This window comes from Streptomyces sp. NPDC127177 (assembly GCF_042672475.1).
In the GTDB taxonomy this organism is placed as follows: domain Bacteria; phylum Actinomycetota; class Actinomycetes; order Streptomycetales; family Streptomycetaceae; genus Streptomyces.
Map to the genome: position 1 here is coordinate 1 of NZ_JBHXUW010000047.1, position 56,631 is coordinate 56,631.

Consider the following 56,631-nt stretch of genomic DNA (forward strand, 5'->3'; position numbering starts at 1 on the left):
CCGCGCCCCCCCTCGGGGCCGTGCCCGTGCGCCCCCACCGCAGTCGGTCGGGCGTCCGACGCCAACCGGCCCGGCAGCTACCAATCCCCGCGGGTCGATTCGCCGTCCAGGCGGAAGGAGGACGCATGGCAACGCTGGAGATCCGCGGACTGTCCGTGGACTACGGCCCCGTACGCTCGCTGCGCGACGTCTCCCTCGACGTGCCGGCCGGGGCGATCACCGCCGTGCTCGGCGGCAACGGGGCCGGGAAGACCACACTGCTGCGGGCCGTCTCACGGACCCTGGGCTTCCACCGCGGTACGGGCACCGGAACCGTCAGCTTCGACGGACACCGGCTGGACGGGCTGCGCCCCGCTCAGGTGGTGGCCGCGGGAGTGGTCCAGGTGCCCGAGGGGCGACAGGTGTTCGCCCGGATGACGGTGGCCGACAATCTGCGGGCGGGCGCCCTCGGGGCCCGCGGCGGACGCAGGGCGTCGGCCGTGGCCCTGAACCGCGTACACGAACTCTTCCCGGTACTGGGCGGGCGCGCCCACCAGCGCGCCGGGCTGCTGTCCGGCGGCGAGCAGCAGATGCTGGCCATGGGCCGGGCCCTGATGGCCCGGCCCCGGCTGCTGCTGCTCGACGAACCGTCGCTCGGCCTCGCCCCGCTGATGGCGGCACGCATCGCCGAGACAGTGCGGGAGATCAACGCGACGGGCACCTCCGTCCTGCTCGTCGAGCAGAACGCGTCGATCGCCCTGCGGCTCGCGTCCACGGCCTACGTCCTGGAGGTCGGCGAGGTCACCCTGGACGGGCCCGCGGACGAGCTCGCCGCATCGGACGAGGTACGCCGCCGCTACCTGGGCGTCGTCGACGAGACGGCGGCCGAGGACGCGGGGCGGGCGGCAGGTTCCCTGCCCACCCTGAGCAGGTGGTCCGCATGACCACCCGGCAGGAGACCGCTCCGGCGGCGCTCGCGGTCCGCGACATCACCGTCCGCTTCGCCGGGCTCACCGCCCTCGACGCCGTCTCCTTCACCGTGGAGCCGGGCAGTGTGCACGCGGTCATCGGCCCCAACGGGGCTGGCAAGTCCACTTGCTTCAACGTGCTCTCCGGGGTGTACCGGGCCGTGTCGGGCAGCGTCCGTCTAGGGACGAGCGAACTCACCGGACTCGCCCCGCACCGGATCGCCGCGCTCGGTGTCGCACGGACCTTCCAGAACATCGCGCTGCCCCCGCACGCCACCGTCGCCGACAGCCTGCTGCTCGGCCGGCACCGCCTCACCCGCGCCGGGTTCCTCGCCGCCGGACTGCGGCTGCCGTCCGCCGCCCGCGAGGCCGAACGCCATCGCGAGCGGGTTCGCGAGATCGCCGAATTCATCGGACTCGCGACCGAGTTGGAGCGGCCCGCCGGGGCGCTCCCGTACGGGCAGCAGAAGCTCGTCGAGCTCGGCCGCGCCCTGTGCATGGAGCCGCGGATCCTCCTCCTGGACGAACCCGTCGCCGGAATGACCGCCGACGAACGGCGGCGCACGGCGGCGGTCGTGGCCGGGGTGCGCGACAGCCTCGGCATCTCGATCGTGCTCGTCGAACACGACATGGGGGTGGTCATGCGGCTGGCGGACGCCGTGACCGTACTCGACTTCGGACGCAGGATCGCGGGCGGCACCCCCGCCGAGGTCCAGAACGACCCGGCCGTCGTCCAGGCCTACTTGGGGGCACCGGAATGACCACCTTCATCGAACTCCTCCTCGGCGGGCTCTCCATCGGTTCGGTCTACGCCCTGATCGCCCTCGGCTTCGTCGTCATCTTCAAAGCCACCGAGGTCGTCAACTTCGCCCATGCCTCCCTGCTGCTCGCCGGCGGCTACGTCACCGCCGTGCTCCACGACGACATCGGCTTCTGGCCCGCGCTCGCCGTGGGCATCGCGGGCGCGGCCCTGGTCGGCGCGGCCGTCGAATTCCTGGTCATGCGCCGCTACCGGGGCAGCGACCACAGCGTCCTGGCCATCGTCACCATCGGCGTCGACATCCTCCTGACCACCGAACTCACCCGCCGCATGGGCACGGAGGTGCTCTCGCTCGGCGACCCGTGGGGGGACAGGGTCATCACCATCGGCGACGTCACCCTCGCCCAGACCAGGGTCGCGGCGTTCATCGCCGCCGCCCTGCTCATCACCGTGTTCCTGCTCGCCTTCCGGTTCACCTCGTGGGGCGTCTCCATGCGGGCCGCCGCCGAGAACCCGCAGACCGCGGCGCTGATGGGGATCAGGCTGGGGAGGGTCTCGCTCGCCGCCTGGGCGGTGGCCGGAGCACTCGCCGCGGTGGCGGCCCTCTTCCTCACGGTCTTTCCCACCCCCGGTCTGGAACGGGCCACCTCACTGGCCGCACTCAAGGCCTTCCCCGCCGCCATCCTCGGCGGGCTCGACTCGACGACCGGGGCCCTCGCCGGAGGGCTGATCGTCGGCGTCACCGAATCGCTCGCCACCGGCTACCAGAGCGACCTCTCCTTCCTGGGCCGCGGAATCGGCGACCTCGCCCCCTACCTGGTGATGGTGATCGTGCTGCTCCTGCGGCCCGCCGGACTCCTCGGCACGAAGGAGCTCGCCCGTGTCTGAGACCACGACCACCACCGAGGCCGCCACGGGCCGCGCGATCAGCGCGCGGCGAGCCGGTGTCACGGCCGGGCTGCGCCACCCGCGTACGTACCTCTGGGCCGCCGGATCCGTACTCCTGCTCGCGTTTCCGTTCTACCTGGACCGCTTCTGGCTGCAGGCCGGGCTCTTCGCCATGGCCGCCGCGATCGGCGCCATCGGGCTCAACCTGCTGACCGGAGCCACCGGCCAACTCTCCATGGGGCACGCCTCCTTCCTCGCGGTGGGTGCGTACGGCTACTGCGTCCTGGCCGGCGGGAGCAGTGCCGTGGACGGGCACGAACTCACCGGACTCGGACTGCCGAGCTGGCTGTCCGCCGTGCTCGCCGTTCTCCTGGCCGGGGTCGCGGGAGGTCTGTTCAGCCCGATCGCCGGACGGCTGCGCGGCGCGTATCTCGGCATCGCCACCCTGGCGCTGATCTTCATCGGCCAGCACGTGCTGTTCAACGCGGGCTCCCTCACCGGCGGCTTCAACGGCCGTGCCGTACCGCCTCTTTCCCTGTTCGGATTCGACTTCGACGACACCGAGGTCGTGGTGGCGGCCGTGCCCTTCCAGTCCGCCGAGAAGCTCTGGTACGCGGCGCTGCTCGCGCTCCTGCTGAGCGGAGTCTTCGCCCGCGGAGTGCTGCGCGGGCGGCCCGGCAGAGCGCTCAACGCCATCCGGGACCACCGCATCGCGGCAGGCGTGATGGGGGTGCCGGTGGCCCGCTACCGGGCCGGGGTCTTCGTCCTGTCCTCGATGTACGCCGGACTCGCCGGAGTGCTGCTCGCGCTCGTCTTCCAGCGGACCGTGCCGGAGTACTTCGGCATGGTCCAGTCCCTCGAATACCTCGCCATGATCGTCATCGGCGGGCTCGGCACCGTCGCGGGAGCGGTCGTCGGGGCCGCGTTCGTCTCGCTGCTGCCACAACTGCTCACGCGCTACAGCGATTCCCTGCCCCTGGTCTCCGCCCCCGGTACGGGCGGTCCGGCACCTGGCGAGGCCTCGCGCTATCTGTACGGCGCCGCGGTGGTCGCGGCCGTCCTGTTCCTGCCCGGCGGACTGACCCGGCTCCTGCCCGGCGGCCCGGCCCGTTCGAAGAACCCAGGGGAGAAGAAATGAAACTGCGTGTGCTCGGTGCCGTGTGCGCGGCCCTGGCCCTCACCCTCGTGGGGTGCAGCCAGAAGGCGGACACCTCCGACGAGGGAGCCAAGGACAAGAGCGGTGTGAAGACCGGTGAGGGCGTCACCGGATCGGCGATCACCCTCGGCGCGCTCACCGACATGACCGGGGTCTACGCCTCCCTCGGCAGGAGCGTCACCCAGGCCCAGCAGCTCTGGGTCAAGCAGACCAACGCGGCCGGAGGCATCTGCGGGCGCAGGATCGCGCTGACCGTCCGCGACCACGGCTACGATCCGCAGAAGGCCATCGCCGGATACACGGAGCTGGAGCCGAAGGTGCTGGGCTTCGTCCAGTTCATCGGTTCTCCCTTCGTCGCGGCCGTCGAGCAGCGGATCGACGGACAGGACAAGGGACTCGTCCTGCCGCAGGCATGGTCGGCGAATCTCCTCGGCAGCAAGTACGTCCGCGTCATCGGGGCCACGTACGACGTCGAGACGGTCAACGCCATCGACTACCTGCTCGCCGAGAAGCGCATCGCCGAGGGCGACAGGATCGGTCACGTCTACTTCGAGGGCGACTACGGCGAGAACGCCCTGGCGGGCTCGGAGTACGCGGCGAAGGAGGCGGGTCTCACCGTCGTCGAGCAGAAGATCAAGCCCACCGACAACGACATGACGGCCCAGGTCGCCGCGCTCAAGCAGGCGGGCGTCAAGGCCGTCGTCGTCAGTGCGGGCCCGCGGCAGGCGGCCTCGCTGGTCGGGGTCGCGGCGGCCACCGGCTTCAGGGTCCCCGTCATCGGCAACAACTCCGCTTTCGCACCCCAGTTGCTGAAGACCCAGGCGGGCCCGGCCCTGCTCAAGGACTACTACGTCGCAGCGTCCACCCTGCCGATCGGCGACCCGGGCACCGGCCCGGCCAAGCTCTCCAAGGAGTACCGCGCCGAATACCCGAAGGACGGCCTCGACAACGGCGTCATCGCCGGATACACCGCGGCGACACTGTACGGCGAGGCACTCAAGAAGGCGTGCGCGGCGAAGGACCTCACCCGCGCGGGCGTCGACAGGGCGCTGCTGACCGTCACGGACTTCGGGAGCGACTTCGGGATGTCGCACGACTTCTCGGACCCGGCCGCGCCCTCCACCCGGGAGAGCGTGATCATGAAGCCGGACGCCGAGGTCCCCGGCGGCCTGAAGGTGGTCAGGCCCGCGAAGGCGGCAGCGGCGGCCGAGTCCTACCCGCTGAAGTAGCCGAGCGGGCGGGCCGGCCGCCGGACGGGCGCGACGGTCCGCCCGTCCGGCGACCGGCCGTGCGGTGTCAGCCGGTGGTGTACGCCTCCACTTCGGAGAGCTGCGCCGCCGGCCATCCGGTGTTACCCGTGAAGGTCAGCCGCAGATAGCGGGCCGACGTGCCGGGCAGGGTGACGGTCGCCTTGTTTCCGCTGGACGGATCGAAGGTGTAACCCGCCGAGTTCTTGAGCGAGTTGAACGTGCTGTTGTCGGTGCTTCCCGACACGCTCAGGGTCTGCGTACGGGTGGCCCAGGCTGCCGCCGGCGGCAGCTTCAGGACCAGCCGCTTGACTGCCTTGGCCGCGCCGAGGTCCACGGTGATGGACTGCGGGAAGGCGTGGTTGGCGCTCTCCCAGTAGGTGTCCGCGTTCCCGTCCACCGCGTTGGACGCGCCGTACACGTCCGCGTGCCCCGACTCGGTGACCGGGCGGCCCTGGGCGAGGTTGCCCGTGTCGACCGGAGGATCGGTGGGCGGGTCGGTCGGGTCGGTGGGCGGGTCGGTGGGCGGATCCGTCGGACCGTTGCCACCCTCCGGCACACCGCCGTTGGTCCACACCGGGTCCGGCCAGGTGCCGGTGCAGGCCGGCGGGTCCGCGTACCAGCCGGAGTTGCCGGCGCCCCGGGTGATCTGGAAGCCGCTGCCGACGCAGTTGTGGATCGGGTTGGACTGTGCGATGTGCGTCGCCACGACGTTGGTGAAGGTGGCCGTGCCCGGCGACTGGATCTGCAGGGCGTATGTGCCGGCGCCGTCGATCTTGATGTTGTCGAAGTGTAGTCCGTTGGTCGCACCCTCGATGAGGTGGATCGCGGCGTAGGAGCTGTCCAGTATCTCCGTGTCGGAGACGTTGATGGTGGCGTTGATGGGCTCGTTGAGCCCGCTGAACCAGATCGCGCCGACGCCGAACTGCCAGTTGAAGTCGTTGTTCCCGGTCCGGATCAGGGTGTTTCGGGCCGCTGTCGTGGTGCCCGAGACCGCGGTTCCCTGACCGGAGTTGACGCCCGGATAGCGGTTGGCGATGTGCAGACCGCCGCCGTTGGTGATGGTGTCCGACATGACGTTGTCGGAGATGGTGATGTCCTTGCCGCCGTACGTCACGATGTTGTTGGCGAGGATCGGCAGGACCACGGTGTTGAAGGTGAACTTGTTCTTGACGTTCGGGACGTTCTCCGCCCACATCGCCAGTCCGTCGTCACCGGAGTTGCGCACGAAGGTGTTGGTGACGGTGGAGTTGGTGACGCCGTAGTGGAAGTTCACACCGTCCGCGGTCTGGTCCAGGATGCGGCTGTTCTTGATGGTGAGGTTGTCCATCGGACCGTCCATCCAGGCGCCGCACTTGGTGTGCTGCATCCAGATGTTGTCGACGGTGGAGTTCGACAGGGCCCCGCCGATGGCGTTGACCTGGTCGTCGTCCACCCGCTCCTGGATGTCGCCGATGATGGCGAAGTCCTTGAGAGTGACATCGCTGCTCCCACCGTCCGCGGCGTACTTGCCGTACACGCCGACGGCCTTGCTGCGGTTGGAGGGGTCGCGTCCGGTCAGTACGGAGTACCAGGGTCCGGCCCCGCGCAGCGTCACCTTGTCCACGACGATGTGGTCGCGGACCTGGAAGGTGCCCTGCGGGATGTAGACCTCCTTGCCCTGTGCCTTGCCCGAGTCCACGGCCGCCTGGATCTTGGCGGTCGAGTCCGCGGCCCCGGTCGGGTCGGCACCGAAGTCGGAGACGACGTCGAGTGCGCCCGATGGCTTGGCCGTCGGCGCGGCCACCTGCTCGAAGTCGGCCAGGTCGATGGTGAACGACGGTGACGCGGAGGTGGAGGAGACCTGCAGCCGGACCTTGGTGCCGGCTGCGAGGGTGGACCCGAACATGGTCCGGGCCTCGTCGTAGAAGTGGTGCGGGTTGGTGTCGCCGGGGTTGTTGTTGAAGGGGTAACCGCCGTAGTACCAGCCGTACTTGGAGGTGACGGGCACCGCCTTCGGTGCCCCGCCGTTCACCAGCACGTCGATCGAGGCGTCCCGGCCCGATCCGGCGGCGTTGTCCGGCAGCGAGTACCGGAAGGACATCGCGTTCGCGGGTGCGGTGAGCGTGAACTCCACGTACTCGCCGACGGCGTCCAGCGTCACGGCCTGCCGGCCCGAGGCCTCGGAGGGCAGCGTGCCGTACAGCCGGTTCGGGCCGATCAGCGTGCCGTTGGTGGCCGCGTACTCGGCTTCCTGTTCCTTGAACGGAACGGTCGCACCGCGGCCGGGAACCGCGACGGGGGAGGGGGCGGGGATACCCGCCGCCCGGGCGGTCGGAGCGCTGGACAGGACCACGGCGGCGGCGGTGCCGAACGCGGCGAGGGCCAGTGCGAGTGAGGCGGACATGGAGCGTCTGAGCAACGGGCGTCTGGGAGTTGGGGTCACGTGGCAGTCGTCCTTGCGGCTCGTGGGGCACTTCGGACGCCCCACAGGCTAGAAGCAGCGCCGCAAGGAAGTCTATGCCGGTGCGCAAAATTCTGCTTGCGCTACTCAAATTCACGACTCGAGGCTGCGCGGTATGGGTGTCGGGGGCGTGATTGTCGGACTGCCGACCCGACTTCCTGGCCGACGTGACCTGGCGCTGTGTGCAAAACATTGGCATTCATGAGCAAAAAGGGTGGCTCCATGGATTCACCCGCGCCGCACGTGGGACAGCAGTTCCAGCGTCCGGGCCCTCTCGTCCGCGTCCCCCACCCTGCTGACCAGCAGGTCCGTCGCGCCCGCGTCGGCGAAGGCGCGGATGCCCGCCGTCACGGTGTCCTCGTCGCCCGCCAGGACGGTCTCGTGCACGCCGGACATGCCCTGCCGGTCCAGGAGGGCCCGGTAGGCGGGCAGTTGGGAGGTCGGTCCCAGCTGGGCAGCGACGCTTCGGCGCACCCGCTCGGGGTCCGTGGTCACGGCGACGGGGACTCCGGCGACGATGCGTGGTGCGTGGCGGCCCGCTGCCGCCGCGGCCTCCTCGATGCGTGGCCGGACGTGCTCGGAGATCGTCCGCGGGGTCGCCCAGACCGTGATGGTCCCGTCGGCCGCCCCGCCCGCCGCGCGCAGCATCAGCGGCCCCAGCGCGGAGACCAGTACCGGTGGCGGCGTCACGCCCGGCACCGTGATCTCGGCCGTCGCGCGGAGCGTCTCGCCCCGGTGGTCCACCGCCTCACCGCGCAGGAGGGGTGCCAGGACCGACAGGTACTCGCGGATGTGCCGCGCCGGACGGTCGTAGTCCAGTCCGAACCGGCCCTCGATGACGGCGGCGTGGCTCGGCCCGATGCCGAGGGTGAACCGGTTGCCGGTGGCCGCCTGGGCCGTGAGTGCCTGGGTGGCCAGGGTGATCGGGTGCCGGGGGTACGTCTGGACCACCGCCGTGCCCAGTTCGATGCCGGGGGTGAGATGCCCCGCCAGGGCCGCCACCGTAATCGCGTCCCAATGGAAGACCTGGCTGAGGAAAGTGCTGTCCAGTCCCGCTCCCGCCGCGGCGTGCACCTCTCCGAGCGCGTCCGCCACGCTCGGCGTCTGACCGACGTACAGACCGATCCGCATGAACCCTCCAGTAACCTGAATACGTGATTCACCTTCTGGCTCGGGACCCTACCGTAAGGTGAAGGTGGTGTTCATGTTTTCGGGCCGACGGAGGAAATGAGACGTGCGAGCCGACGCACAGCGAAATCGTCAACTGATCGTCGCCGCGGCGCTCGAGGTGTTCACCGAGTGCGGAGCCGAGGCGTCGATGGACCGGATCGCCCGTGCCGCCGGGCTGAGCGTCGGGGCGCTCTACCGTCACTTCCCCGACCGCCAGACGCTGCTGGAACACATCGCGACGGATGCGCTGAGCGATCTGCTCGCCTTCGGCCGCTCCGCCGCGGCCGAACCGGGGCCCACCCGCTGGGAGGTGCTCGTGCGGCTGGTCGGCCACTGCACGGCGCTGCCGCTGGCCATGACCAAGTCGCTCGGGGGCGACACCGGGCGCAACGCCCGGCTGGGCGCGCTGATCGCGGAGTCGGACCAGCTGTTCGAGGATCTCGCACGCGGGGCGCAGGAGGAGGGTGCGATGCGCGCGGACGTACCGCCGCACGCGGTGATCGGTGTGCTGAACGCGGCGGTCTGCCGGCCCGGCGCCCGCGTCGACGATCCCCTGATCACGGTGGTCCTCGACGGGCTGAAGGCCCGGTGACCGAAAACCCCCGGCCGCCGAGATAACCCGAACGGGGGACCTCCATGTTCCCGGGATGTGACTAGCATCTCCAGCAGGACGCCCATGGGCGTGCAGCGGGCGGGGGGAGTCGGTCGGTCATGCATGTGCCGGAGTCGGTGGTGTACGGGCTGGTGCTGGTCCTCGTGGTCCTCTCGCCCCTGATCGGCTTCGGCCGGGCCAAGTGGGGCACCGTTCTGGTCCTGTTGGACATCGGCGAGTACCGGGTGCTCATGGAGAAGGACCCCTTCACGATGGCGGTGGCCGTCACCGCGCTCCTCGGGGCCCTGCTGCTGCTCGCGGAGATGTTCCTTCCGAGCCGGCTGGTGGGCGGGCTCTGGCTGTTCTGCGGGCTGCTGGTGGCGCTGGCCTTCTCCCTGCAGTCGGAGACCGCCTCGCTGATCGTGCACGCGAGGCCCTGGGTGGCGGTCTCGACGGCCGTGGCGGCGGGCGTGCTGGCCGTGCGGGCGCGGCGGGCGCGGCTGATCGCGCACGATCCCTCCGAGGGAATGCGGGGCACATGATGGGAGAGTCCCCCTCCACCGTGCTCCAGGTCGCCCTGGTGGTGCTGTTCGTCCTGCCGGGCGTCACCTACCAGTTCCTGCGCGAGCGCTGGCGCGGCCCCGTGCCCGGCGAACGCGACCTGGGCGAGCGGGTTCTGCGTGCAGTCGCGGCCTCGGTCGTGCTCGACGCGCTGTATCTGGTCGCGGTGGGGCCCCAGTTGGTGCGGTTCGTCCATCGGGCCCGGGCCGGCGGATGGGGAGCGACCGCACAGCAGCCCCGGTCGGCGGGGCTGCTGGGGCTGGTGCTGTTCATCGTGGTGCCCGCCGCGGCGGCCGGCGCCGTCACCTGGTGGCAGCGCCGCCGGCGAGCCGCCCGCTACGGCTCGACGCCCACCGCCTGGGACCATCTGTTCCGCCGTTCCGGCCCCTGCTTCGTACGCATGCGGCTGCGGGACGGCGCCTGGGTGGGCGGCTGGTACGGGCGCCGGTCGTACGCCACCTCGTACCCGCAGGAACCCGAGATCTTCCTGGAGTCGGCGTGGCTGATGAGGGCCGACGGCAGCTTCGTCCGGCCCGTCCGGGACAGCGCGGGCATCCATATCCGCGCGGCCGACACCGATGTGCTGGAGCTCCTCTCACCGCCCGCCGCGGTGGTCACGCCCCCCGACACCACCCCGGCAGCAGTGCCGGCCGCCCGAACCGAAGAGGAGGCGAGATGAGCCCGCCCGGGTCCGATGAGCCGGAACTGACCGAGTTCGAGAAGAAGTTACTCAAGAAGGGCCCTGGTGAGTACCGCGGCTACACACCGGGCGCCGGCCCGCCCGAACCTACCCGGGGACCCGCGGACCCGGCAGCGGTATCGGCCCCGCCGTCGCCGGACGCCGACGCGGCGACACGGCAGCCTGAGCCGTCCGACGCGCCGCCGGACGACCACTGAACCCGTCACACGCCCCGGTCGGCGGGGCCTGGTCCCCAGGGCTGTTCAGCACCCGACGTGCAGATGACTCGCCCAGAACTGCGGCCTGTTGGGACACAGTGCGCGAACCGCCAGGGTGGCGCGGTGCACGGCGGCCGCCGCGTCGATCGGTGCGTCGTGCCGTACCGCTTCGGCCAGCTCCGCGTAGACCCTTTCGGCGAACACGGAGCTGACCTCGTCCTCCACCGGCCACAGCGTCGCGATCACATGGCGGTAGCCCGCCAGTTGGAAGGCCGAGGCCAGATGGATGGCCTCGTCCGCGTGGCGGGGTGCGGTCCGGGCGGTGTCGCAGGAGGACAGATAGGCCAGTTCGGGGCTTCCCAGGTCGAGACCTGACACGTCCTCGACGCTGAGGGGCTGCCGGTGGTGGTCGTGCAGGACCAGCCCGCCGCGTGAGGGGACGTCGGGGTCGGACAGGGTGTGGCAGGCGAAGTGCGCCCAGGCATGGTGCGGCAGGGCGTTCAGGACCCGCTCCCGGGTCGCCTCCGCATCGCTGAGACGGACGGTGCCGGGGAAGAGGTCCCGGACCATCCGGGCCTCCGCCTCCGCGCCGCTGAGCGGCCCCGCGCCGCGCGTGCTGGACATCGTGACCGTGAGGGGCACCCGAGGGCCGGAGGGGACGGCACGGGCGGCCCGGGCGGTGGCCAGGGACCGGACCGTGGGCGTGTAGGAGGAGACCACCCGGTCGAGCAGGGACCGCGTACCGTCGCGGTGTCCCGCGGCGTGCACCGGCAGCAGTGCCAGGGATCCGGTCGGCACCCACCACACCCGCGGCAGGCCGTTACCCTGATGCGCGCCGTGCAGATCCTTCAACGCGTCGAGTACGGGCTCCGCCAGGGCGTCCCACAGCCAGCCCAGCACCTCCTGCACGGCCCCGGCCCGCGCCGGCTCGTCGGCGTTCGCCGGATCGAGGGCGGAGTCCAGTGCGCGCCGGTGGTGCTCGGCCTCGTCAGGGGTGACGCGCAGCGGAACGGAGCGGATCCCGTCGGGGGCGACGACGACGGCGTCGGAGCGGAACCGGCTCACGTTCAGATACACGACGGCTCCCTCGGCCGCCCCGGCGAGCAGCCGCTGCGGGGAGGGCGGCCCGGCGAAGTCGGCGAGCCCGTCGAGCGAGCGGATCTCGCCCAGCAGCACGTCCCAGCGCTCGCCCTCCTCACGGCGCCGGGAGCGGGAGCCAGAGGCGTCGGCTGCGAGCCGTTCGGCGCGACCCTCGGCGAGAGAGGCCCGCAGTTCCTCGAACTCCCGTGCCAGCGAGGGGTTCTGGGCCCTCAGTTCACCGATGTCGGCCCGCAGGTCCAGCTCCCGCGAGAGCAGCACGCCCCGGCCCAGCTCCAGCATCGCCACCGCCCGCTCGGGCGCACCCTCATGGAGGGCGCACGCGGCGGCGTCCGCCGCGATGCCCGTGTACCGGCCGAGCCGGTCCTCCTGGTCAGCCCGGCGCAACTCGCGGCCGGCCAGCCGGGGCAGCAGGGCGATGACCGTCTCGAACGCCGTCATCGCCTCCTGGTACCGGGCGGCCGAGGCGGCGATATCGCTCCAGAGCAGTCCGGCCCGCATGCGCGTCGGCACATCGGCCCTGAGGTGGGTCGCAGCCGCCCGCGCCGCGTCGAGTGCCAGGTCCAGCCGTCCCGCACGGCCCGGACCGGCCCCGCCCGGCGTGCCTGCCGCGTCGTACCGGGCGCGGTCGCGGAGCGCCAGTGCCGCGACGACCTGGTACACCGCCCTGTCGGGAGCGTCGGGCGGAGCCGTGCTCAGAGCACGCCCGCTCAGCCTGACGGCCTCGTCCAGATCGGCTGTGGGCGGCTGCCCGTCCAGGCCGGCCCGCAACCCGTGCCGGGTGCGCAGCGCCAAACCGAGATTGCTCAGACAGGTCGCGAACAGCGCCTCGCCCTGCTCGATCGTCTCCAGAGCCTCCCGCCCCAGCGTCACCGCCCGGTCGACGTCCCAGAGATGCCCGGTCCGCTTCCCCCGCTGTACGAGCAGGTAGCAGAGCGTGGTCCGGTCCGCCGCGCGCCGGTAGCCGCGCCGGTCCGCCCAGGCCACCGCCGCCGACACCTGGGCCACGGCCCGCCCCAGGACGTCCATGTCGTCGGTCCGCAGGAACTCGCTGTGCAGCGCGGCGCCGAACTGGCCGCATGTCCCGGGGAAGTACGCGGAGCGGGTGGGGACGAGCCGGACGGCCTCGCGACCGGCGGCGACGGCCCGCTTCAGATCGTCCGCCGCGCCGAGATGGTCGTAGCGCAGCCGCAGGGCGGTACTGAGGTGGCCGAGCATTCTGCCCCGGTCCCGGTTTCCGCCCCGGGCCCCCTCGGCCCGGGCACCGGCCTCGACCGCCTCGTCGAGGTCCTCGATCCGGCCGAGCCGCTCGTACCGCATCCGTGCCGCCCGGACGAGCCCGGTGACATGGCCCAGGTGGGAGGCGTGGCCCACGGTCTGGCGGGTGGCGGTGCGGAAGTCCTCGACCGCCAGGTCCAGGACCGCCACGTCGTCCGACACCGCGTAGCTCCGCAGCCGTTCCTCGCCGCGGGCAGCGCGCTCGCTCGCCGCCTGCGGGTCGTTCTCCGCGTTGGCGCGCTGCTCGGGGCTGGTCAGCAAGAGACGTGCGAGGCCGACGCTGCCGGCCACCGTCGCCGAGACATAGGTCGAGGGCCCGTACCAGGAGGGGGTGGAGCCCGGAAAGAACCAGACGCCCTTCTCCACCATCTGCGAGACGACGAATCCCAGGACGCCCCAGGACGTCCGGGCGCTCGGTTTTCCGACGAGCCGGTCACTGGCGCAGTGGAAGAAGAGCATGGTGAGCGTGGCGAGCACACCGATCGCCAGTGGCCAGTCCGACATCCCCCGCGCCGCCCCTCCTGCGGGCCCGCCGCGTCCCGACGGTGTTCCCGAGTCGGCACCGTACCGCCGCGCCCGCCCCGGAAGCGGGGCATTTCCCGTACTGGAATGGCGGCAGTCGGCGCAGTGCGGCGCGCGGGGAGTGTGTCCCGCGCACGCAGGGGGTTGTGGAGGGCGCGGGATTCAGGGATTTCAGCCGTGGTGGTGTGCGGTGTCGGAAGCCCCGCTGAAGAGGCGTCCGATCGCCCGGAACGGCAGGCTGACAACAGTGGCGACGGCGCCACCGACCGAACGGAAAACGTCTGCGATTGCCTTGAGCATGTGAGTTTCCTTCCCGCGGTCCCGCGTGAGCTCCGGTCCGCTGAACTCCGGTCCGCCTTGTGCGGTCGGGCGGACCTGTCGAGTACCCCGGGGTTCGACGGAGAAACGTGCACACACTCGGTGCCGCCCTGTTTTCGCGTGGGAACCCTTGAATATCCCGATTACCGGGGCCGGCACAGAGGCGCGCATTCGCGGGCGGTTCTCGAATGGCACGGCATGCACGAGGGCCCGGATGCCGGGGAGCATCCGGGCCCTCGTCGTGCTGGGTGAGGTCGAGCCGTTACGGCAGCTGCGCCGCCCGTGCCTCGCGCCGGTTGTCACGGAAGGTGTTCACCCGGCGGGCGGTCGCGAAGAGCGGGATGACCGCTCCGAGGACCACCTGGAGCGCACAGCCGGTCTGGAGCAGCAGCTGACCGCCCGGGGCGTCGAACGCCCATGCGGCCAGCAGGCCCATCGCGGCCACGATCCAGCCGAGCATCGCCACCGCGAGGACACCTCGCGGCTTGGGGTACTCGACCCGGCTGACCATCAGCCACGCCACTCCGATGATCGCGAGCAGCGTCGGCACGAAGGGCAGCTCCAGGAGCACGATCGAGATGACCGTGAGCGCCCCGAAGGGGCTCGGCATGCCCTGGAACATGCCGTCCTTCAAGGTCACGCAGGAGAATCTCGCAAGCCGGAGCACCACCGCCAGCAGTACGACGATCGCCGCGAGCGCCGAGACCCGCTGGTGTGCGTCGTCCGCGACCATGCCGTACACGAGGACGAAGTACGCCGGGGCGAGCCCGAAGCTGACGAGGTCCGAGAGGTTGTCCAGCTCGGCGCCCATCGGCGAGGAGCGCAGCTTGCGGGCCACGAGTCCGTCGAAGAGGTCGAAGATGGCGGCCATCAGCATGAGGATCACGGCGGTGGCCGCGGAGTGCCGCGCCATGCCGCTCTCGTCGCTGCCCGTGAGGTGCGGGATGAGGATCCCCGTGGTGGTGAAGTACACCGCCATGAAACCGCACGTGGCATTACCGAGAGTAAGGGTGTCCGCTATCGACAGCCGCATCGAGAGCGGCATGTCCTCGGTGTCGTCATCGGACTCGGCCTCGGGCACCCAGCCCGCCTGTGTCTCGGGATCAATCACGGTCAATTCGAGTCACCCCCGCGGTGGTGGTCTGGCCGACCTCGACCGCGACATCGATACCTTCCGGAAGGTAGATGTCGACCCGTGAGCCGAAACGGATCAGGCCGATCCGCTCGCCCTGGTCCACCTTCGTGCCCTGCGGGACGTACGGGACGATGCGACGGGCCACAGCACCCGCGATCTGCACCATCTCGATGTCGCCGAGTTCGGTGTCGAAGTGCCAGACAACGCGCTCGTTGTTCTCGCTCTCCTTGTTGAACGCCGGGACGAAGCCACCGGGGATGTGCTCGACCGATGTCACCGTGCCGGCCAGTGGAGCGCGGTTGACATGGACGTTGAGCGGGCTCATGAAGATCGCGACGCGGGTACGTCCGTCCTTCCACGGCATGATGCTCTGCACCACGCCGTCGGCCGGTGAGATGACGCGGCCCTGGGTGATCTCGCGCTCGGGGTCGCGGAAGAACCACAGCATGCCCGCCGCGAGCGCGGTGGTGGGCACGGCCACCGCCGCCCAGCGCCCGGACCTGCGGGCCCGGGTCAGGCTGAGTGCGGCGGTGGCGACGGTCGGGAGGAGCCACGGCGAAGCTCCGCGGGCAAGGCGGACCCCGCCGCGTGGTGCAGAAGTATGGCTGTCGGGCATGGATGACCTTCGTAGCGGATGATGCCGCGCTGGCAACGGGGGACGGCGGCTTTTCCGGCGATGTTATCGGTTGCGGACCGCAACTGGGCAAGCCAGCAGCCGAGTCGGACGTCTGGAAGGCACCGGATGAGGATGACAGGGTGTGATCTTCTTCGCGGTTAAATCACCACGAACAGGACAATCAACCCTGGAACCGGTACTCCTCGAGGAGTCGGCGCCCGATGATCATTTTCTGGATCTCGGCGGTACCTTCACCGATCAGCAGCATCGGTGCCTCCCGGTAGAGGCGCTCGATCTCGTACTCCTTGGAGAAGCCGTAACCGCCGTGGATCCGGAAGGCGTCCTCGACGACTTCCTTGCAGTACTCGGAGGCGAGGTACTTCGCCATCCCTGCCTCCAGGTCGTTTCGTTCCCCGGAGTCCTTTTTGCGCGCTGCATTTACCATCATCGCATGCGCGGCCTCGACCTTGGTGGCCATTTCGGCCAGCTTGAACTGGATGGCCTGGTGCTGGGCGATCGGCTTGCCGAAGGTGTGGCGCTGCTGTGCGTAGGAAACGCCCAGCTCGAATGCACGCTGTGCGACGCCGCAGCCACGTGCGGCGACATTGACCCGGCCGACCTCCACGCCGTCCATCATTTGGTAAAACCCTCGGCCGGTGGTGCCGCCGAGTACACGATTGGCCGGAATGTGTAGCCCATCCATGATGAGTTCCGTCGTGTCGACGCCCTTGTAACCCATCTTGTCGATCTTCCCGGGGATCGTGAGGCCCGGCCGGACCTCACCGAAGCCGGGCTCCTTCTCCACCAGGAACGTCGTCATCGACTTGTGCGGCGGGGTGCCCTCGGGGTGGCCTTCGTCACTCCGGCACAGAACGGCGACCAGATTGGACGTGCCGCCGTTCGTCAGCCACATCTTCTGGCCGTTCAGCACGTACTCCTCGCCGTCCCTGACGCCCTTCGAGGTGATCGCCGAGACGTCGGAGCCCAGAGCCGGCTCGGACATCGAGAACGCGCCGCGCACCTCGCCCAGCGCCATCCGGGGCAGGAAGGTGTCCTTCTGCTCCTGGGTGCCGTGCTGCTTCAGCATGTACGCCACGATGAAGTGCGTGTTGATGATCCCCGACACGCTCATCCAGCCGCGGGCGATCTCCTCCACGCACAGTGCGTAGGTGAGCAGTGACTCACCCAGCCCGCCGTACTCCTCGGGAATCATCAGCCCGAAAAGGCCGAGTTCCTTGAGTCCCTCGACGATTTCGGTCGGGTACTCGTCGCGGTGCTCCAGCTGGGTCGCGACCGGAATGATCTCCTTGTCGACGAAATCCCGGACCGTGGAGAGGATTTCCTGCTGGACGTCGTTGAGCCCGGCGGTCTGGGCGAGTCGGGTCATGGCTGCTTCTCCACGTTCTTCTGCGAAGGCTGCTTCGGCTCCGGGCGGCCGGGCTGTTCCCCGCCCCGCTCCTTGATGTACGTCTCCGTGGGGACCATCACCTTGCGGCGGAACACACAGATCAGCGTCCCGTCCTGCTTGTATCCCCTGGTCTCCACATAAACGATTCCGCGGTCGCTCTTGGACTTCGACGGGGTCTTGTCCAGAACGGTGGTCTCGCCGTACACGGTGTCGCCGTGGAAGGTCGGCGCGACATGCTTCAGCGATTCGACCTCCAGGTTGGCGATCGCCTTTCCGGAGACATCCGGAACCGACATGCCGAGCAGCAACGAGTAGATGTAGTTGCCGACGACAACGTTCTTGCCGAAATCGGTCGTGCTCTCCGCGTAGTTGCTGTCCATGTGCAACGGGTGATGGTTCATGGTCAACAGACAGAAGAGGTGGTCGTCATATTCGGTGACGGTCTTTCCGGGCCAGTGCTTGTAGACCGCACCGATCTCGAATTCCTCGTATGTGCGTCCGAACTGCATCTCAGGCCTCCGGAGCTTCGAACTTGGAGGTGCGCTCCATGCCGGCCGCCCGCCCCTTGCCCGCGATGACGAGGGCCATCTTGCGGCTGGCCTCGTCGATCATCTCGTCGCCGAGCATCGCCGAGCCCTTCTTGCCGCCCTCCTCGGAGGTGCACCAGTCGTAGGCGTCGAGGATCAGCTCGGCGTGGTCGTAGTCCTCCTGCGAGGGCGAGAAGACCTCGTTGGCCGCGTCGACCTGACCGGGGTGCAGGACCCACTTGCCGTCGAAGCCGAGAGCCGCCGCACGGCCCGCGACCTCGCGGTAGGCGTCCACGTCGCGGATCTGGAGGAACGGTCCGTCGATCGCCTGGAGGTCGTGCGTGCGGGCCGCCATCAGGATGCGCATCAGGATGTAGTGGTAGGCGTCCGCGCCGTACCCGGGCGGCTGCTGTCCCACGACCAGGGTCTTCATGTTGATCGACGCCATGAAGTCGGCGGGACCGAAGATCAGGGTCTCCAGCCGGGGCGAGGCGGCGGCGATGTCGTCGATGTTCACCAGGCCCTTGGCGTTCTCGATCTGCGCCTCGATGCCGATCTTCCCGACCTCGAAGCCCATCGTCTTCTCGATCTGGGTGAGCAGCAGGTCCAGGGCGACGACCTGCTGCGCGTCCTGGACCTTCGGCAGCATGATGCAGTCGAGGTTGGGGCCCGCGCCCTCCACGACCGTGATGACGTCGCGGTACGTCCAGTGGGTCGTCCAGTCGTTGACCCGCACGACCCTGGTCTTGCCCGTCCAGTCGCCGTTGTTCAGCGCGTCGACGATCGTGTGCCGGGCGCCTTCCTTGGCGAGCGGAGCGCAGGCGTCCTCCAGGTCCAGGAAGACCTGGTCGGCCGGGAGGCCCTGGGCCTTCTCCAGGAAGCGCGGGTTCGAGCCCGGCACGGCCAGGCAGGAACGGCGCGGACGCAGGCGGTTCACGGGGGTGGTCATGCGGGGACCTCCAGAGGGTCGAGCTTGTTCGCTTTCCGGATCTCGTCGACGATACGGCCGATGATCTCCGTGATACCGAAGTCCTTCGGTGTGAATACGGCGGCGACACCGGCCCCGATCAGGGCCGCGGCGTCGGCGGGCGGGATGATCCCGCCCGCGATCACCGGGATGTCGCCCGCGCCGGTGCGGCGCAGCCGGGTCAGTACGTCCGGCACCAGCTCGGCGTGCGAGCCGGAGAGGATCGACAGGCCGACGCAGTGCACGTCCTCGGCGACGGCGGCCGAGACGATCTGTTCGGGCGTGAGGCGGATGCCCTGGTAGACGACCTCGAAGCCGGCGTCGCGGGCGCGTACGGCGATCTGCTCGGCGCCGTTGGAGTGCCCGTCCAGGCCGGGCTTGCCGACCAGGAGCCGCAGCCGGCCCACGCCCAGGTCCGCGGCGGTCCGGGACACCTTCTCGCGGACCAGGGCCAGCGGGGTGCCCTCCTCGGCCGTCACCGCGACCGGGGCGGACGACACTCCGGTCGGTGCGCGGAACTCGCCGAACACATCGCGCAGCGCCCAGGACCACTCGCCCGTCGTGACGCCCGCGCGGGCGCACTCGACGGTGGCCTCCATCATGTTCTCGGTGCCCGCGGCGGTCTTCTTCAGTACGGCGAGCGCCTCGGTGGCGCGGGCCTCGTCGCGGTTGTCGCGCCACTCGTGGAGGGCGGCGACGACCTTGGCCTCGTTCTCGGGGTCGACCGTCATGATCGCGGCGTCGAGGTCGGCGGTGAGCGGGTTGGGCTCCGTCGTCTCGTAGATGTTGACGCCGACGATCTTCTCTTCGCCGCCCTCGATCCGGGCCCGCCGTGCGGCGTGCGAGGAGACCAGTTCCGACTTGAGGTAGCCGGACTCGACGGCGGCCATCGCGCCGCCCATCTGCTGGATGCGGTCGATCTCGGCGAGCGAGTCGGTGACCAGCTCGTCCACCTTGGCCTCGATGACATGGGACCCGGCGAAGATGTCCTCGTACTCCAGCAGATCGCTCTCGTGCGCGAGCACCTGCTGGATACGGAGCGACCACTGCTGGTCCCACGGGCGGGGCAGCCCCAGCGCCTCGTTCCAGGCGGGCAGCTGCACCGCGCGGGCGCGGGCGTCCTTGGAGAGGGTGACGGCCAGCATCTCCAGCACGATGCGCTGGACGTTGTTCTCCGGCTGCGCCTCGGTCAGCCCGAGCGAGTTGACCTGTACGCCGTAGCGGAAGCGGCGCTGCTTGGCGTCCGTGATGCCGTAGCGCTCCCGGGTGACCCGGTCCCAGATGCGGCCGAAGGCGCGCATCTTGCACATCTCCTCGATGAAGCGGACCCCCGCGTTCACGAAGAAGGAGATCCGCGCGACGACGTCGCCGAACTTCTCCTCGGGCACCTGCCCGGAGTCGCGCACCGCGTCCAGGACCGAGATGGCCGTCGACATGGCGTACGCGATCTCCTGGACCGGGGTGGCTCCCGCCTCCTGGAGGTGGTAGCTGCAGATGTTGATCGGGTTCCACTTGGGGATGCGGTTGACCGTGTACGTGATCATGTCGGTGGTCAGCCGCAGCGAGGGTCCGGGCGGGAAGACGTGCGTCCCGCGCGACAGGTACTCCTTGACGATGTCGTTCTGCGTGGTGCCCTGCAACTTGCCCGGGTCCGCGCCCTGTTCCTCCGCGACCACCTGGTAGAGCGCCAGCAGCCACATCGCGGTGGCGTTGATCGTCATCGAGGTGTTCATCTGCTCCAGCGGGATGTCCTGGAACAGCCGGCGCATGTCGCCGAGGTGGGAGACGGGCACGCCGACCCGGCCCACCTCACCGCGGGCGAGGATGTGGTCGGGGTCGTACCCCGTCTGGGTCGGCAGGTCGAAGGCGACCGACAGACCCGTCTGGCCCTTGGCGAGGTTGCGCCGGTAGAGCTCGTTGGACGCCTCGGCGGTCGAGTGGCCGGCGTACGTCCGCATGAGCCATGGGCGGTCCTTCTGACGGCCGGTCATGTCAGACGTCCCTGAAGCGGTTGATGGCGTCGATGTGCTGCTCGCGCAGCTCCTTGTCGCGCACGCCCAGGCCCTCGCCCGGTGCCAGCGCCAGGACGCCCACCTTTCCCTGGTGGAGGTTGCGGTGCACGTCGTACGCGGCCTGGCCGGTGTCCTCCAGCGAGTAGACCTTCGACAGTGTCGGGTGGATCTTCCCCTTGGCGACCAGCCGGTTGGCCTCCCACGCCTCGCGGTAGTTGGCGAAGTGCGAGCCGACGATGCTCTTGAGCGACATCCACAGGTAGCGGTTGTCGTACTCATGGGTGTAACCCGAGGTCGAGGCGCAGGTGACGATCGTGCCGCCCTTGCGGGTCACGTACACACTGGCGCCGAATGTCTCACGGCCCGGGTGCTCGAAGACGATGTCGACGTCCTCGCCCCCGGTCAGTTCACGGATGCGCTTGCCGAACCGCTTCCACTCGCGCGGGTCCTGGTTGTGCTCGTCCTTCCAGAACTTGTAGCCCTCGGCGTTGCGGTCGATGATCGCCTCGGCGCCCATCTTCCGGCAGATCTCCGCCTTCTGGTCGCTGGAGACGACGCAGATCGGGTTGGCGCCACCGGCCAGTGCGAACTGCGTGGCGTAGGAACCGAGTCCGCCGCTGGCACCCCAGATGAGCACGTTGTCGCCCTGCTTCATGCCCGCGCCGTTGCGCGAGACGAGCTGACGGTAGGCGGTGGAGTTGACCAGTCCGGGCGCCGCGGCCTCCTCCCAGCTGAGGTGGTCCGGCTTCGGCATCAGCTGGTTGGACTTGACGAGGGCGATCTCGGCGAGCCCGCCGAAGTTGGTCTCGAAGCCCCAGATGCGCTGCTCGGGGTCGAGCATCGTGTCGTTGTGGCCGTCCGAGGACTCCAGTTCGACGGAGAGGCAGTGCGCGACGACCTCGTCGCCGGGCTTCCAGGCGTTCACGCCGGGCCCGGTACGCAGGACGACGCCCGCCAGGTCGGAGCCGATGACGTGGTACGGCAGGTCGTGGCGCTTGGTGAGCTCGCTGAGCCTGCCGTACCGCTCCAGGAAGCCGAACGTCGAGACGGGCTCGAAGATCGACGTCCACACGGAGTTGTAGTTGACCGAGCTGGCCATGACCGCCACCAGGGCCTCGCCCGGACCGAGCTCGGGCACCGGCACGTCCTCGATGTGGAGGGACTTGCGGGGGTCCTTGTCGCGACTGTCGACGCCGGCGAACATGTCGGCCTCGTCCTTGTGCACGGTCACCGCGCGGTAGGACTCGGGGATGGACAGCGCCGCGAAGTCCGCGGCCTTGCTGTCCTGCGATTGGATCGCGTCCAGGATTTCCTTCACGGTGTGCCTCCGGGGGCGCTGCGTTTGAGGGAACGCTTGAGGGTCCTGCGGAGCAGGGGAGCGGTACTGGGTGGAGGTGTGCCGTCGGTTCGGCGGGTGGTGCTCGGCTGTTCGCTCTGTGGAGCAGAAGGGTTTGCCTGTGACGCAGGCGTCCGGGCGCGCAGGCACCTGGCTTGCGGGGACAGCCGGCGTACGTGAGGTCTCAGCACGCCGGCCGCCCGGACGACTTCAACGTATGGCACTCCGTGACAGCTGGCAAGGCACTGGGTGCCAGCAATTTCCCTCAATTGTCATCCGGGTGCCACGCATGAGCAACACGGGGGGCGTTTTGGTGCGTTGTGCCCCGTGGTGGGAGGTCAGGAGGCCGGCCGGTAGACGTACGGCGTCGTGGTGCTCAGGGCCGTGAATCCGAGGCGCTGCAGGATCGGGCGGCTCTGCTCGGTCGCGTCCACCTGGAGGTACCGGAAGCCGCGCTCCGCGGCGATCTGTGCCCGGAAGGCGATCAGTGCCCGGTAGACGCCCCTGCCGCGCCACGCCTCGACCGTGCCGCCGCCCCACAGCCCGGCGAAGCCCGTGCCGGGGTGGAGCTCCATCCTGGCGGAGCTCACCGGCTCGTCGCCCGCCATGGCCAGCACCCCCACGAAATGGTCCGGGTCCTCCTTCAGCCGGGTCAGCACCTGGTGCCGCAGCCGGGTCGAGTCCGAGCCGAAAGCCTGTTCATGGGCCCGGCCCATCAGCTCCACATCGGCCTCGTCACGCACGGTGCGCAGCCGGACGCCGTCGGGGAGCACGACCTGGGTGGGCTGGTCCGCGACCGGCGCGACCAGCAGGGTCTCCGGGTCCTCCGGCTCGAAACCGGCCGCCAGCAGCCGGGCCCCGAGATCGGCCGGGCGGTCGTGCGCGTACAGCTTCCATTCGAACTCGTCGTGACCGAGTTCCGTCCAGTGGGCCACCTGCGCGGCGATCTCCGCGTCCGCCCGCTCCGGGCCCAGATCCGGGGACGACCAGACGACCCCGTTCCAGTCCTGTGCCCCACCGGTCTGCCGTACGACACCGCCGGTGCGCTCGACGCGTACTCCGGGGCCGTCGGGGCGGGCGTGCTCACGCATCTCCCGGTCGAACGTGGCGAGCAGGGAGTCGTGGTCCTGGTTCTTGGTCATCCGCACACCACAGCACCGGTCCGGCCCGCCGGCAACCGCGTTTCCGGGCCGGTGGATCCGCCCGGACGGGGCAGACGGCAGAGATGAATGATCTTGGAAAGCTCATATCGGGACGGGCGGGGCGGCGCAGATGACCGTACCTGCGCGAGAGCCCGGTCCCGAGGGGTCCCCGAAGGCCTTCAGCGTGCGCACGACCGCCTTCGGCTTCGGGGCGGTCGCCCTGCTGATCTGCGGTGGAGGGCTGATGGTGCGTACCGCGTGGGAGGGGGTGTGCAGGCATCCGGCCGCCGTGGTGCCGGTCGCGGCGCTCGGGGCGGCGTGGGTTCTGCTGCTGTACCTGCGCCGGACGCGCCGCCGGAGGGCCCCGGGTCCCGGCCCGCTCTCGGAGGCGGTGCACGAGCTCTTCGACCCTCCTCAGGAGCTCTTCGACCCGCCCCAGGAGCCCTTGGACCCCCTCCAGGAGCCCTTCGGCCCGCCCCCGGAGGCGCTGGAGCCCTCACCCGTGGACGAAGCGGCCCAGGAGCCCGTGGAGGCCCTGGAGGCCCTGGAATCCCCGCTCGCGGAGACCGCTGCCCTGGACGCCGACGGTTTCGAGGACGCGATCGCCGCGCTCTGCGAGCGGGACGGCTGCTTTGACGTGCAGGTCGTGGGGGGACCGGGGGACCTGGGGGCCGATGTGATCGCCACGGCCCCCGACGGACGGCGCCTGGTCGTCCAGTGCAAGTACTACGGCCCCACCAACAAGGCCGGCTCCCAGGACCTCCAGCGGTTCGGCGGTACCTGCTACGCCGTGCACGAGGCGGAGATCGCCGTCTGTGTCACGACCGGCGAATACACCGCTCCGGCTCTCGAGTACGCGGAGCAGTGCGGGATCCTCTGTCTGGACGGCGAGGCGCTCACGGCCTGGAACGAGGGAACCGCACCGCCGCCTTGGCAGATCGACGAGGCGCTCTGAGACACCGCGTGGCCCGGGACGGCACCGGGCGGGGCCCCGCGGCCCCTCAGCGCTCCTTGAGGGCCTGCTGGATCGTGCGCATCACTTCGTCCAGCGGGGCGTCCGTGCGGGCCACGGCGACCAGCACCTCGCCCTCCTTGCTCACCGAGGCGGCCGGCGGCTTCGCCGGTTCGGTCCCGGCGGTCCGGCCCGCGCCTATCCCGGTCCCGAAGGTGTCCCGGACGATGGCGAAGGCCTGGTCCAGCTGGGCCTCCACATCGCCCTGCCCGTCCGCGCGCAGCCAGCGTCGCAGCACGTGGTTGTGCGCGGTGACCACGGCGGACGCCGCTACCTCCGCCAGCAACGGGTCGTCGTTGCCGGGCTGGTGGTCGCGCTCGTCGAAGTGGCCCAGCAGATAGCGGGTGAACAGCCGCTCGTAGCGGGCCACCGAGGCGATCTCCGCCTGCCGCAGGGTGGGCACCTCACGGGTCAGCTTGTAACGGGCCACGGAGACCGCGGGCTTCGCCGCGTACATCCGCATGACTTCCTTGATGCCCTGACAGACCGTGTCGAGCGGATGCTCGTGCGCGGGGGCGGCGTTGAGGACCGCCTCGGCCCGTACGAGCGTGTCGTCGTGGTCGGGGAAGATGGCCTCTTCCTTGGAGCGGAAGTGCCGGAAGAAGGTCCGCCGGGCGACCCCGGCGGCTCCCGCGATCTCGTCGACCGTCGTAGCCTCGTACCCCTTCGTGGCGAAGAGTTCCATCGCCGCGGCGGCCAGCTCGCGGCGCATTTTGAGCCGTTGGGCGGCGGCACGGGTGCCCGCGGCGCTCTCCGGGGCGTCGGGTGCGGCGGAGACACGGGGGGACCTGGCGGGCTGGGACATGGTGTGAACGTACTGCATCGGTGCAGGAGAGCGCTCCTGTGGGGGCGGGCCGCCGGGCGGCCCGAGCAGCCCGCCCCACCCGGCTCCCGGCCCGGAAGACCCGGAGGGCCCGGCCTCAGCGGCGGGCATATTCGCGGAAGCCGCGCCCCGTCTTGCGGCCGAGGCAGCCCGCGGCCACCAGATGTTCCAGCAGCGGCGCCGGTGCCAGGCCCGGGTCGCGGAACTCGCTGTGCAGCACCTTCTCGATGGCGAGCGAGACATCGAGACCGACGACGTCCAGGAGCTCGAAGGGGCCCATCGGATAGCCGCCGCCCAGCTTCATCGCGGCGTCGATGTCGTCCAGGGTCGCGTAGTGCTCCTCGACCATCTTGATCGCGTTGTTGAGGTACGGGAACAGCAGGGCGTTCACGATGAAACCGGCCCGGTCCCCGCAGTCCACCGGGTGCTTGCGCACCTTCACGCAGACCTCGCGGACCGTGGCGTGCACATCGTCCGCGGTGAGCACCGTACGGACCACCTCGACCAGCTTCATCGCAGGCGCCGGGTTGAAGAAGTGCATCCCGATGACGTCCTGGGGCCGCGTGGTGGCCCGGGCGATCGAGACCACCGGCAGCGAGGACGTGGTGGTCGCGAGAACCACGCCCGGCTTGCACACCTTGTCCAGCGTGCCGAACAGCTGCTGCTTGACCAGCAGGTCCTCGGCCACGGCCTCGACGGCGAGGTCGACATCGGCGAAGGAGTCCAGCGACCCCGCGGCGGTGATCCGGGCCAGAGTCTCGTCCCGCGCCCCGGCCGTCAGCCGGCCCTTGGTGACCGAGCGCTCCAGCGACTTGGCGATCCGGCCCCTGGCGGTGTCCGCCTTCTCCTGGCTGCGCGCGGCGAGCACCACGTCGTAACCGGCCTTCGCGAAGACCTCGGCGATGCCCGAAGCCATCGTCCCGGAGCCCGCGACGCCCACCGAACGCACGGTGCGCCCGGCGTCCGCACCGGTGTCCCGCGAGGGAGTCAGCGCGTCCGGCACCACCGTCTGGCTGCCCGGCTCCGCATAGGTGTAGAAGCCGCGGCCCGCCTTGCGGCCGGTCAGCCCGGCCTCGCTGAGCTGGCCGAGGACGGATGCGGGGGCGTGCAGCCGGTCGTGCGAGGCGGAGTACATCGCCTCCAGGACGGTACGGGCGGTGTCGATGCCGATCAGGTCCAGCAGGGCGAGCGGGCCCATCGGCAGCCCGCAGCCCAGCTTCATCGCCGCGTCGATGTCCTCGCGCGAGGCGTAGTTCGCCTCGTACATCGCGGCCGCCTGGTTCAGATAGCCGAACAGCAGCCCGTCGGCCACGAACCCGGGCCGGTCACCGACGGCGACCGGCTCCTTGCCCAGCAGCCGGGCCAGTTCGGTGACCGCGGCGACGGCCGGCGGGGCGGTCAGCACGGAGGAGACCACCTCGACCAGCTTCATCGCGGGCGCCGGGTTGAAGAAGTGCAGGCCGAGCACGCGCTCGGGGTGCTGGGACTCGGCCGCGAGCCGGGTCACCGACAGGGCGTTGGTGCCCGTGGCGAGGATCGCGGTGGGGGAGACGACGGCGTCGAGCTCCCGGAACACCTGCTGCTTGATCTCGTACGTCTCCGGCACGACCTCGATGACCAGCTCCGCCTCGGCGGCGGCCCGGAGGTCGGAGAAGGTGCGGAACCGGGCGAGGATGTCGCCGCGCTCCTCCTCCGTGATCCGCTCGCGCTGCACGGCGCGTGCGGTGGAGGCCTCCAGGGCTGCGACGGCCTGGCGCGCCGCCGCCTCGCTGACGTCGATACCGATGACCTCGCGGCCGGAGCGGGCGAGGACCTCGGCGATGCCGGTGCCCATCGTGCCGAGGCCGACAACGGCGATGGTGCTGAGCGGGGTGTCCATCACGGGACTCCAGGGTGAGTGACGACTGAGGGGACGCACGGCGCGCGCGGCCGGTGAGAGGGGCCGGAGGCCCGGACCGCCGCACGGCGTGCGGGAGTTGCCTGTCGTGGTGCTCGGGTCCGGGCGCGAGGAGCGCGCGGGGACCGGGAAGGGGCGGCGGACTCTGTCCCGGAGTCACGCCTCGCAAAGCTGCCGAACCGACTTGCACTCCGGGTGGCTGCGTCACCAGGCCACCGGAGCCGGCGGGGGGAGTGTCCCGCTCACATGAGGTTAACCGGTGAGTAACGAGCGCGCCAGCCCTGGATCGTTGTGCACCACCTCACATTCGACACTCCGGTCACCACGCTGTGTGCCCGGCTATACGCTGACCGTCATGGATGAGGAGTACCGGTCACTGACGCACCGGCTGGCCGATGAGGCGGGGGAGTCGGCGGCCTACCGCAGACTCCTCGCCACGGATGACGACGAGGAACTCGCACAGGTCCTCGTCGAGCGCGAACGTCCGCTGTGGGCACGCGAGATCGCGGCCTTCCGGCTGGGCTGCGCAGGAGACCGCCGGGCCTTCGAGACGCTGGTGCTGCTGCTCAACCACCGCGACCCGGAGCGCTGCGCCGGAGCCGCCCACGCCCTGGCCCGCCTCGGCGACCCGCGCACTCCGCGCGCCGCCGCCGCGCTCGCCACCAACTCCCTGCGCACGGCGTACGCCCTGTACCCCGTGCGCCTGTTGGGCGAGCTAAGGGCGCCGGAGTCCGTACCGGCTCTGATGAGCACCCTGCGCAGGCTGCTCGGGCCGGACGATCCGCACTGGCGGGTGGCGCTCGCCTGTGTCGAGGGGCTGGGGCGGCTCGGCGACGCGCAGGCCCGCCCGGTGCTGGAGGCCGCCCTGCCGCACCCCCGGCTGGGCGGTGCGGCCGAGGAGGCGCTGAGCAGGCTGCCGGCGATCTGAGAGGCTGCGGCGCACGCGGTGCCGTCGGGTCAGCGCGCCCCGGGCGCGCCGAGAGCACGTACGTAGCGCACCTCGGGCACCGGTACGCCGTCCACTTCGAAGGGTTCCTCCGCGCCGTCCGGGCGGAAGCCCGCGCCGGCGTAGAAGCGGCGGGCCCGCGCGTTCTCCTTGAGCACCCAGAGCGCGAGATCCGGATGCCCCGCCGCGGCGGCGCGCGCCAGCACCTCGGCCATCAGGGCCCGGCCGACCCCTGTCCCGGTCTGCTCCGGCAGGACGTAGATCGCGTAGAGCTCCCCACGCGCGAGCCGCCGGCCGTTCTCGCGGTACGGGCCGTACGCGGCCCAGCCGACGACGCCGCTGCCCGCCCGCTCGGCCACCACGTTGACGACCTCGCCGGACGCGTCGAAGAAGCCGCGACGCCGCTCCGCGTCCTCGGCGATGTCCATCGCGTCCAGATGCGCCTGCGGCATCAACCCGGCGTACGCGCTCTGCCAGCCGCGCACCCGGACCGTCGCGACGGCCTCGCAGTCGTCGATGGTCATGTCCCGGATCAGCGGTTCGGGGGCGTGCGCCGGAGCGGGCCGTGTGGTCACAGGCCCATCCTCGCGCACGCCCCCGAAGGAACGTCAGCCCGGTCCGTCAGCCCCGGAAGCCGAGCATGCCGTGCAGCGCGCTGCCCCGGCCCCCCGCGCTCGCACGGGCGGCCGGCCCGGCGGCCTTGGCGCTCGCGGGCTCCGGGTCCGGCGTCTTCGCGCAGACCGCGTCCACGTCGCCGTTCTTCGCACGCGGCACGGTGCCCTTGGCCAGGTAGTCCGCCAGGTACTTGTCCAGACAGTCGTTGCCGCTCAGTGTGATGCCGTGGTTGCCGCCGCCCTGCTCGACGACCAGGCTGGAACCGCGCAGCGCGCGGTGCAGGGTGACCCCGCCCTCGTACGGTGTCGCGGCGTCATCGGTGGCCTGGAAGAGCAGGGCCGGTGGAAGGCCGTGGTTGGAGACCCGGACCGGATTCAGCGGCTCCACCGGCCAGTCGGCGCACGGCGCGTTGTACCAGGTGTTGCCCCAGGCCATGAAGGGTGCCTTGGCGTTCACCCGCCAGGCGTCGCTGCGCCAGACGTTCCAGTCACGCGGCCACTGGGCGTCGCGGCACTGGACGGCCGTGTAGACCGAGTAGCCGTTGTCGCCCTCCGCGTCGACGGCGCCGAACCGCTCGTACGCCGTGACCAGGGCCTGCGCGTCCTTGTCGTTCACGTACGCGGCGAACGCCTCGGCCAGCGCGGGCCAGTAGCCGTTGTAGTAGCCGCCCGGCAGGAACGTGTCGTCCAGTTCGCTCGCGCCGACCTTCTTGCCCGCGGGGTGCTTCCGGACCGCGTCCCGCATCCGGTACCAGGCCGCCTCGACCTTCGCCGGATCGCTGCCCAGCCCGTACGTGGTGTGGTACTTCGCGACCCAGGCGGCGAACGCCTTGTGGCGGGTGTCGAATGCGTAGTCCTGGCTGATGTTGTCGTCGTACCAGACGCCGTCCGGGTCGACGTTCGAGTCGAGTACCAGGCGCCGGACGCGGTCCGGGAACAGCTTGGCGTACACCGAGCCCAGGTAGGTGCCGTAGGAGTACCCGAAGTAGTTGAGCTTCGCGGCGCCCGTCGCCCGCCGGATCACGTCGAGGTCCTTGGCCGCGCTGACCGTGTCCATGTACGGCAGCAGATCCGGGTACTTCTTGCCGCAGGCGGCCGCGAAGGACCGGGCGCGGTCCCGGTTCACCCGCTCGTCCTTCAAGGAGCGCGGGACCGAGTCGGGCCGTACCGGATCGGAGAACTTCGGCACGCAGTCCAGGGCCGGGCGGCTCCTGCCCACGCCGCGCGGGTCGAAGCCGATCACGTCGTACTGGGCGGCCACCGCCTTCGGCAGTGAGGCGGCGACGAAACCCGCCATCGACAGTCCGCTGCCTCCCGGGCCACCCGGATTGACCAGCAGCGGCCCTTGGAAGGTCTTCGACGTGTGCGGCACCCGCGACAGCGCGAGGGTGATCTGACGGCCCGACGGGTCGTCATGGTCGAGCGGGGCCCGCACCGACGCGCACTGCAGCGTCGGGGACGACTCGGTGCCGCAGTCGCTCCACTTGAGCGATACGGCGCGCTGGGCACCGGTGTCGGCGGTCGCCGGGGACGGCACGGCGGTCACCAGACCCGCGACCGTCGCCCCGACGGCGAACAGAATTCCTGAACGGTTCGTCATATGGCCTCCCGTGGTGGGGGAACACGGCTGCGCGTGACGGCAGCCCCCGCCGCATGCTCCCCGCATTCGCGCCCGGAAGACCCGTTCCGGTGAGAGATGACCCGTTTGCCCGTGGGGTGCCCGGTGCGCCGGGCCCGGGTCAGAGCAGGGTCAGCTGGGTGGGCTCGGCGGCCGGCGGCTGCTCGGCGGGTACCGGGAGGGCGCGTGGGGTGCCGCGGTGCGAGGGGCCGATACCGTACTCGGTCGCCAGCTCGTGCACATGGCGCGTGATACGGCGCTGGTACGAGGTGGGCGCGTACGCCCCGTCCGCGTACAGCCGCTCGTACCGCCCCACCAGCTGGGGGTGGTGCCGGCCGAGCCACTCCATGAACCACTCCCGGGCGCCGGGGCGCAGATGGAGGACGAGCGGGGTCACCGAGGTCGCCCCGGCGGCGGCGATCGCGCGGACCGTCTCCCGCAACTGGTCGGGCCGGTCGCCCAGGAACGGGATGACCGGTGCCATCAGCACCCCGCAGCCGATGCCGTGGTCGCTGAGGGTGCGTACGACGTCGAGGCGGCGCTCGGGGGAGGGGGTGCCGGGTTCCACGGTGCGCCACAGCCCGGGGTCGACGAAGCCGACGGAGACCGAGACGCCCACCTCGGTGACCTCGGCCGCCTGGCGCAGCAGTTCCAGGTCGCGCAGGATCAGCGTGCCCTTCGTCAGGATGGAGAAGGGGTTCGCGTGGTCGCGCAGGGCCGCGAGGATGCCGGGCATCAGCCGGTAGCGGCCCTCCGCGCGCTGGTAGCAGTCGACATTGGTCCCCATCGCGATGTGCGCGCCGTGCCAGCGCCCGGAGGAGAGCTCGCGGCGTACCAGCTCGGGGGCGTTGACCTTGACGACGATCTGCGAGTCGAAGCCGAGTCCGGTGTCGAGGTCCAGATAGCTGTGGGTCTTGCGGGCGAAGCAGTAGACGCAGGCGTGCGAGCACCCGCGGTAAGGATTGACGGTCCACTCGAAGGGCATCCGGGACGCGCCCGGTACCCGGTTCACGATCGAGCGGGCCCTGATCTCGTGGAAGGTGATGCCCCGGAACTCGGGGGTGTCGAAGGTGCGCGTCGTCACCGCGTCCGCGGCGAAGAGCGCGCCGGCACCGCTATTGGTGGTCTTGGCGGGGTTATCTGCCAGATTGTCCCAGCGCATGGACGCCTCCTAGGTAGCACTGACCAGAGAATAGAACACTTGTTCCCTTGATCGTTTTCTCCCCTTCGTCCCGGGCCGGATTTTGAGCGGGGCTGCCGAGGTGGTTGGCTCAGCACACCCCGAACAACCGAGTGCTGGAGGAACAGCCATGGCGCAGGTCGAGGCCACGACAGAGCGGATCATCGCGGCGGACCCGGAAGCGGTGTTCGACGCGCTGGCCGACTACAAGGACGTCCGCGGCAAGGTGCTGCCGGGCCAGTTCAGCGAGTACGAGGTACGTGAGGGCGGCGACGGCGAGGGCACCCTCGTCCACTGGAAGCTCCAGGCCACCAGCAAGCGGGTGCGCGACTGCCTGCTCGAGGTGAGTGAGCCGACCGAGGGTCAGCTCGTGGAGAAGGACCGCAACTCCTCGATGGTCACGACCTGGACCGTCACCCCGGCCGGCGAGGGGAAGTCCAAGGCCGTCGTCTCGACCGTGTGGAACGGTGCGGGCGGCATCGGCGGATTCTTCGAGAAGACCTTCGCGCCCAAGGGACTTGGGCGCATCTACGACGAGCTCCTGCAGAACCTCGCCACCTCCGTGGAGAAGTAGCTCGCGCGTCTCGCTCTCCGGCCTCACCGGTTCGGGTGGTCTTTCCGGCCGGTCGGTTGTGCGCCGTAGTGGCTCCCACCGGCGGCTAAGCCCTCTGAGTGCGCCGTCAGCGCCCCCCGTCGCGTTTGCCCTCCCTTGTCGCGCAATGCGAGAAATGGGCGGCGCAGATGCGACGAGGGGAGCGGCACGTGGTGGGTGGGATCACTCTGGTGAAGGACGAGCCCGAGGGCACGGGCGACACCGCTGAGGTGCGGACGTCCGAACCACCCCCGCCGCCGCCCGCGACGGAGCGGGTCGCCCCGGCCGCGCCCCCGGGCCCCGAGACGGACCCGCGCCGGATCCGGCTCATCTTCGTCGGTCTGATGCTCACGCTGCTGCTCGCGGCGCTCGACCAGATGATCGTCGCCACCGCGCTCCCGAAGATCGTCGGTGAGCTGCACGGCCTGGAGAAGATGTCCTGGGCGGTCACCGCCTACCTGCTCGCATCGACCATCGGCCTCCCGGTCTACGGCAAGCTCGGCGACCTCTTCGGCCGCAAGGGCGTCTTCCAGTTCGCGATCATCACCTTCGTCATCGGTTCCGCGCTGGCCGGCTGGTCGCGCACCATGGACGAACTGATCGCCTTCCGCGCCCTCCAGGGCGTCGGTGGCGGCGGGCTGATGATCGGCGTGCAGGCGATCATCGCGGACGTCGTACCGCCGCGGGAGCGCGGCCGGTTCATGGGGCTGATCGGCGCCGCCTTCGGGCTCGCCTCGGTGGCGGGCCCGCTGCTCGGCGGGTTCTTCACCGACCACGCCTCCTGGCGCTGGTGCTTCTACATCAACATCCCGTTCGGCCTCGTCACCCTCGCCGTCATCACCGTCGTACTGAAGCTCCCGAAGCCCACCGTCCGGCCCCGGCTCGACATCCTCGGCGCCGTACTGCTGGCCGCCGCCTCCACCTGTGTGGTGCTGCTGACCAGCTGGGGCGGGACGGAGTACGCCTGGGGGTCGGGCGCCATCCTGGGACTGGCCGCCGGAGCTGCCGGAACGACTCTGCTCTTCGTCGTCGTGGAGCACCGGGCGCCCGAACCGATCATCCCGCTGCGGTTGTTCCGCGACTCGATCTTCAACGTCAGCGCCCTGGTCGGCGCGGTCGTCGGGGTGGCCCTGTTCGGCGCCGCCAGCTATCTGCCGACCTTCCTGCAGATGGTCGACGGGGCCACCGCCACCGAGTCCGGGCTGCTGATGCTCCCGATGATGGGCGGCATCGTCGCCGCGTCCGTCGTCTCCGGCCAGCTGATCTCGCGGACCGGGCGCTACCGCGCCTACCCGATCGCCGGCAGCGCGATCTCGGCCGTGGGCATGTGGCTGCTGTCCCTGCTCGAAACCGACACTCCGCGCTGGCAGTACAGCATCGCCCAGGCGGTGCTCGGTCTCGGGATCGGACTGATCATGCCGGTGCTGGTGCTCGCCGTGCAGAACTCCGTACGCCCCGCCGACCTGGGCACCGCCACCAGTGCCAACAACTACTTCCGGCAGATCGGCGGCAGCGTCGGGGCGGCCGTGTTCGGCACGCTCTTCGCCGGGCGGCTGGCCGACGCGCTCGCGGTTCGCCTGCCCTCGGGGGCCGATCTGCCCGACCCGGAATCGATCACCCCGCAGCTGGTCCACGCCATGGAACCCGCGCTGCGCGACAGCTACATCCAGGCATACGCCGACGCGATGCCCCGGATCTTCCTCTATCTCGTGCCGGTCCTCGTGCTCGGCCTGTTCTTCGCCTTCTTCCTCAAGGAGAAACCGCTGGTGTCCCACCACACCCCCGAAACCGCAGCCGAGCCCGCGACGATCCCGTCCGCCCGCACCGACCCCGGCACCCAGCCCGCCGGACACCTCTCCGGGGTGCCGGTCTGCGGCAGCGTCCAGCACCCCGACGGCACCAAGGTCCCGCGTGCCGCCCTCACCCTCATCGACATCCAGGGACAGCAGGTCGGCAGGGGCGCCAGCGGCGACGAGGGGCGGTACGCGCTGAGCGTCCCCGGCGCCGGTTCGTACGTGCTCATCGCCGCGGCGGGCGGCCACCAGCCGCAGGCCGTGAGCGTCACCGTGGGCGAGCGGCCCGTGGAACTCGACGTGGTGCTCGGCGGGGCCGGCCGGCTGGCCGGGACCGTCCTGACGGCGGACGGCGTTCCGGTGCGGGACGCCGCCGTCACCCTGACCGACGTACGCGGCGAGGTCGTCTCCTCCACCCGCAGCGGCCGCGAGGGCGGCTACGTCATCTCGGAACTGGTGGCGGGGGAGTACACCCTGGCGGCCAGCGCCCCCGCCTTCCGGCCGGCCGCGCTGCCGGTCAGTGTGCAGGCGGCCAGGGAGACCCGGCAGGACATCGAGCTGGCCGGCGGCGCCGTGCTGCGCGGTGTCGTACGCGCCAGCGGCGGGCGGCTCGTCGAGGACGCCCGGGTCACTCTCCTCGACGCGGCCGGCAACGTGGTCGACACCCTGACCACCGGGCCGGACGGGGCGTTCCGGTTCGTCGACCTGTCCACCGGCGAGTACACCGTGATCGCCGCGGGCTATCCGCCGGTCGCCACCGTCCTCCAGGTCGCGGGCGGCGGGCGCACCGAACGGGACCTCCAGCTCGGCCACGAGGACTGAGCCGCGCGGCGGTACCACCGTTGTCGCTACCGGCACACCGGTACCGCCGTGGGGTGACGCCGTGGAGCGGTACGTGGTGCGCCCCCGGGCACGCGGGGCGCACCACCTTCGAGGGGTGATTCCGCCGATGCCCGGCGGGCGCCGGTCGCGGCCCCGTACCGTGGAGGCACGTACCGCAGACCTCGCGATGGGGAAGGAGCCTTCCACCCATGGACCTCGGTGTGCCGCCGCAGAGGACACCACAACCGCGAGACGCCGCGGCGGGCCGTGTGCCACTCGCCGTGGTCGTCGTCGACGCGGAAGGACTCGTGTCGCACTGGTCCTCCGGCGCCAGAAGGCTCTTCGGTGTCGCCCGCGAGGCCGCGGTCGGCTGTCCCGCGGGTGAACTGCTGCCGGTCGCCGGGGCGTTACAGGACCGGGGCGCACCGGCGCCGGACGGGATGTACGCCGAGTTCGGCCCCGAGCTCGACAGCTCCCTCAGCGGCGCCGTCGCCTACCCGGCGGCGGGCCGGGCCCGGGTGGACGACCGGGACCGCGGCCGGATCGAGGTCCTGTGGTGGGCCTACCCGCTGGTCGGCCCCGGCCCTGAGCGGCTGCTCGTCCTCGCCGCCGACTCCTCGCAACTGCACGGCGGGGCAAGGGAGAAGGGTCCGGACGGCGAGACGATCGCTCCCGGATTCGCCCTGCACACCGATTTCCCCGGCTACCGGGAGCTGTCCGGGCGGCTGCCCGAGATCCTGCCCAGCATGAGCGTCGACGAGGCCACCAGAATCGTCGCCCAGGTCCTCGAACTCGGCTATCCGGTGCTGGAGTTCAGCCACCACGAACGGGTCCCGGTGACCCCGGACTGGGGTGTGCCGCAGCGTGCCGGGCGCCGGAGCGCCGAGGGCACGGACCACCACGTCCCCGGCGGACAGCTCGCGCCCCGCGAGGCGCCCCGCCCGGAACTCGACCTCGAATACGCCGCGGTCCGCGAGCGGCTGGAGTTCCTCAACGAGGTCAGCGGCCGCATCGGCAGCTCCCTCGACCTGGAGCGCACCATCCGCGAGGTCACCAGCGCCGCGGTACCCCGCTTCTCGGACTTCGCCGGTACGCACCTGCGCGCCGCCGTCCTCGCCGGCGAGGGCTTCCCGGACGGGCCGCCCGACGTCACCACGATCTGGCACCGGGTTTGGGTCGAGCACAACGACGAACCCGGCCGCTGGGACGACACCGTGCCCGTCGGCGAGGCGATCGCCTTCCCGGAACACACCCCGTTCTTCCAGTGCATGGTCACCGGCGAGCCGGTCATCGTCCCTTATGTCAGCGAGGAGTTGAGCAACCGGATCTCGGGCGAGTTCGAGAAGCGTGATCTACGGCCGCTGATCACGCACCGCTCGCTGCTCATCGTGCCGCTCAAGGCGCGCGACGTGGTGCTCGGTTTCATGGTCCTGATGCGACGCCCGGGCCGGGAGCCCTTCGACGACATGGACCGCACCACCGGCGCCGAACTCGCCGCCAGGGCCGGGCTCGTCCTCGACAACGCCCGCATGTACACCTACCAGGAGAACGTCGCCGAGACGCTCCAGGACAGCATGCTGCCCCAGGTCGAGCCCCGGATGGCCGGCTGCGACATCGCCACCCGCTACCTGCCCGGCGCCCGGCTCGGCAGAGTCGGCGGCGACTGGTTCGACTCGGTGAAACTGCCCGGATCGCGGACCGCGCTGGTCGTCGGTGACGTGATGGGGCACGGGCTCAACTCGGCGGCCATGATGGGGCAGTTGCGTACCGCGGTGCTGACGATGGCCACCATGGAGATGCCGCCCGCCCAGCTGCTGCGCAATCTCGACGACCTGGCCCAACGCCTCGGCGAGCAGTATCTGGCGACCTGCCTCTACGCGGTCTACGACCCGATCCGTTCCGAACTCCAGATCGCCAACGCCGGGCACATCCCGCCGGTGCTGGTCCGCGCCGAGGACGGCCGGGCCGAGCTGCTAGACCTGCCTACCGGGGCCCCGATCGGGGTCGGCGGGGTCGCCTTCGCGACCGCTACCGTGCGGGTCCTGCCGGGCGACCGGCTGGTGCTCTGCACGGACGGCCTGGTCGAGGTCCGCGGCCAGGACATCGGGGCGGGCCTCGCCGCCCTCTGCGCCTCGGCCGCGCACCCCGCCGCGTCGATGGACGACGCCTGCGACACGATCATCCGGGCCCTGAACCCCAGCGGTGGCCGCAAGGACGACGTCGCACTGCTGATGGCCCGGCTCAACGGCATCCCCGACGGCGATGTCGCCGAGTGGCAACTCGCCCTGGATCCGAGAGAGGTGTCCCGTTCCCGCCGGCTGGTCCGCGGCAAGCTGCTCGACTGGGGCCTGCCGGACGCCGTGGAGGCGGCCGAGCTGATGGTCAGCGAGCTCGTCACCAACGCCGTGAAGTACGGCCGCACCCACCACATCGGGCTCAGACTGGTCCGCACGGGCGCCCTGCTCTGCGAGGTCACCGACGACGAGCCCGCTCCCGCCGCGCTCCTCGACGCCACCGCGCAGGACGAGTCGGGCCGCGGGCTCGTCGTGGTGAGCGCCCTCGCCCGGGAGTGGGGCAGCAGCACCACGGCCCGGGGCAAGACCGTCTGGTTCGAGCTGGCGCTCTCCCGGGCACCGCGCACCCGGCCGAACGGCTGGTGAGAGAAGCAGCCCCTGCCTCTGTGCACACCCTTGCCCCGATCAGTGCGGGGCGGTAGTCACTGGTTGAGCAAAGTGGCTCGGCGTGACGGGACTTGGGAGTGCGCATGGATGTTTCACAGCGATACCGCGAAGCATGGGAAGGCTTCTGGGCCGCCACATCGGACGAGCCCGGCGAAGCCATCTGGGACGCCGACCCCTCGCTGAGCGCCGTACCGCACAGCGAACTGCTCCTGCCGTACGCCGATGCCGCACTGCCCGTCATAGACCTCGGCTGCGGCAACGGCACCCAGACCCGCTACCTCGCCACCCGGTTCGCCCGCGCCATCGGAGTGGACCTCTCGCACGCGGCGATCGCTCACGCCCGGCGGGCGGACCCGGAAGGCGTCGCCGAGTTCGCCCAGCTCGATCTGACCGACGGCGACGCGGTGCGCTCGCTGCACGAACGGACCGGGGACGCCAACGTGTACATGCGAGCGGTGATCCACCAGAGCGATGCCGAGGCGAGGCCGGCGGTGGCCGTGGCCGTGGCGACGCTGCTCGGGGCGCGCGGCCGGGCCTTCGTCGCCGAGCTGACCCCGGCCTCGAAGGCGGTGCTCCAGCAGGCGGCCGAAGGCCCGGACGGGCCGCCCAAGAAGCTGCGCCGCGTCTTCGACCACGGGCTGAAACCGGCGAGCGCCACCGATGAGGAGGTTCCCGACGTGCTGAGGGCGGCCGGGCTGACCATCCTGGACGGCGGGGACACGGTCCTTCCGCAGACCGAGAAGCTGCCCGACGGCACCAGGATCGACCTGCCGGCACGGTGGTTCGTGCTGTCCGCCGGCTGATCCGGCGGGCGGGCCGGCCCCGGACGGGCGTGCCGTCCGGGGCCCCGGCACCCGTCCGGCGGACCGGCTGCGGACAGGCCCGGCCCCTCCCTCAGGGCAGGACTCGCGGTGCCCGTCGCGCCGCGACGTCCTCGACCCACCCGAGCAGCAGCACGGCCACGCCGACGAGGACCCAGGCCACGCCGAACTGCAGCCAGGTGCTTTCGAGCGGCAGATACCTCTCGAACGCGGGCACGTTCCACATCAGGTCGATCAGCGGCACGCTCACCATCAGCGCGACCTCGTGCCAGAGATAGACCGTCACGGCACGGGCGTTGAATATCCTCACCACCCGCTCCGCCCGGGGACGCCGGCCCAGCCACCCGGCGTCCGGCCGGAACCGCAGGAGCAGCGGCACGAATCCGGCTGACCACAGGGCCTGGGCGAGCGGGATGTCGTCGAGGTCGTACGTTCCGTCGACCCGGTGGTGAAGCGCCCACCAGCCACCGGCCGCCAGCAGGACCGGTGTCACGAGGAGGACCGCGGCGGGGCGCAGCCGGTCCAGGACCCCGTCGCGGTGGGCGAAGCCGAGCAGCCAGCAGAACAGGAAGACCGAGACATCACTGACCGCGCTGCCCAGCCGCCCGTCCGGCACGGCGTCCAGCTTCGTCAGCGCCAGAACGGGGACGAGGGAGAGTGCAAGCACGGGGAGCGGGGCGAGCCGGAAGACCCGTAGCAGCACCGGTGACAGGAGGACGAACCACAGGTACGTCCGCAGGTACCACAGCACCGCCCAGGCCTGCTCGCCCCAGGCGTTGCCCGGCGGATCACCGACCGGCAGCACCCAGTACAGAACGTCCGCGCCCGGCACCCAGCCGTGCAGCAGCATCGCCGGTCCGAGCACCAGGCCGAAGACCCAGAGCGGGATCAGCAGCCGGCGCAGCCGCCCACGGACCACCTGCCGGGCCGGCCGCTCCAGCGAACGTGCCATGAGCGAACCGGCCAGCGCGAACATCACACCCATGGACGGGAAGACCAGCCCCAGCCAGGGCCATCCGAAGGTGTGGTAGGTGACGACACGGACCAGCGCGAAGGCGCGCAACACGTCGAACCAGCGGTCGCGCCCCCCTCCGCCCGACGTCCGCGGTCGGTCTGGCGGGGCCACCCGAGGGGGCGTCGCCGTGGGCGCACCCCGCCGGTGGGCACCCGCCATCACCGCGCCCCCGAACCGGAGACGGGCGTCCCGACCGAGCCGGTGCGCTTCAGTTTCTGCCAGCGCAGCCTGCCGCCGGTGGCCGCGGTGACGCAGGAGTGGATCAGCACGAGGTACATCAGCTGCCGGTAGGCGACCTGCTGGAGCGGCATCATCAGCAGATACCGGTACTTCTCCCGGTCCAGCCGGAACGCGTACGCGGCGCAGGCGAGTTGCACGACGAGGATGGCCAGCCAGGCCAGCAGGGAGGCCTTGAAGTCCACGAAGAGCATGGAGTACACCGTGAACACGTCGATCAGGGGCGCGAAGAGGGGTGTGACGATCTGGAAGAGGACCACCAGCGGCATCCCGACCCGGCCGAAGCGGCCCGAGGGCCCCCGGTCCGTCACGGACCTCCGGTGCTTCCACAGCGCCTGCATCGTGCCGTAGCTCCAGCGGTAGCGCTGCCGCCACAGCTGGCCCAGTGAGGCGGGAGCCTCGGTCCAGGCGCGGGCGTGCTCGGCGTAGACGACCCGCCACCCCGCCCGGTGCAGGGCGATCGTGATGTCGGTGTCCTCGGCGAGGGTGTCCTCGCTCATCCCGCCGACGGCCAGCACCGCCCCGCGGCGGAACGCGCCGATCGCACCGGGGATGGTGGGCATGCAGCGCAGCAGGTCGTACATCCGGCGGTCGAGGTTGAACCCCATCACGTACTCGATGTGCTGCCAGGCGCCGATCACCGTGTTGCGGTTGCCGACCTTGGCGTTGCCGGCCACCGCGCCGGTCTCCGGGTCACCGAAGGGCTGCACGAGCCTGTGCACGGTGTCGGGTTCGAAGACGGTGTCGCCGTCCATCATCACGACGATGTCGTGACGGGCCTGCCGGACACCGTTGTTGAGGGCGGCCGACTTGCCCGCGTTCTCCTGGCGAACGACCCGCACGTTGGGCAGCCCCAGGGACTCGGCGATCTCCGCGGTCCCGTCCGTCGATCCGTCGTCGACGAGGATGATCTCGATCGGATGGGTGCTGGCCGCCAGCGAGTTGAGCGTATGGGCGATGCACTCCTTCTCGTTGTACGCCGGGACGATCACGCTCACCGGGCCGGTGACGGCGGGCCCCCAGACGAAGCGGCGTCTGTTGCGCCGTCGGTAGTGGCTCCGGGCAAGGACGAGCATCATCCCGAACCGCCCCAGCACGGCGACTCCGACGACCATCAGGACCACGGCGAGCGCGGGCACCGTCCACTCGGCGACCGCGACGGCCGCGAGAAGTGCCCGGCCCTCCCAGAGGGTGGCGGTGTCGGCCTTGCGGTGTGCGGCCTGCTCGGGGTCGGAGCCGGTGGACGGGGCGCCGGCGGGCGGCCCCGCTGACTGCCCGGACCCGGCCTGTGAGGCCTTCGCGTCCTGCTGCTGGGCGCCGCTGACCGTGGTGAAGGTGTAGCCCTTCGCCTTCATCCTCTTGATGTACTCGGGGAGCGCCGCGAGGGTCTGCGCACGGTCACCTCCGGAGTCGTGGAAGAGCACCGACGCGCCCTTCCCGCTCTTCGGAGTGGCCAGGTCGATGATCTTGCTGACACCGGGCCGCTGCCAGTCCTCGCTGTCGGTGTCGATGAAGACGCTCGTGTAGCCCATCGCGCCGAGCTTCTTGTAGATGGGCCAGCTGTAGTTGTCGATGGCGTCGTTGGTCGACGAGTAGGGCGCGCGGAACAGGGTGGTCGTGATGCCCGCGGCCCCGGCCAGGGCCAGCTGGGTCTGGGCGATCTCCCGGGTCACCCTGGAGGCGCTGCTGTACGACAGGTCGACGTGGGTGAAGGTGTGCACACCCACCTCGTTGCCGTCGTCGACCATCTCGCGCACCACGTCCGGATAGCGGGAGATCATCGAGCCGACCAGGAAGAAGGTGCCCGGGACGTCGTTGTCGTCCAGTACGCCCAGTACCTTCCGGGTCCACTCGGGGTCGGGGCCGTCGTCGAAGGTGAGCACGATCGTCTTGTCCGGCACCGACTGGGTGCGTGCCGTGCCGCCCCGGAAGCTCAGCAGGGGGCCGCCGTCCAGCACGCTGTCCGGCACGTTGCTCGCGGCGGCTCCGGAGCGGATCCGCTGGTCGCCACCGACCTCGGCCCGCAGGAAGCCGTCGAGGAGCATCGTGGAGACCAGTCCGAGGAGCAGCAGAAGGGCGATGACCACCCGCGGTCCGGGGACCGCCTGCCGGCGGACCCGCCCGATCCCGCTCATCGGGCCGCACCCGCGGTGGGCGGTGCGCCCGTACCGCCGCCCGGGGGCATGTCACCGCCGGGTCCGCCCTGCGAGGAGGGCGCGCCGTCGAAGGGGAGGAGTGCGGAAGGGGACAGGGAGATACCGCCCATGAAGGAGAGACCCAGTACGGCCGCGTAGCCGGTGATGGTGATGCCGAGCGCGACGCCCGCGCGGCGCAGCAGCCGGGCGCGGCGGCCCGAGCTGTCCACGAAGACCGGCCCCTCCCGCACCTCGGCCCGGAAGGTGCGCGCATGTTTGCGGCGTCGGCCGGAAACGACCGGATCTCTGTCGACAGCGGTATCGGAATGCATTTGCGTATGCTGACCAACCGCTATGTGCGAAGTCTGGGGCCTGACTGTTCGGACGCTGTGGATGTGCGTGCAACCTGTTGGCCGGCTGAGCGAAAGCGATCCGCGGACCACCGTTCGTCTCGGCCCGAATATCGTCAACGCCGTTTAATGGCACGTGTGTTCAGTCGGAAGTCATACGGTCGTGCGTCCTGTGGCCATGAATTCGCTGTGGACATGGTGCCGGGGCCGCTGTGCGAGGATCTGGGTGTTCCCCTCCCGCTGCGCCGCAGCTCCGGGACACGCTTCACCGAAAGCAGGTGCAAACACCGTGCGAATGTCATCGACCGGGGCGGCCGCCGCCGCCGGACTCGCCGCGCTCGTGCTCGCCTGCTCCGGCTGTGCGACCGGCACCGCGGCGGACCAGAGCGCCGGCCACGGCAGCCGCCCCACCGCCACCGCGTCCCCTGCCTCCGGGACCACGGCGTACACGCCCTACGTCAGTGCCACGACCGCCGCCGACACGGACGCGGCCGGCTCCCCGGACACGTACAACCTGGCCTTCGTGGTCGCCGACGGCGACGCGTGCACCCCCCTGTGGGGTGGCAGCGCCGCGGCCACCGACCGTGCGGTGGCATCGCGCGTCGCCGCGCTCACCTCGTCCGGCGCGGACGTCCGGGTCTCCTTCGGGGGCGCGGCGGGCACCGAACCGGCCCTCGCCTGCGACAGTGCCCAGGAACTCGCCGATGTCTACGGTGAGGTGCTCGACGCCGTCGGCGCTGCCAAGGCGGACTTCGACATCGAGGGCGACGCCCTCACGGACGCGGCGTCCGTCACCCGCCGCAACGAGGCCCTGCACCTGCTCCAGCAGGAGCGGGACGTGGACATCACGTACACCCTGCCGGTCATGCCCGACGGCCTGGAACCGAGCGGGACCGCGATTCTCGAGGACGCCGTGGCACAGGACGTGGACGTCTCCGCCGTGAACATCATGGCGATGAACTACAGCACTTCCGACGACGGGGACATGTCCGACTACGCCCGGCAGGCGGCCGAGGCGGCCCACGACCAGATCGCCGGCGTGTTCTCGCTCTCGGACAAGAAGGCGTGGCAGGCCCTGCACATCACCGCGATGATCGGCGTCAACGACGTGGCGGGGGAGACGTTCACGCTCTCCGACGCGGCCTCGCTGCGCGCCTTCGCCCGGAGCCGGGGGGTGGGCGCGCTCTCGTTGTGGGCGGCCTTCCGTGATCTGCCCTGCACCGACGAGGACACCTCGAAGGCGAGCGACACCTGCAGCGGGGTCGAGCAGCGGGCGGGAGCGTTCGCGGAGGCGCTGAGCGGCTGAGCCGCCGCGCGGGCGGAGACCTCAGTGCCCGGACGACTCCCGCACCAGCGCCATGAGAGCCCGCGCCCCGGGGCTCATCGCCCGGGCGTCCGGAAGGACCACGACGCTCTCGTAGTAAGGCTGTTCAGCCCCGTCGAGCCGCACCGTCACCAGGCCCCGCGCCTCGGGCTTACGGGCGAAGTGGTGCGGCACCACCGCGACGCCGAGCCCCTCGTGCACCAGCTCCAGCAGACTGTGCACGTCGTTGACCTCCAGCGCCACCGTGCGGCGCACCCGCGCCGCCGTGAACGCCTCGTCGGCCGCCCGGCGCGGACCGAAGTCCGGATGGAAGTCGATGAAGGGCTCGCCCGGCAGCTCCTCCCAACCGGCCCGCTCCTTCGCGGCCAGCCGGTGGCCCGGGGCACACAGCAGGACCATGGGCTCACGCGCCAGCGGGACCAGCTCGCCGCGCCACTCCACGGAGCTGACCGTCGCGGCGAAGGCGATGTCGAGCCGCCCTCCCGCCACCCCGTCCACCAGACTCGTCGTCCCCTCCTGGCGGAGCCGGATCTCCATGTGCGGATGCTCCCGGTGGAAGGCGGCGAGCAGCCGCGGCAGGCTCACCCCGGCCACGCACTGCTCGACCCCCACCGACAGGGTGCCGCGCAGCAGCCCCCGTACGGCGTCGACGGCGTCCTTCGCCGCCCGAGCGCCCGCCAGCGTGCGCTCCGCCTCCACCAGCAGGGCGCGCCCCGCCTCGGTCAGCCGGACACTGCGCGTGGTACGGCTGAACAGCGGGGTCCGCAGCTCCTGCTCCAGCGCCCGGACGGAGGCGGAGAGGCCGGACTGCGACACGGCGAGCCGCTCGGCCGCCCGGGTGAAGTGCTGCTCCTCGGCCACGGCGACGAAATGTTCCAGTTGGCGCAACTCCATGATTGAGAAATATAGACGCTGAATCCAAGCGGAATCTCCTGTTGGACTGCTGGATGGTTGTGCGCGAGCCTGGACCCTGCACCCCGCCGGGGCGACGCCGAACGGCACCTCGCCCCCGGCGGACCGGAACGATCTCTCCCGTGGAGCCCCGCATGTACATCCCGTCCGCCGACCGCTACCAGGACATGCCCTACCGGCGCACCGGGCGCAGCGGTCTGAAGCTGCCGGCCCTCTCGCTCGGTCTGTGGCACAACTTCGGCGGGGACCGGACGCCGGAGACCCAGGGGCAGATCCTCCGCAGGGCGTTCGACCTCGGCATCACCCACTTCGACCTGGCCAACAACTACGGCCCGCCGCCCGGCTCCGCCGAGACGGCCATGGGCCGCGCGCTGAACACCGACTTCGCCCGGCACCGGGACGAGATCATCGTCTCCACCAAGGCCGGCTACCTGATGTGGGACGGGCCGTACGGGGAGTGGGGCTCGCGCAAGAACCTGCTCTCCTCGCTCGACCAGAGCCTCGGCCGCCTCGGGCTCGACTACGTCGACATCTTCTACTCCCACCGGCCCGATCCCGAGACCCCGCTCGAAGAGACGATGGGCGCTCTCCACTCGGCGGTGCAGCAGGGCAAGGCGCTCTACGTGGGCGTCTCCAACTACTCGGCCGAGCAGACCCGGGAGGCGGCCCGGATCCTGAAGGGGCTCGGCACCCCGCTGCTCATCCACCAGCCGCGCTACTCGATGCTGGACCGCTGGGTCGAGGACGGCCTGCTCACGGCCCTCGACGAGCTGGGCGCCGGCTCCATCGCGTACTCACCGCTGGAGCAGGGCATCCTCTCCGACCGCTACCTCCGCGGCATCCCGGAGGGTTCACGGGCCGCGGGCAGCAGCCCCTTCCTGTCGGCCGACGCGGTCACCCCCGAACTGGTCGGCCGGCTGCGCGAGCTGGACCAGGTGGCCTCCGAGCGCGGCCAGTCGCTGGCCCAGCTGGCGCTGGCCTGGGTGCTGCGCGGTGGCCGGGTCACCTCCGCCGTCGTCGGCGCGAGCAGCGTCGCCCAGCTGGAGAACAGCGTCGAGGCGGTTCGCAACCTGGAGTTCAGCGACAAGGAACTCCGCCGGATCGAGAAGCTGTTGAAGGGCGCCAAGCGCCGCTGAGGCAGCCGCGCGCGGGCACCCCCGCGGCCGGGGCCGCCCGCGCGCAGGTCCGTCGCCGTACTGTGAGGATGGCCGCCATGACATGGACGGCACCCCACATCACCCGTACGACCACCGGCGGCCTCCAGCTGAACGCACCCGGTACCGCGGACGAGCGGACCATGCCGGCCGGCTGGCTCCAGTGGCACCGCGAGACACTCCTGGTCAAATGCGCCGGACTCGACCAGCAGGAGCTGGCCCGCACCACGGTCGAACCCTCCGGACTCAGCCTGCTCGGCCTGGTGCGGCATCTGGCCGAGATCGAACGCTGGTGGTTCCGGCGCAGCTTCGCCGGTGACCGGCTGGGTGACGTGTTCACCGGACCGGACGACGGTGACGAAGGTCTCGAAGGTGTCAATGCGGCCCGCGCGGAACACGACTACGCCGCCTACCTGGCCGAGGTCGAGGCAGCCGGGGCGGCGGTCGCGGGGCGGAACCTCGACGAGACCTTCGTGACGGCGAGGAGCGGCAGGACCTGCAGCCTGCGCTGGGTCCACCTGGCCATGATCCAGGAATATGCCCGGCACAACGGCCATGCGGATCTGCTGCGCGAACGGATCGACGGCGCGACCGGTGACCGGTCGCGGGGATGACCCGTACGCCGCCCTTGAGTGGAATGGACCAATGGAGGTCCTGACAGCCCTGGCCTGCCCGTTCTGCGGCGCGTACCGTGTGGCCGCATGAAGATCCTCGTCAGTGCCGACATGGAAGGCGCCACCGGCGTGACCTGGCCGGCCGATGTGCTGCCCGGCACGCCGCAGTGGGAGCGGTGCCGCTCCCTGTTCACCTCCGACGTCAACGCCGCGGCCCTCGGCTTCTACGACGGGGGCGCCGACGAGGTGCTCATCAACGAGGCCCACTGGAGCATGCGCAACCTGCTGCTGGAGCGGCTCGACGAGCGGGTCCAGATGCTCACCGGCAGACACAAGTCGCTCAGCATGGTCGAGGGAATCCAGCACGGGGACGTCGACGCGGTCGCCTTCGTCGGCTACCACACCGGCGCCGGCACGGAAGGCGTGCTGGCCCACACCTATCTGGCCAACTCCATCACCGGAGTCTGGCTCAACGGGGTCAGGGCCAGCGAGGGACTGCTCAACGCGCACGTCGCCGCCGAGTACGGCGTCCCCGTCGTGCTCGTCACCGGCGATGATCTGACGTGCGTGGACGCTCGGGGCTACGCCCCCGACGCCCGTACGGTCGCGGTGAAGGACTACGTCTCGCGGTACGCGGCGGTCTGCCGCACCCCCGCCCGTACCGCCGCCGACATCCGTGCGGCGGCCAAGGAGGCGACCGCTCTCGCCGGCCGGTACCCGGCGGTCGCCGGCGGACCGTTCACCGTGGAGCTGGAGTTCGACGCCGAGCACCTGGCCGCAGCGGCCACCGTCGTGCCGGGCGTGGCGGCCTGCGGCGAGAGGCGTGTCGACTACACGAGCGAGACGATGTACGAAGGTATCCGCACGTTCAAGGCGGTGACGACCATCGTGTCGTCCGCCGTGGAGGAACAGTATGGCTGAGGTCGCCAACCCCAAGGACCGCGTCGACGACGCCGCGCTCGACGAATCGGTGACGTTCACCTCCGAACTGATCCGCATCGACACCACCAACCGGGGCGGCGGCGACTGCCGCGAACGCCCGGCGGCCGAGTACGTCGCCGAACGGCTCGCCGGCGCCGGACTCGAACCCACGCTCCTGGAGCGCACCCCCGGCCGCACCAACGTGGTCGCCCGGATCCCGGGCACCGACCCGACCGCCGACGCCCTCCTGGTCCACGGGCACCTGGACGTGGTGCCCGCCGAGGCCGACGACTGGACGGTGCACCCCTTCTCCGGTGAGGTCCGCGACGGTGTCGTCTGGGGCCGCGGAGCCATCGACATGAAGAACATGGACGCGATGGTCCTGGCCGTCGTCCGGTTCTGGGCCAGGGCCGGCATCCGGCCCCGCCGCGACATCGTGATCGCGTACACCGCCGACGAGGAGGCCAGCGCCGACGACGGCTCGGGCTTCCTCGCCGACCAGCACCCCGCCCTCTTCGAGGGGTGTACGGAGGGCATCAGCGAATCCGGCGCCTTCACCTTCCACGCCGGACCCAGCATGCCCCTCTACCCCATCGCCGCCGGCGAACGAGGCACCGGATGGCTCAAGCTCACCGCACACGGCAAGGCGGGCCACGGCTCCAAGGTCAACAAGGCGAACGCCGTCAGCGCCCTGGCCGCCGCCGTCTCCCGGATCGGCGCGTACGAATGGCCGGTGCGCCTCACTCCCACGGTCCGCGCCGCGCTCACCGAGATCGCCGCCCTGCACGGCATCCACCCCGACCTCGACGCCCCCGGCTTCGATGTGGACGAACTCCTCGGCAAGATCGGACCGGCCGCCGCCCTCGTCGAGCCGACCGTCCGCAACAGCACCAACCCGACGATGCTGGACGCCGGTTACAAGGTCAACGTGATCCCCGGCCACGCCACCGCCTTCGTCGACGGCCGGATGGTGCCCGGCGGCGAGGACGAGTTCCGCACGACCATGGACCGGCTGACCGGCCCCTCGGTCGACTGGGAGTTCCACCACCGCGAGGTCGCCCTTCAGGCCCCGGTCGACTCGCCGACGTACGCCAAACTCCGGGCCGCCGTCGAACGGTTCGACCCGGACGGGCATGTCGTGCCGTACTCCATGTCCGGCGGCACGGACGCCAAGCAGTTCTCCCGGCTCGGCATCACCGGCTACGGCTTCTCGCCGCTGAAGCTGCCCGTCGGCTTCGACTACCAGGCACTCTTCCACGGCGTGGACGAACGCGTCCCCGTCGAGGCGCTGCACTTCGGCGTCCGGGTCCTGGACCACTATCTGCGCACCGCCTGAACCACTCGGGGGAATCGAAACATGGCAACCACAGGGGCCTACGGAAGCTGGCCGTCACCGATCGACGCCGCGCTGGCCGCCTCGCGGGACGGCCGTCCGGAGTACGTCGAAGCGGTCGGCGACGAACTGTGGTGGACGGAGCCGCGCCCGGCCGAGGCCGGCCGGCGCGCCCTGGTCCGCCGGCTGCCCGACGGGACCACCGCCGAACTGCCCGCCCCCTGGAACGTCCGCAGCCGCGTCATCGAGTACGGCGGACGCCCCTGGGCCGGTACGGAACGGGCCACGGGCGGACCGCTGATCGTCTTCGTCCACTTCGACGACCAGCGCCTGTACGCCTACGAGCCGGACGGACCGGGCGAACCGTGGCCGCTCACCCCCGCCTCGGCGACCGGCGGCGGACTGCGCTGGGTCGACCCGCGCATCCACCCGGACCGGGGCGGGCCGGGCGAGGTCTGGTGCGTCCTGGAGGAGTTCACCGGCGACGGGCCCACCGAGCTGCGCCGGCTGATCGCCGCCGTACCGCTGGACGGCTCGGCCGCCCGCGACCGGTCGGCGGTACGCGAACTCTCCGACGACCGGCACCGGTTCGTCACCGGTCCCGAGCTCTCGCCCGACGGGCGCCGGGTGGCGTGGATCGCCTGGGACCACCCCCGGATGCCGTGGGACGGCACCGAGGTGGTCCTGGCCGACCTGGGCGATGACGGCACCTTCCGCAACGCCAGGACGGTCCTCGGCGGCCCGGAGGAATCGGTACCGCAGATCCAGTGGACCGCCGACGGGCAACTGCTCCTCGCCAGTGACCGCAACGGCTGGTGGAACCTGTACCGGGCCGATCCGGACGGGGACGCGGTGGAACTCTGCCCGCGCGACGAGGAGTTCGCCGGACCCCTGTGGAAGATCGGCCTCAGCTGGTTCCGGCCGCTGGACAACGGGCTGATCGCCACCCTGCACGGCAGGGGCTCCACCACGCTGGGCGTCCTCGACCCGGAGACCGGCAGCCTCGTCGACATCGCGGGGCCCTGGACCGAATGGGCCGGCACGCTCGCCGTGCAGGGGAGCAGGGTCATCGGCATCGCGGCGAGCCCGCACAGCGCGTACGAGATCGTCGAGCTGGACACCTCGACCGGGCACACCAGGATCATCGGGGCACCGCACGAGGACGCGGTCGACCCCGCCTACTACCCGCAGCCCGTCGAGCGCACCTTCGCCGGCCCCGGCGGACGCGAGATCCACGCCCAGATCTACCCGCCGCGCAGCCCCGACCGCACCGGCCCGGACGGCGAGCTGCCGCCCTACGTCATTTGGGCGCACGGCGGCCCCACCGGGCACGCCGCCCTCGTGCTCGACCTGGAGATCGCCTACTTCACCTCGCGCGGCATCGGCGTCGCCGAGGTCAACTACGGTGGCTCGACCGGCTACGGACGGACCTACCGCAACCGGCTGCGCGAACAGTGGGGCGTAGTGGACGTGGAGGACTGCGCCGCCGTCGCCGGCGCCCTCGCGGCCGAAGGCACCGCGGACCCGGACCGCCTCGCCGTCCGTGGCGGCAGCGCCGGCGGCTGGACCACGGCCGCTTCGCTGACCGGCACCGACGTCTACGCCTGCGGCACGATCATCTACCCCATCCTCGATCTGACCGGCTGGGGCAGCGGGGAGACCCACGACTTCGAGTCGCAGTACCTGGAGTCGCTGGTGGGACCGCTCGCCGAGGTCCCCGAGCGTTACCGCGAACGGTCCCCGAGTACCCGCACCGACCGGCTCACCACGCCGTTCCTGCTGCTCCAGGGGGAGGACGACCCCATCTGCCCGCCCGTGCAGTGCGAGCGCTTCCTCGCAGCGGTGGAGGGGCGCGGCATCCCGCACGCCTACCTCACCTACCCGGGCGAGGGCCACGGCTTCCGGCGCGCCGACACCATGATCAGTGCACTGGAGGCCGAACTCTCCCTGTACGCGCAGACCTTCGGCATCGAAAGGCCGGACGTGCCGCGGCTGGAGCTGCGCAAGTGACCCTGGACCCGCCGCCCCTCGCGCCCCTGACCCGGCCCGCCCGGCTGCGCGCGGGCGCCAGGGTCGCCGTGGTCTCCCCGAGCGGACCGGTGCCCGCCGATCGGCTGGAACCGGGCCTCGACGTCCTGCGGGGCTGGGGCCTGGATCCCGTGACGCTGCCTCATGTCCTGGACGTGCACCCGGATCTGGACTACCTCGGCGGTACGGACGAGGTGCGGGCCCGGGGCCTCCAGGACGCCTGGTGCGATCCGTCGATCGACGCGGTGATCTGCGCCCGGGGCGGGTACGGGGCACACCGCATGGTCGATCTGGTCGACTGGGCGGCGATGCGGGCCGCCGGGCCCAAGGTGTTCGTCGGCTACAGCGACATCACCGTGCTCCACGAGGCGTTCGCCGTCCGGGCCGGACTCGCCACCCTGCACGGTCCGATGACCGGCACGGAGGCCTTCATCGAGGACCCGCGGACACAGGAGTCCCTGCGGGCGACCCTGTTCGAGCCGGAGACGGTACGCAGACTTGGGCTCGACGGCGCGAGGGGACTGGTGCCGGGCAGGGCCCGGGGGATCACCTACGGCGGCTGCGTGAGCCTGCTCGCCGCGGACCTCGGCACCCCGCACGCCCGGACGTCCGCCCGCGGCGGACTGCTGGTCATCGAGGACACCAACGAGGACCCGTACGGCATCGACCGCATCCTCACCCAACTGCTGCGGGCCGGCGCGCTCGACGGCATCGCCGGGGTGGTCTGCGGTTCGTGGGCGGGCTGCGGACCGTACGACAAGGTGCGGGCGGTGCTGGCCGACCGGTTCGGCGGCCTCGGCGTCCCCGTCGTCGAGGAGCTGGGCTTCGGGCACGGCCCCACCGGGCTGACGATTCCGCTCGGGGTCCCGGCTGTGCTGGACGCGCCGGCGGACGGCGGCCCGGCCAGCCTCACCGTCGAGGTGCCGGCGCTGGTCTGAGGATCGCCGGCGGGTGCCCGCGCGTCGAACAGGGCCGGGCCGCGAAGAAGTTGAACAACCTTCAGGAAACGCTGTCCCGAGCGTTGACACCGCTATGACCTGTGTCACAGCATGAGCGCGAACCAGTACTTACCAGTCGGTAAGGTGTCCTCGGTGTGGAGGTCCTCGTGTCGCGTGCTGTTTCCGGCTCCCGTATCCGGTCCCGGACGATGTCCCTGTCCCGCAAGCCGCTCGCCCTCGCCGCCGGGGCGGCGCTCGCGGCCCCGCTCGTTCTCGCCGGCACCGCACAGGCCGCGACCGCGGATTCCGGATACACCGTCACAGCACTGAAGTTCACCGTCTCCGCCGGCGACCGGTCCTGCACGGTGGACGCCGACCTCTACCGTCCGTCCGGCGCGGACGCCCGGCACCCGGCGCCCGCCGTGCTTGCCACCAACGGCTTCGGCGGCAGCAAGGCGGACGGCTCCACCGACGGCATCGGCAAGGCATTCGCCTCGCGCGGCTACGTCGGGCTCGTCTACTCCGGGCTCGGTTTCGGCAAGTCCGGCTGCCTCATCACGCTCGACGACCCGGAGACGGACGGCAGGGCAGCCGCAGCGCTCGTCGACTTCCTCGGCGGGACCCGCGCCGCGGACGACGGCACGAAGGCCGACTTCGTCACGCAGGACGGCCCCGGTGACCCGCGGGTCGGCATGATCGGCGGCTCGTACGGCGGGGCAGTCCAGATGGCCACCGCGGCCGTCGACCGGCGTGTGGACGCGCTGGTCCCGCTGATCACCTGGAACGACCTCGGCTACGCGCTCGCCCCCAACAACACCGGTGCGGCCCAGGGCGTCTCGTCGGACACCGCGGGGGTCTTCAAGTGGCAGTGGACCAACGGCTTCTACCTGATGGGGGAGGGGCAGACGATCCTCAGCCCGAGCCTCGACCCGTCCCGGTTCGGCAGCCTGACCTGCCTGCACTTCGCGGCCGAGGCCTGTGACACCGTCCGGCTGCTCAACTCGGGCCGCTACCCCGCCGAGGAGACCGCCGCCATGCTCGACTACGCACGCGGCGTGTCGCCGGTCTCCTACCTGAACCGGGTCAAGGCGCCGACGCTCCTGATCCAGGGCCAGGCCGACAGCCTCTTCAACCTCAACGAGGCCACGGCCACGTACAAGACGCTCAAGGCGCAGGGCACCACGGCCAAGATGATCTGGCAGGCCTGGGGGCACAGCGGCGGTCAGACCGAGGGCGAACTCGACCTGGGCCAGGGGAACCTGGAGACCAGTTACGTCGGCGGACGCATCCTCGCCTGGTTCGACCGCTACCTCCACCATGAGACGGGCACCGACACCGGCCCCGAGTTCGCGTACTACCGCGACTGGCAGAGCGGCTACGGCACCGCCGCCGCCGTACCGGCTCCGACACAGAAGATGTACCTCTCCGGCGACGGCAAGCTCGTCGACAACCGCTCCAAGGTGACGCGCGGCAGCCGTAGTTACGTCAACTGGCTCATCCCCACGAGCCATTCGGAGAGCTCGCTCGGCGGTCTCATCGGCCTGCCCGACCCCGAGCCGTACGACACCAAGGGCACCTACCTGGGCTGGACGAGCACCCCGCTGACCTCGCCCGTCGATGTCGTCGGGGCCCCGAAGGCCACGCTGAAGGTCGTCTCGCCGAAGACCGAGCGCGTACAGAACAGCGGTGACGCCTCCGACCGGCTCGTCCTGTTCGCCAAGGTGTACGACGTGGCGCCGGACGGTTCCAGGACGCTGGTGAACCGTCTCGTCTCGCCTGTGCGGGTACCGGACGTGACCAGGCCGTTCACCGTGCAGCTGCCCGGCATCGTTCACCGGTACCAGGCGGGGCACCGGCTGGAATTCGCGATCGCGGCCAGTGACGACGCGTACTTCGGGAACCGGGGCGTCAAACCGGTCACCGTCGTCAGCGCGCCCGAGGACACCGGAGTGCTGGAGCTGCCCGTGGTCGGCGGCACGGTGAACTGACGGGGGCGGCTCCCTGACGCACGACCCTCACCCGAATGGCGGTACACCACCGCTCCCCGGCAGCCGGAGGGAGTCATCCTGGTGCTCCAGGGGGCGGTGGGTGCACCAGGACAGGGAAGAGGCCGCCATGAGCCCGAAAGACGTGTCGAGCAGCGGACGGGGCAGCAGTGGGGCGTTCACCCCGGCCCGCATCCTGGTCCTCGTCATCGCGGTGCTGTCGGTCGTCTTCATCGTCGAGAACACCCACGAGGTCGAGGCCCGGCTCATCGTCCCGTTGGTGACCGCGCCGCTCTACGTGTGGCTGATCGTGATGTTCGTGGCCGGTATGGGGTGCGGCGCGTACGTCTTCCGCAGGCGGCCCAAGTAGGAGAGCACGGGCGCGCGGGGCACGACCTACGCTGGGCCGATGTCCGACACCACTTATCTGGCCGAGGGTCCGCGCGCGGCGATCCGCCCCTTCACGCTCGCGGACGCCGAGGAATTCACCGCCAGGTCCCGGGAGAGCCGGGAGCTGCACCGCCCGTGGCTGTTCCCGCCCGCAGACCGCGTCGCGTACGACGGGTACGCCTCCGTACTCATCGAGGACCCCACTCGGGCGGGCTTCCTGGTGTGCGAGCGGCACGGTGAAGGGGGCTTCGCCGACGGTGCGATCGCCGGATTCATCAACATCAACAACATCGTCCTCGGCGCCTTCCGCTGCGGCGCGCTCGGCTACGGCGCCTTCGCCCACGCGGCCGGCCGGGGACTGATGGGCGAGGCGCTCGGCCTGGTCCTGCGACACGCGTTCGGCCCGCTGGGCCTGCACCGGCTCGAAGCCAACATCCAGCCGGCCAACGTGGGCTCCGTCGCCCTGGTGCGCAGGGCCGGTTTCCGGCTCGAGGGTCTCTCGCCGGACTTCCTCCTCATCGACGGGGCCTGGCGCGACCACGAGCGCTGGGCGATCACCGCGGACATGAGGTGGGGGTGAGGCCGTTCCTCCCGGTACGGCCGTCAGCCCCCGCAGTGCGCTCCGTCAGCCCGTCCAGGGTGAGGCGTACTTCGCCGCCAGCGGGGCGATCTCCTCGGGTGTGAGGAGCCGCGGAGTGCGGTCGCCGAGTGCGAGGAGCAGCGCGGAGACCTCCTCCAGTTCAACGGCGGCGTCCACGGCAGCGGACACGGAACCGCCGGCGACGACGGGCCCGTGGTTCTGCAGCAGGGCCGCCCGGAACGGGAACGGGAGGGCGCGCATCCGCTCCGCCTGCTCGCTGTCGCCCGGTGCGGCATAGGGGAGGAGCGGTGTCTGGCCCACCCGCATGACGAAGTACGGGGTCAGCGGCGGTATCGCGCTGTGTTCGCTCCACGCCGGCAGGCAGGAGGCCGCGGTGGCGTGCCGGGAGTGCAGATGGACGACGGCGCGGGCGGCCGGATCGCGGCGGTAGAACGCCGTGTGCAGCGGGAATTCCTTGGAGGGCTTCGGGCCGTCCAGGTGGGCCCCGGCCGGGTCGAGGACGCTGAGCCCGGCGGGGTCGATCCGGGAGAGATCCGTACCGGTGGGGGTGACGTAGACGTACGGGCCCTCGCGCACGCTCAGGTTGCCGGAGGAGCCGGGGCTGAGGCCGAGCGCGGCGAGATGGGCGCCCGCGGCGGCGAGTTCGGCTCGGGGATCGCTCATGAGAGGGCGCTCCACGCCTCGGTGAAGATGTCCGTGCCGCCGAAGTTGCCGGACTTGAGCGCGACATCGACCGCCCGGCCGGTGTCCTCGGCGGCCAGGGCAGCCGTGGCCCAGGTGACGCCGGGTGCGATGGGGGAGCCGATGGTGAGCGTGCGCACGCCGAGTGCGGTGATCACCGAGCCCGAGGTCTCGCCCCCCGCGACGATGAGCCGCCGTGCCCCGGCACCGACCAGGCGTACGGCGCAGGCGGCCAGGGCCTGCTCGACAAGCGCGGCGGCCGGGGGTGTGGCCTCGCCCGCCGGCTCCTCCAGGTCGCGCAGGTCGTCGACGGCGTAGATCAGGGGTGGCCGCCGCGGGTCGTCCCGCCAGCAGTCGCGGGCGAAGCCGACCAGCTGCTCCACCGCGGCGTCGAGGTCCGCCCGCAGGGCGGCGATGTCGAGCTTGCGGTGCGGCAGGTGCGCGCGGCCGTGGGCCACCTGGGCGCGGGTCGCCTCGGAGGCGCTGCCGGAGAGGACGACCGCGGGATCGCCTGGACGTGAGGCGGCCTGTGCGCGCGAGGCCTCGGGGTGCGGGCCGGTCAGGCCGAGCGCGAGGCCGGCGGCGCCGGTCACCAGGCGGTGGTGGGCGGTGGCCGCCGATACGGTGCGCAGGTCCTCGTTCTCGGTGGCGTCCACGACCACGAGCGCGTCCGCCAGCGCGGGGTCCTCCAGCGCGGCCTTCAGCGCCTCCGCACCGGACCTCACCGTCTCCAGTCCGATGCGGCGCACCGGGTGCGTGGTCTGCGGAGCCAGCAGCCGGCCCACATCGGAATCGAGCATCGGTGTGAGCGGATGATGGCGCATCGGGCTCTCGTCGAGGGGCTCGCCGTGGACGAGGAGACGCCCGCCGCGGACGGTGCGGCCGGTGTCGGGGAACGAGGGTGCGACGACAGCGCGTCGCTCACCGATCGCGTTCAGCAACGCATCCGTCACCGGACCGATGTTGCCGTGCGGGGTCGAGTCGAAGGTGGAGCAGTATTTGAAGTAGAAACGTTCGCAGCCGGCCGCCCGCAGTGCGCGCAGTGCCGCGAGCGAGGAGTCGACCGCCTCGGAAACCGGAGCGGTGCGCGATTTCAGCGCGACCACGACGGCGTCCGCCGCTGCCACGGCGTGGCCGTCGGCGACTGTGCCGGGGCCGACGGTCACCACGGTGCGATAGCCGCGGGCGACGAGCATCGTCGCGAGGTCCGTTGCTCCGGTGAAGTCGTCGGCGATGGCCCCGAGGGTCGGCATCAGGCCTCCTTGCGTTGGGTGCGTTGCGTCGTGCTGCTGGCCGGAGGCGGCGCCGACCAGATGGTTGTGAAAAAATGTTAACAGACTTTACGGAAGTGGGATCGGCTGATACATCTTGTTAACACACTCCTGGTGGCCCTCGCTTCGCTGACGAGTCCGCCCGCGCCGGGAGCACGTCACCACTTTGCCTGCGCCATCCAGGAGGGCCCATGAACCTGCACCACCTGTTCGCCGACGCCGGCGACCGGACCGTGCGGTACGCACTGTCCGGAGCCGGGGGCGGCTTCGCCCGGACCCTGCTGGCCCAGACCCGGCAGCTCGGCCGGCTGGCCCCCGCCGTCCTGTGCGACCGCGATGTGACACGCCTGCGAGCGATGCTCCTGGACCTCGGTCATGACGCGTCGGAGCTGCGCGTCTGCGGCACGGCGGACGAGGTGGCCGCCGCGGCGGCCGACGGGTGCGTCGCCCTCGTGGCGGACGGCGCCCTGCTGTCCGCCGCCCCCTGGGACATCCTGGTCGAGGCCACCGGCAGCCCCGCCGACGGATACGCGATGGCGCGCCGGGCCCTCACCCTCGGCCGGCACGTGGCGATGGTGAGCAAGGAGGTCGACTCCGTCGCGGGACTGCACCTCGCCGACCTGGCGAGGGACAACGGCGTCGTCTACACGACTGCGGACGGCGACCAGCCGGCCAACCTGATCGGGCTGGTGACCTGGGCGCAACTGCTGGGCCTGGACATCGTCGCCATCGGGAAGTCGAGCGAGTACGACCTCGTCCTCGATCCCGCGACCGGCACCGTCACCCAGCTCGACACCACGGTCCCGGCCCCGGAGCTGGCCGGTCTGCTCGCCCTCGGCGAAGACACCCGTGCCACCCTCGCCGCCCGCGCGGCGGCCGTGGCGGCGCTGCCCACCGGCGCCACCGCCGACTACTGCGAGATG

The 56,631-nt window shown here is 71.0% G+C and carries 48 protein-coding genes (1 of these 48 only partly in view); 25 read left to right on the top strand and 23 right to left on the bottom strand.

The window, feature by feature from the left end; genetic code table 11:
- Positions 1-125 precede the first annotated feature (125 nt).
- Genes ACFVJX_RS26050 through ACFVJX_RS26070 form a run of 5 tightly spaced genes read left to right on the top strand, consistent with a single transcriptional unit; the run spans position 126 to position 4,980 of the window.
- Entirely contained in the window at positions 126-923 is a 798-nt protein-coding gene (locus tag ACFVJX_RS26050; protein ID WP_384124658.1) for an ABC transporter ATP-binding protein, read from the top strand.
- Positions 920-1,708, top strand: coding sequence for an ABC transporter ATP-binding protein (locus tag ACFVJX_RS26055; protein WP_384124656.1), 789 nt, complete (start codon positions 920-922; stop codon positions 1,706-1,708). Before ACFVJX_RS26050 ends, ACFVJX_RS26055 begins: the two co-directional genes overlap by 4 nt.
- Positions 1,705-2,595: a branched-chain amino acid ABC transporter permease gene (locus ACFVJX_RS26060; RefSeq protein ID WP_384124654.1), complete on the top strand. Its 891-nt coding sequence runs from the start codon at positions 1,705-1,707 to the stop codon at positions 2,593-2,595. Before ACFVJX_RS26055 ends, ACFVJX_RS26060 begins: the two co-directional genes overlap by 4 nt.
- Positions 2,588-3,733 (top strand): branched-chain amino acid ABC transporter permease, encoded by a 1,146-nt coding sequence (locus ACFVJX_RS26065; RefSeq protein WP_384124653.1) that lies wholly within the window; start codon positions 2,588-2,590, stop codon positions 3,731-3,733. Before ACFVJX_RS26060 ends, ACFVJX_RS26065 begins: the two co-directional genes overlap by 8 nt.
- On the top strand, positions 3,730-4,980 hold the full coding sequence (locus tag ACFVJX_RS26070) for an ABC transporter substrate-binding protein (protein WP_384124651.1): 1,251 nt from the start codon (positions 3,730-3,732) through the stop codon (positions 4,978-4,980). Before ACFVJX_RS26065 ends, ACFVJX_RS26070 begins: the two co-directional genes overlap by 4 nt.
- Positions 4,981-5,047: 67 nt before the next feature.
- On the opposite strand, the gene ACFVJX_RS26075 is transcribed toward ACFVJX_RS26070, so the two are convergent.
- Both ACFVJX_RS26075 and ACFVJX_RS26080 read right to left on the bottom strand, forming a co-directional pair.
- On the bottom strand, positions 5,048-7,423 hold the full coding sequence (locus tag ACFVJX_RS26075; RefSeq protein ID WP_384124649.1) for a discoidin domain-containing protein: 2,376 nt from the start codon (positions 7,421-7,423) through the stop codon (positions 5,048-5,050).
- 246 nt (positions 7,424-7,669) lie between these two features.
- Positions 7,670-8,572: a TIGR03564 family F420-dependent LLM class oxidoreductase gene (locus ACFVJX_RS26080; RefSeq protein ID WP_384124647.1), complete on the bottom strand. Its 903-nt coding sequence runs from the start codon at positions 8,570-8,572 to the stop codon at positions 7,670-7,672.
- Positions 8,573-8,675: 103 nt separating this feature from the next.
- Here ACFVJX_RS26080 and ACFVJX_RS26085 point away from each other — a divergent pair, with 103 nt between their 5' ends.
- From ACFVJX_RS26085 to ACFVJX_RS26095, 3 genes are all read left to right on the top strand, one after another.
- Complete coding sequence (locus ACFVJX_RS26085) at positions 8,676-9,203, top strand: TetR/AcrR family transcriptional regulator (RefSeq protein WP_384124645.1); 528 nt, start codon at positions 8,676-8,678, stop codon at positions 9,201-9,203.
- Positions 9,204-9,322: 119 nt separating this feature from the next.
- On the top strand, positions 9,323-9,745 hold the full coding sequence (locus ACFVJX_RS26090) for a hypothetical protein (protein WP_384124643.1): 423 nt from the start codon (positions 9,323-9,325) through the stop codon (positions 9,743-9,745).
- The gene (locus ACFVJX_RS26095; protein ID WP_384124641.1) at positions 9,742-10,443 is read left to right on the top strand and encodes a DUF6338 family protein; all 702 of its coding nucleotides are present in this window, start codon (positions 9,742-9,744) and stop codon (positions 10,441-10,443) included. Before ACFVJX_RS26090 ends, ACFVJX_RS26095 begins: the two co-directional genes overlap by 4 nt.
- A 263-nt stretch (positions 10,444-10,706) precedes the next feature.
- Here the strand turns inward: ACFVJX_RS26095 and ACFVJX_RS26100 are convergent, their stop codons facing one another.
- The 10 genes from ACFVJX_RS26100 to ACFVJX_RS26145 form a co-directional block, all read right to left on the bottom strand.
- Positions 10,707-13,541, bottom strand: a complete 2,835-nt coding sequence (locus ACFVJX_RS26100; RefSeq protein WP_384124638.1) for a CHAT domain-containing protein — start codon at positions 13,539-13,541, stop codon at positions 10,707-10,709.
- A gap of 189 nt (positions 13,542-13,730) precedes the next feature.
- Positions 13,731-13,859, bottom strand: coding sequence for an LPFR motif small protein (locus ACFVJX_RS26105; RefSeq protein ID WP_384124636.1), 129 nt, complete (start codon positions 13,857-13,859; stop codon positions 13,731-13,733).
- Between the two features lie 280 nt (positions 13,860-14,139).
- Positions 14,140-14,958 carry a CDP-diacylglycerol--serine O-phosphatidyltransferase gene (gene pssA, locus ACFVJX_RS26110; RefSeq protein WP_384124673.1) on the bottom strand — a complete coding sequence of 273 codons (819 nt, stop codon included), beginning with the start codon at positions 14,956-14,958 and terminating at the stop codon, positions 14,140-14,142.
- A gap of 22 nt (positions 14,959-14,980) precedes the next feature.
- Positions 14,981-15,628 carry a phosphatidylserine decarboxylase gene (locus ACFVJX_RS26115; RefSeq protein ID WP_384124634.1) on the bottom strand — a complete coding sequence of 216 codons (648 nt, stop codon included), beginning with the start codon at positions 15,626-15,628 and terminating at the stop codon, positions 14,981-14,983.
- Between the two features lie 181 nt (positions 15,629-15,809).
- Positions 15,810-17,015: an acyl-CoA dehydrogenase family protein gene (locus tag ACFVJX_RS26120; RefSeq protein ID WP_384124632.1), complete on the bottom strand. Its 1,206-nt coding sequence runs from the start codon at positions 17,013-17,015 to the stop codon at positions 15,810-15,812.
- Complete coding sequence (locus ACFVJX_RS26125; RefSeq protein ID WP_384124630.1) at positions 17,012-17,545, bottom strand: MaoC family dehydratase; 534 nt, start codon at positions 17,543-17,545, stop codon at positions 17,012-17,014. Before ACFVJX_RS26125 ends, ACFVJX_RS26120 begins: the two co-directional genes overlap by 4 nt.
- 1 nt (position 17,546) lies before the next feature.
- Complete coding sequence (locus tag ACFVJX_RS26130; protein WP_384124628.1) at positions 17,547-18,512, bottom strand: HpcH/HpaI aldolase/citrate lyase family protein; 966 nt, start codon at positions 18,510-18,512, stop codon at positions 17,547-17,549.
- Positions 18,509-20,521, bottom strand: coding sequence for a protein meaA (locus ACFVJX_RS26135; protein ID WP_384124626.1), 2,013 nt, complete (start codon positions 20,519-20,521; stop codon positions 18,509-18,511). The genes ACFVJX_RS26130 and ACFVJX_RS26135 overlap by 4 nt, the downstream gene beginning before the upstream one ends.
- A gap of 1 nt (position 20,522) precedes the next feature.
- Positions 20,523-21,860 carry a crotonyl-CoA carboxylase/reductase gene (ccrA, locus tag ACFVJX_RS26140; protein ID WP_384124625.1) on the bottom strand — a complete coding sequence of 446 codons (1,338 nt, stop codon included), beginning with the start codon at positions 21,858-21,860 and terminating at the stop codon, positions 20,523-20,525.
- Positions 21,861-22,216: 356 nt separating this feature from the next.
- A complete protein-coding gene (locus ACFVJX_RS26145) occupies positions 22,217-23,020 on the bottom strand; it encodes a GNAT family N-acetyltransferase (RefSeq protein ID WP_384124623.1) in 804 nt (267 codons plus the stop codon).
- 184 nt (positions 23,021-23,204) lie between these two features.
- On the opposite strand from ACFVJX_RS26145, the gene ACFVJX_RS26150 reads away from it, so the two are divergent.
- Positions 23,205-23,975 (top strand): restriction endonuclease, encoded by a 771-nt coding sequence (locus ACFVJX_RS26150; protein WP_384124621.1) that lies wholly within the window; start codon positions 23,205-23,207, stop codon positions 23,973-23,975.
- A 46-nt stretch (positions 23,976-24,021) separates the two neighbouring features.
- Here ACFVJX_RS26150 and ACFVJX_RS26155 read toward each other — a convergent pair whose 3' ends face one another.
- Positions 24,022-24,837 (bottom strand): TetR family transcriptional regulator, encoded by an 816-nt coding sequence (locus ACFVJX_RS26155; RefSeq protein ID WP_384124619.1) that lies wholly within the window; start codon positions 24,835-24,837, stop codon positions 24,022-24,024.
- Between the two features lie 115 nt (positions 24,838-24,952).
- Positions 24,953-26,734, bottom strand: a complete 1,782-nt coding sequence (locus tag ACFVJX_RS26160; protein ID WP_384124617.1) for a 3-hydroxyacyl-CoA dehydrogenase family protein — start codon at positions 26,732-26,734, stop codon at positions 24,953-24,955.
- Between the two features lie 373 nt (positions 26,735-27,107).
- Between ACFVJX_RS26160 and ACFVJX_RS26165 the strand changes: the two genes are divergently transcribed.
- The gene (locus ACFVJX_RS26165; protein WP_384124615.1) at positions 27,108-27,680 is read left to right on the top strand and encodes an adenylosuccinate lyase; all 573 of its coding nucleotides are present in this window, start codon (positions 27,108-27,110) and stop codon (positions 27,678-27,680) included.
- 29 nt (positions 27,681-27,709) lie between these two features.
- Here the strand turns inward: ACFVJX_RS26165 and ACFVJX_RS26170 are convergent, their stop codons facing one another.
- The 3 genes from ACFVJX_RS26170 to ACFVJX_RS26180 form a co-directional block, all read right to left on the bottom strand.
- The gene (locus ACFVJX_RS26170) at positions 27,710-28,222 is read right to left on the bottom strand and encodes a GNAT family N-acetyltransferase (RefSeq protein ID WP_384124671.1); all 513 of its coding nucleotides are present in this window, start codon (positions 28,220-28,222) and stop codon (positions 27,710-27,712) included.
- Between the two features lie 97 nt (positions 28,223-28,319).
- Positions 28,320-29,912, bottom strand: coding sequence for an alpha/beta hydrolase (locus tag ACFVJX_RS26175; RefSeq protein ID WP_384124613.1), 1,593 nt, complete (start codon positions 29,910-29,912; stop codon positions 28,320-28,322).
- Between the two features lie 139 nt (positions 29,913-30,051).
- Positions 30,052-31,092 (bottom strand): Rv2578c family radical SAM protein, encoded by a 1,041-nt coding sequence (locus ACFVJX_RS26180; protein WP_384124611.1) that lies wholly within the window; start codon positions 31,090-31,092, stop codon positions 30,052-30,054.
- A 148-nt stretch (positions 31,093-31,240) separates the two neighbouring features.
- Between ACFVJX_RS26180 and ACFVJX_RS26185 the strand changes: the two genes are divergently transcribed.
- The 4 genes from ACFVJX_RS26185 (at position 31,241) to ACFVJX_RS26200 (ending at position 37,801) form a co-directional block, all read left to right on the top strand.
- Positions 31,241-31,684 carry an SRPBCC family protein gene (locus tag ACFVJX_RS26185; protein ID WP_384124609.1) on the top strand — a complete coding sequence of 148 codons (444 nt, stop codon included), beginning with the start codon at positions 31,241-31,243 and terminating at the stop codon, positions 31,682-31,684.
- A gap of 188 nt (positions 31,685-31,872) precedes the next feature.
- Positions 31,873-34,317 carry an MFS transporter gene (locus ACFVJX_RS26190; protein ID WP_384124608.1) on the top strand — a complete coding sequence of 815 codons (2,445 nt, stop codon included), beginning with the start codon at positions 31,873-31,875 and terminating at the stop codon, positions 34,315-34,317.
- 209 nt (positions 34,318-34,526) lie between these two features.
- Positions 34,527-36,977, top strand: a complete 2,451-nt coding sequence (locus tag ACFVJX_RS26195) for a SpoIIE family protein phosphatase (protein ID WP_384124606.1) — start codon at positions 34,527-34,529, stop codon at positions 36,975-36,977.
- Between the two features lie 104 nt (positions 36,978-37,081).
- Positions 37,082-37,801, top strand: a complete 720-nt coding sequence (locus ACFVJX_RS26200) for a class I SAM-dependent methyltransferase (protein ID WP_384124604.1) — start codon at positions 37,082-37,084, stop codon at positions 37,799-37,801.
- Positions 37,802-37,892: 91 nt separating this feature from the next.
- On the opposite strand, the gene ACFVJX_RS26205 is transcribed toward ACFVJX_RS26200, so the two are convergent.
- The 3 genes from ACFVJX_RS26205 to ACFVJX_RS26215 are packed head-to-tail and all read right to left on the bottom strand — an operon-like array spanning position 37,893 to position 41,538.
- Positions 37,893-38,993 (bottom strand): acyltransferase, encoded by a 1,101-nt coding sequence (locus ACFVJX_RS26205; protein ID WP_384124602.1) that lies wholly within the window; start codon positions 38,991-38,993, stop codon positions 37,893-37,895.
- On the bottom strand, positions 38,993-41,206 hold the full coding sequence (locus tag ACFVJX_RS26210) for a bifunctional polysaccharide deacetylase/glycosyltransferase family 2 protein (protein WP_384124600.1): 2,214 nt from the start codon (positions 41,204-41,206) through the stop codon (positions 38,993-38,995). Before ACFVJX_RS26210 ends, ACFVJX_RS26205 begins: the two co-directional genes overlap by 1 nt.
- The gene (locus ACFVJX_RS26215; protein WP_384124598.1) at positions 41,203-41,538 is read right to left on the bottom strand and encodes a hypothetical protein; all 336 of its coding nucleotides are present in this window, start codon (positions 41,536-41,538) and stop codon (positions 41,203-41,205) included. The genes ACFVJX_RS26210 and ACFVJX_RS26215 overlap by 4 nt, the downstream gene beginning before the upstream one ends.
- A gap of 313 nt (positions 41,539-41,851) precedes the next feature.
- Here ACFVJX_RS26215 and ACFVJX_RS26220 point away from each other — a divergent pair, with 313 nt between their 5' ends.
- Positions 41,852-42,862 (top strand): chitinase, encoded by a 1,011-nt coding sequence (locus ACFVJX_RS26220; protein ID WP_384124596.1) that lies wholly within the window; start codon positions 41,852-41,854, stop codon positions 42,860-42,862.
- Between the two features lie 21 nt (positions 42,863-42,883).
- Here the strand turns inward: ACFVJX_RS26220 and ACFVJX_RS26225 are convergent, their stop codons facing one another.
- Positions 42,884-43,774: a LysR family transcriptional regulator gene (locus ACFVJX_RS26225; protein WP_384124595.1), complete on the bottom strand. Its 891-nt coding sequence runs from the start codon at positions 43,772-43,774 to the stop codon at positions 42,884-42,886.
- Positions 43,775-43,926: 152 nt separating this feature from the next.
- Between ACFVJX_RS26225 and ACFVJX_RS26230 the strand changes: the two genes are divergently transcribed.
- The 9 genes from ACFVJX_RS26230 (at position 43,927) to ACFVJX_RS26270 (ending at position 53,735) form a co-directional block, all read left to right on the top strand.
- Positions 43,927-44,928 carry an aldo/keto reductase gene (locus ACFVJX_RS26230; protein ID WP_384124593.1) on the top strand — a complete coding sequence of 334 codons (1,002 nt, stop codon included), beginning with the start codon at positions 43,927-43,929 and terminating at the stop codon, positions 44,926-44,928.
- A 77-nt stretch (positions 44,929-45,005) separates the two neighbouring features.
- Positions 45,006-45,560 carry a DinB family protein gene (locus ACFVJX_RS26235; RefSeq protein WP_384124591.1) on the top strand — a complete coding sequence of 185 codons (555 nt, stop codon included), beginning with the start codon at positions 45,006-45,008 and terminating at the stop codon, positions 45,558-45,560.
- Positions 45,561-45,647: 87 nt separating this feature from the next.
- The gene (locus ACFVJX_RS26240; RefSeq protein WP_384124589.1) at positions 45,648-46,481 is read left to right on the top strand and encodes a M55 family metallopeptidase; all 834 of its coding nucleotides are present in this window, start codon (positions 45,648-45,650) and stop codon (positions 46,479-46,481) included.
- A complete protein-coding gene (locus ACFVJX_RS26245; protein ID WP_384124587.1) occupies positions 46,474-47,817 on the top strand; it encodes a M20/M25/M40 family metallo-hydrolase in 1,344 nt (447 codons plus the stop codon). The genes ACFVJX_RS26240 and ACFVJX_RS26245 overlap by 8 nt, the downstream gene beginning before the upstream one ends.
- Before the next feature lie 21 nt (positions 47,818-47,838).
- Positions 47,839-49,824 carry a prolyl oligopeptidase family serine peptidase gene (locus ACFVJX_RS26250; protein WP_384124585.1) on the top strand — a complete coding sequence of 662 codons (1,986 nt, stop codon included), beginning with the start codon at positions 47,839-47,841 and terminating at the stop codon, positions 49,822-49,824.
- Positions 49,821-50,780 (top strand): LD-carboxypeptidase, encoded by a 960-nt coding sequence (locus ACFVJX_RS26255; protein ID WP_384124583.1) that lies wholly within the window; start codon positions 49,821-49,823, stop codon positions 50,778-50,780. Before ACFVJX_RS26250 ends, ACFVJX_RS26255 begins: the two co-directional genes overlap by 4 nt.
- 209 nt (positions 50,781-50,989) lie before the next feature.
- The gene (locus tag ACFVJX_RS26260; RefSeq protein WP_384124669.1) at positions 50,990-52,768 is read left to right on the top strand and encodes a CocE/NonD family hydrolase; all 1,779 of its coding nucleotides are present in this window, start codon (positions 50,990-50,992) and stop codon (positions 52,766-52,768) included.
- Between the two features lie 127 nt (positions 52,769-52,895).
- Positions 52,896-53,135, top strand: a complete 240-nt coding sequence (locus tag ACFVJX_RS26265; protein WP_384124581.1) for a DUF1049 domain-containing protein — start codon at positions 52,896-52,898, stop codon at positions 53,133-53,135.
- Between the two features lie 39 nt (positions 53,136-53,174).
- Complete coding sequence (locus ACFVJX_RS26270) at positions 53,175-53,735, top strand: GNAT family N-acetyltransferase (RefSeq protein WP_384124579.1); 561 nt, start codon at positions 53,175-53,177, stop codon at positions 53,733-53,735.
- A 45-nt stretch (positions 53,736-53,780) separates the two neighbouring features.
- Here ACFVJX_RS26270 and ACFVJX_RS26275 read toward each other — a convergent pair whose 3' ends face one another.
- Both ACFVJX_RS26275 and otnK read right to left on the bottom strand, forming a co-directional pair.
- Complete coding sequence (locus ACFVJX_RS26275) at positions 53,781-54,419, bottom strand: class II aldolase/adducin family protein (protein ID WP_384124577.1); 639 nt, start codon at positions 54,417-54,419, stop codon at positions 53,781-53,783.
- Positions 54,416-55,690, bottom strand: coding sequence for a 3-oxo-tetronate kinase (gene otnK / locus ACFVJX_RS26280; RefSeq protein WP_384124575.1), 1,275 nt, complete (start codon positions 55,688-55,690; stop codon positions 54,416-54,418). The genes ACFVJX_RS26275 and otnK overlap by 4 nt, the downstream gene beginning before the upstream one ends.
- A gap of 209 nt (positions 55,691-55,899) precedes the next feature.
- Here otnK and ACFVJX_RS26285 point away from each other — a divergent pair, with 209 nt between their 5' ends.
- Positions 55,900-56,631: the 5' portion of a homoserine dehydrogenase gene (locus ACFVJX_RS26285; protein ID WP_384124573.1), read on the top strand. 669 nt of this gene lie beyond the right edge of the window; only the first 732 of its 1,401 coding nucleotides appear in the window; the start codon lies at positions 55,900-55,902; the stop codon falls past the right edge of the window.

What these genes read in the sequence shown, in the direction of transcription:
- ACFVJX_RS26170 (WP_384124671.1), bottom strand. Translation starts at nt 28,222, where the DNA reads ATGACCATCGACGACTGCGAGGCCGTCGCGACGGTCCGGGTGCGCGGC.
- ACFVJX_RS26115 (WP_384124634.1), bottom strand. Translation starts at nt 15,628, where the DNA reads ATGCCCGACAGCCATACTTCTGCACCACGCGGCGGGGTCCGCCTTGCC.
- ACFVJX_RS26060 (WP_384124654.1), top strand. Translation starts at nt 1,705, where the DNA reads ATGACCACCTTCATCGAACTCCTCCTCGGCGGGCTCTCCATCGGTTCG.
- ACFVJX_RS26270 (WP_384124579.1), top strand. Translation starts at nt 53,175, where the DNA reads ATGTCCGACACCACTTATCTGGCCGAGGGTCCGCGCGCGGCGATCCGC.
- ACFVJX_RS26250 (WP_384124585.1), top strand. Translation starts at nt 47,839, where the DNA reads ATGGCAACCACAGGGGCCTACGGAAGCTGGCCGTCACCGATCGACGCC.
- otnK (WP_384124575.1), bottom strand. Translation starts at nt 55,690, where the DNA reads ATGCCGACCCTCGGGGCCATCGCCGACGACTTCACCGGAGCAACGGAC.
- ACFVJX_RS26220 (WP_384124596.1), top strand. Translation starts at nt 41,852, where the DNA reads ATGTCATCGACCGGGGCGGCCGCCGCCGCCGGACTCGCCGCGCTCGTG.
- ACFVJX_RS26195 (WP_384124606.1), top strand. Translation starts at nt 34,527, where the DNA reads ATGGACCTCGGTGTGCCGCCGCAGAGGACACCACAACCGCGAGACGCC.
- ACFVJX_RS26210 (WP_384124600.1), bottom strand. Translation starts at nt 41,206, where the DNA reads ATGAGCGGGATCGGGCGGGTCCGCCGGCAGGCGGTCCCCGGACCGCGG.
- ACFVJX_RS26125 (WP_384124630.1), bottom strand. Translation starts at nt 17,545, where the DNA reads ATGCAGTTCGGACGCACATACGAGGAATTCGAGATCGGTGCGGTCTAC.
- ACFVJX_RS26155 (WP_384124619.1), bottom strand. Translation starts at nt 24,837, where the DNA reads ATGTCCCAGCCCGCCAGGTCCCCCCGTGTCTCCGCCGCACCCGACGCC.
- ACFVJX_RS26165 (WP_384124615.1), top strand. Translation starts at nt 27,108, where the DNA reads ATGGATGAGGAGTACCGGTCACTGACGCACCGGCTGGCCGATGAGGCG.
- ACFVJX_RS26160 (WP_384124617.1), bottom strand. Translation starts at nt 26,734, where the DNA reads ATGGACACCCCGCTCAGCACCATCGCCGTTGTCGGCCTCGGCACGATG.
- ACFVJX_RS26070 (WP_384124651.1), top strand. Translation starts at nt 3,730, where the DNA reads ATGAAACTGCGTGTGCTCGGTGCCGTGTGCGCGGCCCTGGCCCTCACC.
- ACFVJX_RS26145 (WP_384124623.1), bottom strand. Translation starts at nt 23,020, where the DNA reads ATGACCAAGAACCAGGACCACGACTCCCTGCTCGCCACGTTCGACCGG.
- ACFVJX_RS26185 (WP_384124609.1), top strand. Translation starts at nt 31,241, where the DNA reads ATGGCGCAGGTCGAGGCCACGACAGAGCGGATCATCGCGGCGGACCCG.
- ACFVJX_RS26230 (WP_384124593.1), top strand. Translation starts at nt 43,927, where the DNA reads ATGTACATCCCGTCCGCCGACCGCTACCAGGACATGCCCTACCGGCGC.
- ACFVJX_RS26050 (WP_384124658.1), top strand. Translation starts at nt 126, where the DNA reads ATGGCAACGCTGGAGATCCGCGGACTGTCCGTGGACTACGGCCCCGTA.
- ACFVJX_RS26260 (WP_384124669.1), top strand. Translation starts at nt 50,990, where the DNA reads ATGTCCCTGTCCCGCAAGCCGCTCGCCCTCGCCGCCGGGGCGGCGCTC.
- ACFVJX_RS26100 (WP_384124638.1), bottom strand. Translation starts at nt 13,541, where the DNA reads ATGTCGGACTGGCCACTGGCGATCGGTGTGCTCGCCACGCTCACCATG.
- ACFVJX_RS26090 (WP_384124643.1), top strand. Translation starts at nt 9,323, where the DNA reads ATGCATGTGCCGGAGTCGGTGGTGTACGGGCTGGTGCTGGTCCTCGTG.
- ACFVJX_RS26205 (WP_384124602.1), bottom strand. Translation starts at nt 38,993, where the DNA reads ATGGCGGGTGCCCACCGGCGGGGTGCGCCCACGGCGACGCCCCCTCGG.
- ACFVJX_RS26080 (WP_384124647.1), bottom strand. Translation starts at nt 8,572, where the DNA reads ATGCGGATCGGTCTGTACGTCGGTCAGACGCCGAGCGTGGCGGACGCG.
- ACFVJX_RS26265 (WP_384124581.1), top strand. Translation starts at nt 52,896, where the DNA reads ATGAGCCCGAAAGACGTGTCGAGCAGCGGACGGGGCAGCAGTGGGGCG.
- ACFVJX_RS26175 (WP_384124613.1), bottom strand. Translation starts at nt 29,912, where the DNA reads ATGACGAACCGTTCAGGAATTCTGTTCGCCGTCGGGGCGACGGTCGCG.
- ACFVJX_RS26225 (WP_384124595.1), bottom strand. Translation starts at nt 43,774, where the DNA reads ATGGAGTTGCGCCAACTGGAACATTTCGTCGCCGTGGCCGAGGAGCAG.
- ACFVJX_RS26120 (WP_384124632.1), bottom strand. Translation starts at nt 17,015, where the DNA reads ATGACCCGACTCGCCCAGACCGCCGGGCTCAACGACGTCCAGCAGGAA.
- ACFVJX_RS26240 (WP_384124589.1), top strand. Translation starts at nt 45,648, where the DNA reads ATGAAGATCCTCGTCAGTGCCGACATGGAAGGCGCCACCGGCGTGACC.
- ACFVJX_RS26105 (WP_384124636.1), bottom strand. Translation starts at nt 13,859, where the DNA reads ATGCTCAAGGCAATCGCAGACGTTTTCCGTTCGGTCGGTGGCGCCGTC.
- ACFVJX_RS26095 (WP_384124641.1), top strand. Translation starts at nt 9,742, where the DNA reads ATGATGGGAGAGTCCCCCTCCACCGTGCTCCAGGTCGCCCTGGTGGTG.
- ACFVJX_RS26275 (WP_384124577.1), bottom strand. Translation starts at nt 54,419, where the DNA reads ATGAGCGATCCCCGAGCCGAACTCGCCGCCGCGGGCGCCCATCTCGCC.
- ACFVJX_RS26055 (WP_384124656.1), top strand. Translation starts at nt 920, where the DNA reads ATGACCACCCGGCAGGAGACCGCTCCGGCGGCGCTCGCGGTCCGCGAC.
- ACFVJX_RS26135 (WP_384124626.1), bottom strand. Translation starts at nt 20,521, where the DNA reads ATGACCGGCCGTCAGAAGGACCGCCCATGGCTCATGCGGACGTACGCC.
- ACFVJX_RS26245 (WP_384124587.1), top strand. Translation starts at nt 46,474, where the DNA reads ATGGCTGAGGTCGCCAACCCCAAGGACCGCGTCGACGACGCCGCGCTC.
- ACFVJX_RS26215 (WP_384124598.1), bottom strand. Translation starts at nt 41,538, where the DNA reads ATGCATTCCGATACCGCTGTCGACAGAGATCCGGTCGTTTCCGGCCGA.
- ACFVJX_RS26200 (WP_384124604.1), top strand. Translation starts at nt 37,082, where the DNA reads ATGGATGTTTCACAGCGATACCGCGAAGCATGGGAAGGCTTCTGGGCC.
- ACFVJX_RS26180 (WP_384124611.1), bottom strand. Translation starts at nt 31,092, where the DNA reads ATGCGCTGGGACAATCTGGCAGATAACCCCGCCAAGACCACCAATAGC.
- ACFVJX_RS26130 (WP_384124628.1), bottom strand. Translation starts at nt 18,512, where the DNA reads ATGACCACCCCCGTGAACCGCCTGCGTCCGCGCCGTTCCTGCCTGGCC.
- ACFVJX_RS26235 (WP_384124591.1), top strand. Translation starts at nt 45,006, where the DNA reads ATGACATGGACGGCACCCCACATCACCCGTACGACCACCGGCGGCCTC.